Annotated in this window: 45 protein-coding genes (2 of these 45 cut by a window edge); 13 read left to right on the forward strand and 32 right to left on the reverse strand. The window is 43.0% G+C overall.

Annotation, left to right across the window (positions count from 1 at the left end; translation table 11 throughout):
• Nucleotides 1–96, reverse strand: the 5' portion of a protein-coding gene (locus ACFWMP_RS06245; RefSeq protein ID WP_379422573.1) for an alpha-L-fucosidase. 1,191 nt of this gene lie to the left of the window's left edge; only the first 96 of its 1,287 coding nucleotides appear in the window; it begins with the start codon at nucleotides 94–96; the stop codon falls past the left edge of the window.
• 27 nt (nucleotides 97–123) lie between these two features.
• On the reverse strand, nucleotides 124–1,512 hold the full coding sequence (locus ACFWMP_RS06250) for an alpha-L-fucosidase (protein WP_379422575.1): 1,389 nt from the start codon (nucleotides 1,510–1,512) through the stop codon (nucleotides 124–126).
• A 213-nt stretch (nucleotides 1,513–1,725) separates the two neighbouring features.
• On the opposite strand from ACFWMP_RS06250, the gene ACFWMP_RS06255 reads away from it, so the two are divergent.
• The gene (locus tag ACFWMP_RS06255) at nucleotides 1,726–3,987 is read left to right on the forward strand and encodes a helix-turn-helix domain-containing protein (RefSeq protein WP_379422577.1); all 2,262 of its coding nucleotides are present in this window, start codon (nucleotides 1,726–1,728) and stop codon (nucleotides 3,985–3,987) included.
• Between the two features lie 93 nt (nucleotides 3,988–4,080).
• Here the strand turns inward: ACFWMP_RS06255 and ACFWMP_RS06260 are convergent, their stop codons facing one another.
• The 3 genes from ACFWMP_RS06260 to ACFWMP_RS06270 are packed head-to-tail and all read right to left on the reverse strand — an operon-like array spanning nucleotide 4,081 to nucleotide 7,602.
• On the reverse strand, nucleotides 4,081–5,694 hold the full coding sequence (locus ACFWMP_RS06260; RefSeq protein ID WP_339246331.1) for an extracellular solute-binding protein: 1,614 nt from the start codon (nucleotides 5,692–5,694) through the stop codon (nucleotides 4,081–4,083).
• Nucleotides 5,695–5,729: 35 nt separating this feature from the next.
• On the reverse strand, nucleotides 5,730–6,638 hold the full coding sequence (locus ACFWMP_RS06265) for a carbohydrate ABC transporter permease (RefSeq protein WP_379422579.1): 909 nt from the start codon (nucleotides 6,636–6,638) through the stop codon (nucleotides 5,730–5,732).
• Between the two features lie 16 nt (nucleotides 6,639–6,654).
• Complete coding sequence (locus ACFWMP_RS06270) at nucleotides 6,655–7,602, reverse strand: ABC transporter permease (RefSeq protein ID WP_379423525.1); 948 nt, start codon at nucleotides 7,600–7,602, stop codon at nucleotides 6,655–6,657.
• Between the two features lie 497 nt (nucleotides 7,603–8,099).
• Here ACFWMP_RS06270 and ACFWMP_RS06275 point away from each other — a divergent pair, with 497 nt between their 5' ends.
• From ACFWMP_RS06275 to ACFWMP_RS06300, 6 genes are all read left to right on the forward strand, one after another.
• Nucleotides 8,100–9,050 carry an ABC transporter permease gene (locus tag ACFWMP_RS06275; protein ID WP_042193514.1) on the forward strand — a complete coding sequence of 317 codons (951 nt, stop codon included), beginning with the start codon at nucleotides 8,100–8,102 and terminating at the stop codon, nucleotides 9,048–9,050.
• Nucleotides 9,051–9,061: 11 nt separating this feature from the next.
• Nucleotides 9,062–9,991: a carbohydrate ABC transporter permease gene (locus ACFWMP_RS06280; protein ID WP_042186269.1), complete on the forward strand. Its 930-nt coding sequence runs from the start codon at nucleotides 9,062–9,064 to the stop codon at nucleotides 9,989–9,991.
• Between the two features lie 92 nt (nucleotides 9,992–10,083).
• Nucleotides 10,084–11,580 carry an ABC transporter substrate-binding protein gene (locus ACFWMP_RS06285; RefSeq protein WP_042186267.1) on the forward strand — a complete coding sequence of 499 codons (1,497 nt, stop codon included), beginning with the start codon at nucleotides 10,084–10,086 and terminating at the stop codon, nucleotides 11,578–11,580.
• A gap of 185 nt (nucleotides 11,581–11,765) precedes the next feature.
• The gene (locus ACFWMP_RS06290; protein WP_156113081.1) at nucleotides 11,766–13,508 is read left to right on the forward strand and encodes a sensor histidine kinase; all 1,743 of its coding nucleotides are present in this window, start codon (nucleotides 11,766–11,768) and stop codon (nucleotides 13,506–13,508) included.
• Between the two features lie 2 nt (nucleotides 13,509–13,510).
• Complete coding sequence (locus tag ACFWMP_RS06295; RefSeq protein ID WP_042186265.1) at nucleotides 13,511–14,272, forward strand: response regulator transcription factor; 762 nt, start codon at nucleotides 13,511–13,513, stop codon at nucleotides 14,270–14,272.
• Nucleotides 14,273–14,312: 40 nt separating this feature from the next.
• A complete protein-coding gene (locus ACFWMP_RS06300; RefSeq protein WP_379422583.1) occupies nucleotides 14,313–15,806 on the forward strand; it encodes an ABC transporter substrate-binding protein in 1,494 nt (497 codons plus the stop codon).
• Between the two features lie 74 nt (nucleotides 15,807–15,880).
• Here ACFWMP_RS06300 and ACFWMP_RS06305 read toward each other — a convergent pair whose 3' ends face one another.
• The 7 genes from ACFWMP_RS06305 to ACFWMP_RS06335 form a co-directional block, all read right to left on the reverse strand.
• The gene (locus ACFWMP_RS06305) at nucleotides 15,881–17,371 is read right to left on the reverse strand and encodes an MDR family MFS transporter (RefSeq protein WP_042186261.1); all 1,491 of its coding nucleotides are present in this window, start codon (nucleotides 17,369–17,371) and stop codon (nucleotides 15,881–15,883) included.
• Between the two features lie 17 nt (nucleotides 17,372–17,388).
• The gene (locus ACFWMP_RS06310) at nucleotides 17,389–17,991 is read right to left on the reverse strand and encodes a TetR/AcrR family transcriptional regulator (RefSeq protein ID WP_339246319.1); all 603 of its coding nucleotides are present in this window, start codon (nucleotides 17,989–17,991) and stop codon (nucleotides 17,389–17,391) included.
• A gap of 215 nt (nucleotides 17,992–18,206) precedes the next feature.
• Entirely contained in the window at nucleotides 18,207–19,109 is a 903-nt protein-coding gene (locus ACFWMP_RS06315) for a carbohydrate ABC transporter permease (RefSeq protein WP_379422586.1), read from the reverse strand.
• Nucleotides 19,110–19,137: 28 nt separating this feature from the next.
• Nucleotides 19,138–20,028, reverse strand: a complete 891-nt coding sequence (locus ACFWMP_RS06320; RefSeq protein WP_231573407.1) for an ABC transporter permease — start codon at nucleotides 20,026–20,028, stop codon at nucleotides 19,138–19,140.
• A 122-nt stretch (nucleotides 20,029–20,150) separates the two neighbouring features.
• Complete coding sequence (locus ACFWMP_RS06325; RefSeq protein ID WP_379422588.1) at nucleotides 20,151–21,797, reverse strand: extracellular solute-binding protein; 1,647 nt, start codon at nucleotides 21,795–21,797, stop codon at nucleotides 20,151–20,153.
• Nucleotides 21,798–22,016: 219 nt separating this feature from the next.
• Complete coding sequence (locus ACFWMP_RS06330; RefSeq protein ID WP_379422590.1) at nucleotides 22,017–23,636, reverse strand: extracellular solute-binding protein; 1,620 nt, start codon at nucleotides 23,634–23,636, stop codon at nucleotides 22,017–22,019.
• 45 nt (nucleotides 23,637–23,681) lie between these two features.
• A complete protein-coding gene (locus ACFWMP_RS06335) occupies nucleotides 23,682–25,928 on the reverse strand; it encodes a helix-turn-helix domain-containing protein (protein WP_379422592.1) in 2,247 nt (748 codons plus the stop codon).
• A gap of 527 nt (nucleotides 25,929–26,455) precedes the next feature.
• Here ACFWMP_RS06335 and ACFWMP_RS06340 point away from each other — a divergent pair.
• Nucleotides 26,456–27,847: a SpoVR family protein gene (locus ACFWMP_RS06340; protein ID WP_379422594.1), complete on the forward strand. Its 1,392-nt coding sequence runs from the start codon at nucleotides 26,456–26,458 to the stop codon at nucleotides 27,845–27,847.
• 92 nt (nucleotides 27,848–27,939) lie between these two features.
• On the opposite strand, the gene ACFWMP_RS06345 is transcribed toward ACFWMP_RS06340, so the two are convergent.
• The 3 genes from ACFWMP_RS06345 to ACFWMP_RS06355 all read right to left on the reverse strand — a co-directional run bounded on the left by ACFWMP_RS06345 (nucleotide 27,940) and on the right by ACFWMP_RS06355 (nucleotide 31,917).
• Complete coding sequence (locus tag ACFWMP_RS06345) at nucleotides 27,940–28,371, reverse strand: GNAT family N-acetyltransferase (RefSeq protein ID WP_379422596.1); 432 nt, start codon at nucleotides 28,369–28,371, stop codon at nucleotides 27,940–27,942.
• Nucleotides 28,372–28,720: 349 nt separating this feature from the next.
• Nucleotides 28,721–29,647 carry an AraC family transcriptional regulator gene (locus ACFWMP_RS06350; protein WP_231573406.1) on the reverse strand — a complete coding sequence of 309 codons (927 nt, stop codon included), beginning with the start codon at nucleotides 29,645–29,647 and terminating at the stop codon, nucleotides 28,721–28,723.
• A 374-nt stretch (nucleotides 29,648–30,021) separates the two neighbouring features.
• Nucleotides 30,022–31,917, reverse strand: coding sequence for a PrkA family serine protein kinase (locus ACFWMP_RS06355; protein WP_379422598.1), 1,896 nt, complete (start codon nucleotides 31,915–31,917; stop codon nucleotides 30,022–30,024).
• Between the two features lie 180 nt (nucleotides 31,918–32,097).
• Between ACFWMP_RS06355 and ACFWMP_RS06360 the strand changes: the two genes are divergently transcribed.
• On the forward strand, nucleotides 32,098–33,036 hold the full coding sequence (locus ACFWMP_RS06360; protein ID WP_379422600.1) for a DUF2161 family putative PD-(D/E)XK-type phosphodiesterase: 939 nt from the start codon (nucleotides 32,098–32,100) through the stop codon (nucleotides 33,034–33,036).
• Between the two features lie 740 nt (nucleotides 33,037–33,776).
• On the opposite strand, the gene ACFWMP_RS06365 is transcribed toward ACFWMP_RS06360, so the two are convergent.
• Together ACFWMP_RS06365 and ACFWMP_RS06370 are read right to left on the reverse strand one after the other, a co-directional pair.
• Entirely contained in the window at nucleotides 33,777–34,994 is a 1,218-nt protein-coding gene (locus tag ACFWMP_RS06365; RefSeq protein WP_379422602.1) for an aminotransferase-like domain-containing protein, read from the reverse strand.
• A gap of 143 nt (nucleotides 34,995–35,137) precedes the next feature.
• Nucleotides 35,138–35,794 (reverse strand): DNA-binding response regulator, encoded by a 657-nt coding sequence (locus ACFWMP_RS06370; RefSeq protein WP_042186245.1) that lies wholly within the window; start codon nucleotides 35,792–35,794, stop codon nucleotides 35,138–35,140.
• Nucleotides 35,795–36,077: 283 nt separating this feature from the next.
• Between ACFWMP_RS06370 and ACFWMP_RS06375 the strand changes: the two genes are divergently transcribed.
• The 3 genes from ACFWMP_RS06375 to ACFWMP_RS06385 are packed head-to-tail and all read left to right on the forward strand — an operon-like array spanning nucleotide 36,078 to nucleotide 37,757.
• Nucleotides 36,078–36,485: a hypothetical protein gene (locus ACFWMP_RS06375; RefSeq protein ID WP_042186244.1), complete on the forward strand. Its 408-nt coding sequence runs from the start codon at nucleotides 36,078–36,080 to the stop codon at nucleotides 36,483–36,485.
• Entirely contained in the window at nucleotides 36,482–37,549 is a 1,068-nt protein-coding gene (locus tag ACFWMP_RS06380; RefSeq protein ID WP_143759516.1) for a phosphodiester glycosidase family protein, read from the forward strand. Before ACFWMP_RS06375 ends, ACFWMP_RS06380 begins: the two co-directional genes overlap by 4 nt.
• Before the next feature lie 10 nt (nucleotides 37,550–37,559).
• Nucleotides 37,560–37,757 carry a hypothetical protein gene (locus ACFWMP_RS06385; protein ID WP_379423594.1) on the forward strand — a complete coding sequence of 66 codons (198 nt, stop codon included), beginning with the start codon at nucleotides 37,560–37,562 and terminating at the stop codon, nucleotides 37,755–37,757.
• A 157-nt stretch (nucleotides 37,758–37,914) separates the two neighbouring features.
• On the opposite strand, the gene ACFWMP_RS06390 is transcribed toward ACFWMP_RS06385, so the two are convergent.
• The 8 genes from ACFWMP_RS06390 to ACFWMP_RS06425 form a co-directional block, all read right to left on the reverse strand.
• Complete coding sequence (locus ACFWMP_RS06390) at nucleotides 37,915–38,169, reverse strand: AbrB/MazE/SpoVT family DNA-binding domain-containing protein (RefSeq protein WP_039871533.1); 255 nt, start codon at nucleotides 38,167–38,169, stop codon at nucleotides 37,915–37,917.
• Between the two features lie 125 nt (nucleotides 38,170–38,294).
• Nucleotides 38,295–38,759 carry a tRNA (uridine(34)/cytosine(34)/5-carboxymethylaminomethyluridine(34)-2'-O)-methyltransferase TrmL gene (gene trmL / locus ACFWMP_RS06395; RefSeq protein ID WP_042125678.1) on the reverse strand — a complete coding sequence of 155 codons (465 nt, stop codon included), beginning with the start codon at nucleotides 38,757–38,759 and terminating at the stop codon, nucleotides 38,295–38,297.
• A gap of 123 nt (nucleotides 38,760–38,882) precedes the next feature.
• Nucleotides 38,883–39,971 (reverse strand): 3-phosphoserine/phosphohydroxythreonine transaminase, encoded by a 1,089-nt coding sequence (gene serC / locus ACFWMP_RS06400; RefSeq protein WP_042186243.1) that lies wholly within the window; start codon nucleotides 39,969–39,971, stop codon nucleotides 38,883–38,885.
• Nucleotides 39,972–40,081: 110 nt separating this feature from the next.
• Nucleotides 40,082–40,969, reverse strand: a complete 888-nt coding sequence (locus ACFWMP_RS06405) for a hypothetical protein (protein WP_339269832.1) — start codon at nucleotides 40,967–40,969, stop codon at nucleotides 40,082–40,084.
• 150 nt (nucleotides 40,970–41,119) lie between these two features.
• The gene (locus tag ACFWMP_RS06410; RefSeq protein WP_379422607.1) at nucleotides 41,120–43,858 is read right to left on the reverse strand and encodes a GH36-type glycosyl hydrolase domain-containing protein; all 2,739 of its coding nucleotides are present in this window, start codon (nucleotides 43,856–43,858) and stop codon (nucleotides 41,120–41,122) included.
• A 29-nt stretch (nucleotides 43,859–43,887) separates the two neighbouring features.
• Nucleotides 43,888–44,724, reverse strand: coding sequence for a carbohydrate ABC transporter permease (locus tag ACFWMP_RS06415; protein ID WP_042186238.1), 837 nt, complete (start codon nucleotides 44,722–44,724; stop codon nucleotides 43,888–43,890).
• Nucleotides 44,724–45,617: a carbohydrate ABC transporter permease gene (locus tag ACFWMP_RS06420; protein ID WP_042186236.1), complete on the reverse strand. Its 894-nt coding sequence runs from the start codon at nucleotides 45,615–45,617 to the stop codon at nucleotides 44,724–44,726. Before ACFWMP_RS06420 ends, ACFWMP_RS06415 begins: the two co-directional genes overlap by 1 nt.
• A gap of 121 nt (nucleotides 45,618–45,738) precedes the next feature.
• On the reverse strand, nucleotides 45,739–47,106 hold the full coding sequence (locus tag ACFWMP_RS06425; RefSeq protein ID WP_042186235.1) for an ABC transporter substrate-binding protein: 1,368 nt from the start codon (nucleotides 47,104–47,106) through the stop codon (nucleotides 45,739–45,741).
• Nucleotides 47,107–47,480: 374 nt separating this feature from the next.
• Between ACFWMP_RS06425 and ACFWMP_RS06430 the strand changes: the two genes are divergently transcribed.
• Nucleotides 47,481–48,515 (forward strand): LacI family DNA-binding transcriptional regulator, encoded by a 1,035-nt coding sequence (locus ACFWMP_RS06430; protein ID WP_042186234.1) that lies wholly within the window; start codon nucleotides 47,481–47,483, stop codon nucleotides 48,513–48,515.
• Between the two features lie 206 nt (nucleotides 48,516–48,721).
• On the opposite strand, the gene glnA is transcribed toward ACFWMP_RS06430, so the two are convergent.
• The 7 genes from glnA to ACFWMP_RS06465 form a co-directional block, all read right to left on the reverse strand.
• On the reverse strand, nucleotides 48,722–50,146 hold the full coding sequence (gene glnA / locus ACFWMP_RS06435) for a type I glutamate--ammonia ligase (protein WP_042186233.1): 1,425 nt from the start codon (nucleotides 50,144–50,146) through the stop codon (nucleotides 48,722–48,724).
• A gap of 283 nt (nucleotides 50,147–50,429) precedes the next feature.
• Nucleotides 50,430–51,476 (reverse strand): 3-deoxy-7-phosphoheptulonate synthase, encoded by a 1,047-nt coding sequence (gene aroF / locus ACFWMP_RS06440; RefSeq protein WP_042186231.1) that lies wholly within the window; start codon nucleotides 51,474–51,476, stop codon nucleotides 50,430–50,432.
• Nucleotides 51,477–51,740: 264 nt separating this feature from the next.
• Complete coding sequence (locus tag ACFWMP_RS06445; RefSeq protein WP_042186228.1) at nucleotides 51,741–52,697, reverse strand: 4-hydroxy-3-methylbut-2-enyl diphosphate reductase; 957 nt, start codon at nucleotides 52,695–52,697, stop codon at nucleotides 51,741–51,743.
• Nucleotides 52,698–52,757: 60 nt separating this feature from the next.
• Nucleotides 52,758–54,203, reverse strand: a complete 1,446-nt coding sequence (locus tag ACFWMP_RS06450) for a sensor histidine kinase (protein ID WP_340968301.1) — start codon at nucleotides 54,201–54,203, stop codon at nucleotides 52,758–52,760.
• Between the two features lies 1 nt (nucleotide 54,204).
• Nucleotides 54,205–54,894 (reverse strand): response regulator transcription factor, encoded by a 690-nt coding sequence (locus ACFWMP_RS06455; protein WP_042125657.1) that lies wholly within the window; start codon nucleotides 54,892–54,894, stop codon nucleotides 54,205–54,207.
• A gap of 109 nt (nucleotides 54,895–55,003) precedes the next feature.
• On the reverse strand, nucleotides 55,004–56,668 hold the full coding sequence (locus tag ACFWMP_RS06460; RefSeq protein ID WP_042186226.1) for a S1C family serine protease: 1,665 nt from the start codon (nucleotides 56,666–56,668) through the stop codon (nucleotides 55,004–55,006).
• A 650-nt stretch (nucleotides 56,669–57,318) separates the two neighbouring features.
• Nucleotides 57,319–57,671, reverse strand: the 3' portion of a protein-coding gene (locus ACFWMP_RS06465; protein WP_042186223.1) for a response regulator. 301 nt of this gene lie beyond the right edge of the window; 353 of the gene's 654 nt are visible here — the last part of the coding sequence; its start codon lies off the right edge, out of view — the gene reads right to left on this strand; its stop codon occupies nucleotides 57,319–57,321.

Genomic DNA, 57,671 nt, shown 5'->3' on the forward strand with positions numbered 1-57,671 from the left:
GTTATAGAAAGACCATGATTCTACAACTCCTTGTACCGCATAAATTCCATAGTGAATGAAAATTCCTAGCTTTGCATCAGTGAACCATTGTTGCATCTGCTCTTCCTCCCATAGTTCAACTCGTTATTTTATGCGAAATACATGTGCAATTGGGGCAATTCCCGTAAGCTCGCTCTCTGGTAAATGAACGATCAATCCAGTTGTTGTTCGTTCGAATGTTAGATTCTCTTGTCCGCCAACAAGATCTATTTGCGTCACAGCCTGCTCGAGTGAAATACAAATCTCACTGATCATGAGTTCCTGCTCTTTTGAGTACAGATGGATAGCATAGATGACATCGCCTTTTTTCGTGAAATGTGTATTTCCAACGGAGTATGGCGCACATATGCGTGTTCCATAAATCGCCTCACCATGGACTTTGAGCCAACTGCCCATTCCTTTCATCCGATCCATCGCTGCTCTTGACAAGCGGCCATCTGGTTGTGGTGCGACATTAAGTGCCAGGTTACCACCTTTGGCTACAACTTCAACGAGCAAATGAATTAATTGACGTGTCGTCTTGTAATGATCCTCATACCGATAAGAGAACGCAGTCCCCATCGTAATACAGCTTTCCCATGGGATATGCAGGGGACGCGCGGGCAACGTTTGCTCTGGTGTAACGACATTCTCATAAGGTCCGCCAACGGTACGGTCTGCACTTAGTAGCCATGGCTGATGCTGACGTGCCTTCTCCACCACTTCACCCAACCGAATATCCTGTGGATTATTCTTATTCTGTGGACACACCCATCCCGCATCCAACCAGAGCATTTCAATCCGACCATATTTCGTCATCAATTCCATGATCTGATCATGTGTGTACTGTACGAATTGCTCCCATAGCCATGGATAATCTTGTGTTGGATACGAAGGACCTCGATTCATGAACGTCTCCGTCTCCATACCTGGGGCCCAGTATGTTGGTGTGTGCCAATCCGCTTTGGAGAAGTAGGCAGAGATCCCAAGTCCCTTGGCCCGAAAAGCATCAAATACGTTCTTACAAATATCCGCGTACTTATGTGCATGGAAAGGACAATCCTTACCCGTGATGCGATAATCTGTTGTCTGCGTATCCCACATACAGAAGCCATCGTGATGCTTCGTTGTGAAATTTAAATATTTGAAGCCACCTTCTGCAGCAACCTCTGCCCACTTCTCAGGCTCAAAACGGAGCGGATTAAAGGTTTTATTCAGCCCGAAGTATTGCCGCTTCAGCTCCGTCGAATCAACCCCCCAATCAATATCGTCCCGTGACCATTCTCCATCTTTATCACTAAGCGCCCACGATTCAACAAGTCCAAGCTGCGAATAAGGTCCCCAGTGCATCATCAAGCCTAGCTTCTGATCCTTGAACCATTCCAGCTGATCTAATAGCTGCGAATCCTCCGGCTTAACGTACTCCTCCTCTGTGCTGTAATTGTGAACTCCTTCAACAACAATTTGCTCCTCGACAACATTAGCGTCACTCATTTTTGCACGACCTCCATGCAGCTCTGAGGCTGCGATTCTATTGATTTAGTATGATATATTTCCAAAAAAACATTTGACATAAAAATAAATATCCGCTATAAACATCCTATTATGGAATATAAATAAGTATTCAAGCGCCGATCTATATCTTGCTGTATTCATAGCTTGATAGGAACATCTCCATGTATACGCCATAAAAAGGGGGAAAACACTTTGAACTATAACTATTTCAAATCGAAATTGTTTTTGAAATTCACCGGTTCGTATCTACTTATCCTTCTTATTCCGCTTATATTTGTAATCGTTTTCATTTACCGAAATGCTACCGATAATTTACAAAAGGAGATTGAAAATGCTCACTTTAATCAGCTCACCCAAATTAAAACGGTGGTGGATGGACGCATGAATGATTTAAGAGATATGGCGTCACGGATGTCATACGACGCTCGTCTCGCTCATTATCGCATACTGGATCCTTATGAAAGTCGTGACGCCATAGCGGCACTAGATAGCTACAAATCTTCCAATTCCATTGTGGAGGATATATTTCTGTACTATCATCATGACCCTAATATTTATTCCAACCATGGCATGTATAGCCTGGATGTATTTCGTAGCTCCTATCAGTTTGGAAGCTGGAAGAATGATGAACTTGTGACTGCTTTAAACTCGTCCAAATTTCCATCCATTCGACTTACGAACATGCTGAATCAAAATTCACCACTCGAGCAATCTGTATTAACCTATATCCTGCCGATCATTCCCAACACCTCAGATCCATATGCTTCTGTCATGTACCTCATTAAAGAGAAAGAGTTGGCATATCTGATCGATTCCGTTCTCGGTAACTATCGAGGATTAACGTATATTTTTGATAATCATGGACGTGTTTTATCCTATAGTGGCCATGGAGATACAGCTAGCCAACAGGATATCCAACGGTTATCAGAGCTTCCACCCGGCATACATAATCTTTCGATGAACAACGAAGATCATTCGGTTATTTCCGTCACATCGGATGTCAATGGCTGGTCATATGTGACTTTAATGGCGAGTAATCAGTTTTTCAGTAGCGTACTTAATGTTCGGAGCTTCATCATTATTTTATTCATTGTGATCGCCATTGTAGGAACGGCCATCGCTCTATTATTCGCTCGGATGCAATATCTTCCGATTGCTGAGCTCGTTCGCTTCACGAACAAAAAAACAGATACACCGGCCTCTGGAAATGAGCTCGAGTATATACGAACAACATTACAGCAGTATAGCTCCAAGGTTGATCTCCAAGAGCCCTATGCACGCAACCATGTTCTGTCCATGCTATTAAAGCATGGACATGCACAAATGATGACGCATGGAATATTCGATACCTTTCATCTGCACTTCGACCAAAGTCATCATTTTGTCATGATGATGGGCTGGGATGAATTAGAACAGCAGCATCTTCATGCGCGACAAGAAGTACATCGCAAGCTTGCGTTTATTGAATTTCCAGCGCTTGCTACACAAGTATACGGTGTAGAGCTCCCGCAATTGGATCAGCTCGCACTCATTGTGAGCTTACAGCTCGAAGATGATGAGGCACTCGCTGCACAAATCGTTCACATCGTGGATGCGATCCGTGAATATACGTTAGGCATAATGGATATCCACCCGATGATCGGTGTAGGCAAATGTTATGAGAGCCCTCAGCAGCTTAATCAATCCTTTGTTGAGGCTTGCTCCGCCTTCGAATTGCGTAAATCGACCGAGCATGGAACCACCGTGTATTTTGAAAAGCTATCCAGTGCCCATGATCAAACGGTGTTACTCCCTAGTAACGAGCTATTAAAGCTTGCACAAAGCTTGAAGCAGGGCAACTACGAAGTCGCCAAACAAATTATTCACACAGCCATCCATGGCCTTGATAATAAACAACGATCTACCCTGCTGATGCGATGCGTATTGTTCGACCTGCTGAATACCATGCTCAAAACTGCAGTTGAGCTAAAGATGGATAACATGACGCAGTCTGCTTCTCCCCATTTCATGAATGGTCCCGTCCATCTTATAGAGCAGAATTTCTACCGTTTAGCCACTCAGATTTGTACACAGGTAGAGCAGACGCATAAAAAAGAAGAACATTCACTCATGGATCATATCGTTGCTTTTATCGACCAGCACTATGTTGATCATTCACTTAGCCTTGAATCTGTTTCTGCTGCGTTTACGATTTCACCTTCCCATCTCAGTCGTTCATTCAAGGATAAGGTCGGCATCAACTTCGTCCAATATATTTGGCAAAAACGATTAGATAAGGTCAAGGAACAGCTCGTAATAACAAGTGATCCGTTAAAAGATATTATCCAGCGCGTCGGCTACCTCGACACACCAAACTTTATTCGAAAATTCAAAAAGGAAACCGGTTATACCCCGGGCCAGTATCGACAGATGAATAGTAATCATCCCAATACTGAGCCTAACGATACCGTATAATCCTTCCTCGCTTAGGGTTCATCATAACTTCCCGGTCATGCCTAGGATGACCGGGAAGTTTTTCAAAATATGAGAATGTATAAGCTTCACAAATTATTTACTAGCAGCCCATGTATCGTATGCTTGTTGATACGTTGATTCGAGCTTCTCATACCCCATTTTTTTCATTTGAGTGATATATTTGTCCCAATTGGATAATGGCTCTGCGCCTGTAACGAATTTCGCTTCCATTTCCTTCACGTATTTATCCAAATCGGAACGGAGTGTTTTGATTTCCGTCTGTTGGTCTACCGTCAGGAATACCGATGGGAAGGGAGTCTTTGCAATAGGTGTAAGCTTTGTAGCTGTTTCTTTGTCAATCCAGTCATCAAAGCTAGTACGAAGACCTAAAACATAGCTGTTCTCATAGGAACCTGGTGTATTAATCCCGTAGTTTGGCGTGATTGTACCGCGGTATTCTTCACGATCCGTACCATCTGGAACTGGCAGCCATTCTTTCTCGCCTGTTGCTTTATCTTTGTATTTAAATAACGTACCTTCAGGTCCATACGCCCAGAAGGAATACCCTTCTTCGCTAAATTGGTAATCAATCCAGCGCATACTTGCTTCCGGGTTGGGGTTCGTGTTTGAAATCGCGAAACCGCCAATGGTGTTAATACCAGGATGCTTGCCGTATACAGGTGTTCCAGCAATATCACTAGATACAGGCTGCATCATCGGGTTATCTTCACTCGGTTCACCACCAAGCGTGAAGTATGGGAAATAATCGGAGAATAAGGCCACTTGATTGTTTTTCCCTTTTGCTTTCTTCTGCTCATCGGTTTGAGAGAATGTTTCATGATCCAGCAAATTCTCGTTCCATAAGCGATTCAAGAAGGTTAAATATTCTTTGTAGGCTGGTTCAGCTTGTGGAAAGTGTACTTTGTTCTCCTTATCTACGTAGATATCCTCGTTATACATCCCCCAGAATCCGAGGAAGAACATCCGTAAATCATCTAATTTCACAGAGGATAGAGGAACCTCATCGTCTTTACCGTTTCCGTTCGCATCTTCCTCTTTAACCTTCTTCAAATAGTTGTATAGCTCTTCTGTGGTCTGCGGTAATTTGTTTTCCATGCCGAACTTCTTCAAGAACTTCCCGTTATACCACATCGGTCCACGATACCATACCGCAGATGGCTGAATATTGCGTAGTGCATAGATATGTCCATCTGGTGTTGTCATTGATTTGCGAATATCCGGATTTTCATCGAGAATTTTTTTTAAATTAGGTGCGTAGCCCTCATCAATGTATTTTTCTAAAGGCAGCAACAAACCTTGACTTCCGTAGGTAACTTGATCCGATCCTTTTAAATCCGCCGCATAGAAAATATCGGGAAGCGTACCGCTTGCAAATACCAAATTCTTTTTCGTCTCAAAGCTGTCTTGTGGGGCGTTTTGAATCTTTAACTTAATATTCGTCATCTTCTCGTATTCCTGAATAACAGGCATCTTGTTCCAATCCTGACGCCCTACATCCGGTGCCATAATAGAAAGCTCAATCGGATTATCCACGATAGGAAAGCCCGTCTTATGAACCTCTGCGGCTGTGTCTGAGCTTTCTGTGCTTGCCGTCCCCTTATCGTTACTCGATCCACATGCAGTAAAAATAGAGATTGACATGGAAAGACATAACAACATGAGTCCAGTTTTACGATAATTCGTCATACAAAAACCTCCCCTTTTTTACTTGTATCTTAAGATCAACCCTTAACAGAGCCAATCATGACACCTTGCACGAAATAACGTTGCAAGAATGGATAGACAGCAATAATCGGAAGCGTAGATACGATAATGACCCCATACTTCACAAGTGAGGCAATTTCTGCCTTGTTGTTCTGGGCTGCTGCAGCTGTCGCATCGATAATGCCACCTACTTGAGATTGCATTTCCTGAAGAACGAGAATCTGACGAAGCACAAGCTGCAATGGATATTTCGCATCATCATTCAGGTAGATCATGGCGCCGAAATAGCTGTTCCAATGCCCTACCCCGTAGAATAAGGCCATAACTGCGATAATTGGCATCGATAACGGGAGAACAATCCGCAGGAATAATCGAATATTCGTCGCGCCATCGATTTGAGCCGCATCTTGAAGCTCAGCTGGAATGGAGTTCGCGAAGAAGGTACGAGAGACGATAATATTCCAGATTGACGCTGCGCCAGGAAGTACCAGTGCCCACATCGTGTTGACCATGCCTAGCCCTTTTACCAACATGTATGTAGGGACGAGACCGCCTCCAATGAACATCGTTACCATGAACATCCCCATGAAAAACCCACGGCCTACAAAGTCCTTACGACTGAGTGCATATGCCGCTGGCATCGTAACGACCAAGTTAATCGTTGTGCCTAGCAATGTATACAAAATCGTATTTCTATACCCCGTCCAAATCTTCGAGTTCTGAAATACAATCTCATACCCCTTAAAGGTAATTCCTTTTGGAAAGAGCCACATTTCACCGGAAGCAACCATCTTCGGATCACTGATGGATGCGCTAATAATATATAAGATGGGATATGCGACTAACAGCAATGCAATTGCCACATACGTATAGATGCAAATTAGGAATATTCGGTCTCGCTTAGATAGCTTTATACCTGATACCATAAATTCCAACCTCCTTCTACCATAGACTGTTCTCGCTCGTACGGCGGACAATCTGATTCACCGTAATGAGCAGGATGCAATTGACAATGGAGTTAAATAAACCAACAGCTGTTGAGAAGCTATATTGCGCATCGACAAGACCAGATCGATAGACAAAGGTTGAAATCACATCAGAGCTTGACATATTTAACGAATTTTGCAGAAGTAATATTTTCTCAAAACCTACACTTAACAAGCCACCCATATTCAGAATTAATAGAATGGTCATGGTCGGTATAAGCGCTGGTATATTGATGTGGCGAACACGTTGGAAGCGAGAGGCCCCGTCAATGATTGCCGCTTCATGTAAGCCTGGGTCTACACCCGAGAGTGCCGCCAAATAAATAATCGTCCCCCAACCCGCACTCTGCCACACGCCTGAGAATACATACATCGTCTTAAACCAACCAGGGCTTGTCAGAAACTGCGGTGCACTAAAGCCTAAGCTTTCAATGGCATGAATAATCATTCCGTTCGATGGAGACAAGAAGGTAATAATCATCCCCGCCATAACAACGACAGAAATGAAATGAGGTGCATACGTAACGGTCTGAACAAGTCGCTTGAAGAAGCCATCCTTCACTTCGTTAAACGCAAGCGCCAGAATAATTGGGATTGGGAATCCAATGGCTAATTCATACAAGCTAATACTGAGCGTGTTCCACAGCAAATCCCAGAAATAGTACGAGTTAAAAAATCGAATGAAATGATCAAAGCCTACCCATTCACTGCCAAAATAGCCTTTTGACGGAATGTAGTTCTTAAAAGCAATCTGAATCCCATACATCGGTCCATAGCTGAAAATGAGGAAGTAAAAGAATGCGGGTGCGATAAAAATGTAAAGCTCCCAATTCTGACAAATTTTCTTCCATGTCTCGTTTCTGCCCTTACGCTTTTCTTTCGGTGCTGAATTCACAGTTCGCATATGTACGCTTCCTGTTTCATGCATCGCGACATCCCCTCCTTATAGGTAATGATGAGAACATTCTGATCATCGAGTGAGCATCATTATCTATCCAATTGTTATCAATCGCATTAATGCTAGCGCTTACATTTACACTATATAGAATCGAGCAAATCGTAAATATGTCATTCTCGCTTATCAAGAATTTCGTGTTGTACTGCGGGATGATATACGTTTCACCGCTATGTTGATGTTCTATAAGTGTGTCATTCTTGCGCTTTTCGCCCATAATTGCGTTGTAATACAATACCAAAGCTCCTCACAGAGGCAATGTGTATAAATCTCCATAGCACATGTTTTTTTTGCGCATTTAAAGGGAATTCATCCTGAATCTAACGTTTGTTGACTGAAGTATCATGTTTCTTAACTGGAAGCATCTCACTGTACTTTATAAAATTAATTCAGGGAAAGCGGTTACAAATAGCAGCATGTATGAAACACATGAAGGAGCGGATGATATGAGCACTAAAATTGAACGTAGCAAAATTAGAAAGCGCATACACTGGCGAAAGCAAGATTCCGAGTTAACCCTGCTTGCCTTGCCGACATTCATCTGGTATATCTTATTTTCTTTCTTACCGATGTTCGGTATGATTATTGCTTTTAAAAATTTCAAAATCAGCGGCAACTTTATTAGCAACGTAATAAATAGTTCTTGGGTCGGCTTCAAAAACTTTGAATTCTTATTCAAATCAAATGATGCCTGGATCATTCTTCGTAACACGATAGGGTATAACATCATTTTCATTATTCTTGGCATCGTGTTGCCGGTAATGTTCGCCATTATGATCAGCCTGCTGCATAGCCGCAAAGCAAGCAAGGTTTATCAGACCATGATGTTTCTGCCCTACTTTCTGTCATGGGTAGTCGTATCTGCTGTAGGCTGGGCCTTCTTCAGCTTTGATAAAGGCATCCTCAATCAATTTCTTGTGGGTATTGGGCATGATGCTGTGAATTGGTATATGGAACCGCAATATTGGCCCTACATTCTTATCTTTTTAAACATCTGGAAGAGCATAGGTTATGGCATGATTATTTATCTGGCAACCATCACGGGAATCGACAGCACCTATTATGAGGCTGCAGTTATTGATGGAGCTTCAATCTGGCAGCAGACACGCTTCATTACCTTACCCATGCTAAAGCTGGTCATTGTCATGATGTTCATCCTGTCAGTAGGTCGTATTTTCTACACGGATTTCGGACTGTTCTATCAGGTCACACGCGACTCCAACTCCCTCTACAATGTGGCCACAACAGTTGATGTCCTAGTTTATAAACAGCTAAAAACCGCCACCGTAGGAATGGCATCCGCTGCCGCTTTCGTCCAATCGATGCTGGGCTGTATTACAATCCTGAGTGCTAACTGGATCGTTAAAAAAATCGATTCCGACAGTGCAATGATCTAGGAGGAGAGACAATGGCAAAGACACCCACCTATCAATCTGGCTTGGAGAAATTCAACCGCACAAGTAACGGCATCAATGCTTTGTTCACCCTAATTTTTATTCTGCTGGCAATTGCCTGCGTCGTGCCTGTGATCGTCGTGTTATCCATATCGCTTACCGATGAATCCTATATTCGTGAAACAGGATACAGCATTTTCCCAACCGTTCTATCCGGAGATGCTTACTCTTATATCGCCAAGCAAGGAACGATGATTCTGCGTGCGTTAGGTGTATCCCTACTTGTAACTATCGTAGGTACTGTACTTGGCGTGCTGCTCACCACAACAATGGGATATGTCATTTCACGTCCGGCTTACAAGCTCAAGAACTTCCTCACCTGGGTTGTATTCATCCCGATGGTATTTAACGGGGGGCTAGTCTCCAGTTACTTTATCAACACAAATTTCTTGGGATTAAAGAACAGCGTTTGGGCACTCATCCTGCCGCTCGCAGTATCCTCCTTTAACGTTATTATTTGTAAAACCTTTTTCAGGAGCACGATCCCTGATGGCTTAATCGAATCTGCTGAAATTGACGGGGCTAGTCAGTTTCGCACCTTCTTCTCAATCATTCTCCCAATCTCCTTGCCTGTACTAGCTACGATTGGACTGTTCCTCTGCTTCGGTTACTGGAACGACTGGTTTCAATCGATGCTGTATATCGATAATCAGAATCTCTATTCGCTACAAGCGTTACTTAACAGCTTAATGTCCAATGCCGATGCGCTCGCCCGAAACTCAATAAGCATGGGCATCAGCTTTGCTGAGCTTGTCGCAACAATGCCTAAAGAATCTGCCCGTATGGCTGTTGCTATTCTCATCGTGTTGCCTGTTGCCTGCGCGTATCCCTTCTTCCAGAGATACTTCATTACCGGCCTTACCATTGGCGCAGTCAAAGGCTAGTCCCGAAATAAGCCAAGCCAAGCTTGGTTTATGATATATAACCGTACTTTTACTACGGTACTATTCATCATTCAACACTAGGAGGAGTTAAAGTGAAGAACACCCTAAAGTTCGCCTCAACATTGTGTATTCTCGCATTAATGCTGTCCCTGCTTGCTGCATGTGGCAGCTCGAAGCCAGCGGCGCCCACAGCAACCAATGAAAACGAGAGTGGCACAACTGCTACTGATGCACCAACCACCAAGGAAATCCCTACATTGGTATGGTGGCTGATCGGCGGACAGGTTCCTGAGAATTTTAGTAAAGCCGTTGAGCAAATGAACGAATACACCGCTGAGAAAATCGGTGTCAAAGTGGACATCAAAGTGGCTAGCTGGGGAGAATGGGACACAAAAATCAACACCATTGTGAATACAGGTGAACCCTTTGATATGATGTTTACCAACAACACAAAGTACAGTAAGCAGGTCGCTATGGGAGCGTTCGCGGACATTACGGATCTGGTACAAAGTGAGGCCCCTGAACTTTACAAGTCTATCCCTACCAAAGTATGGGATGGTGTGAAAATTGGTGGAAAAACTTTCGCTGTACCGACGTATAAGGATTCTTCATTAACTCAATATTGGGTATTCGATGACAAGCTTGTACAAAAATATAATATCGATTACCAAAACATTAAAACGATGCAAGATTTAGACAAACCATTCCATGATATGAAAGCTGGTGAAGGCAAAAGCTTCTACCCGTTGCAGTTGATCCAAGGCGAAGGCTTCCCAGGCATTTTAAACAATTATGATGATATGACTTTAGGTTTCAATCCTATTGGAGTAAACGTTGAGGATGCTTCCCGGAAAGTCGTGTCCGTGTTTGAACAACCGGAAGTTATGACTAACTTAAAGCTGCTACATCAGTGGTATAAAGATGGTATTGTTAACCCGGATGCACCAACTAAAACTGAAGGCGACAAATACAGAGCATTCTTCTCCGCACAAGCCTTCCCTGGTGCAGAAGCTGGCTGGCAAATCACCGCAGGTATTGACAAATACGTCATGACTCAAATTTTTGGGCCTTTGTATACAACTAGTACAATTCAAGGCTCGATGAATGTAATCTCGGCAAATTCCAAATACAAAGTGGAAGCTATGAAATATTTGCAATTAGTGAATACAGATCCAAAATTACGAAATATGCTTGCATTTGGTGAATTAGGCGTCGACTATAAGAGCATTGACGGAGAGAAATCAATCGAGCGGATCAGTGATACATGGCCTTTGGCAGCATACTCCCAAGGTACCTTCTTCAATCTTGCGGTTACGAAGGGAGCTCCTCTAGATCAGTGGGAACAAGTGAAAAAATTGAACGAACAAGCGGCATCATCTAGCGTATTAGGCTTCGCACTTGATATTGGCGAGTTGCAGACTGAAGTTGCTAACTGCCAAGCTGTATATGATAAATATAGATATGAATTGCTTACAGGCGCTTCTGATCCTGAGAAGGTAATCCCTAAATTGCTGTCTGAGCTGAAAAATGCTGGAATGGACAAAATCATGCAAGTTGCTCAAGAACAAATCAACAATTACTTTAAGTAAAGCTTATCGAACTCACATGGTATATCAGCGCTGATATACCATGTGTTTTCCTTTCGTACTTTAAAATTTATTTGAACTAAAGCTACGCTTCATATATATTTACAGTGAATTACATGCTCTCACAACCATAGCAGCGAGAGACTTTTTCCTCTATATTATGTGTCTGACCTTAGGGGGCATTACAAATGAGGTTTTGGAGGAGTTCTTTTTTTCATATTAAAATATATCGCAATAAATTTTGGGCTTACCTGATCTTCATTGTAACCATCGGGTTAACACTGGGCACTATGACCAGCGTTATTCTTATTAATCAATGGATCGGGAACACACGGATTGAAGCTGCGAATGCCTTTTCCCGTATTGAGAACAACTTTCAGAATGATGCCGATCGGATTGAAGCTTACATGCAAAGATTGTATTCCAATCAGGATCTGATGAAAGACGTCCGTTATTTTATGAGCCCTTCCGTTGAAGGATATCTGACTAAAAGATTGGAGAATAGCCCTTATTCATCACAATCACTGCTCTCTTTTCCTGAGGATACTAAAACATATCTTTACAGCTGGGCCCAGGGAGATATTACTCAAATCAGCGTTCATACCAAGGACTACGGAAATATTATCTATTTTAATAGTTTTGGTATTCCTAGCTTCCAGTTTGGCGTTCCAAATTCTGACGAAATCTTCGATGAAAGTATACAGAAGGGCTTCGTCTCTCGCAAAAAACTAAATCAAAGTGCTACAGAACCAGGGGAAATCCACTTTCAGATCAGTAGCAAGCGAATATTCAGTATCGTAAATAATTATCAACTCGGTAATGCGGCTGTAATCAACCCTTCTACCGGGGAGACATTCATTATTGGTAACAATAAATCCATAATGAAAGAAATCACCCAACAAGCGGTTGCGAATAATAAAAATCATGGCTTTATCGTATATAAAGGATATATTCCCATTTTCTTTGTTACCTTTACATCTACCAAATACAATTATCGATTTATTAGTACAGTAGACTTGGCTGCACTAATAAGTCAGCATAGCACGGTATTGCTCAATATATTTATGATCGTCTTTACCGCTATGATCTGTGTACTCCTGCTCGTAGTCTACAACCTTCGTGATGATTCGCGGTTTCTGCACCGTATTATACAGTCAATCAAACGTGCGAAAACTGCTGACTTCACTCCCAATAAGCCTGCACGTTATCGTATGAATGAATATGGTATGATTGCTCGAGAAGTCGACGATATGATACACCAATTAGACAAATATATTCGAAACGAATACTTGCTTAAATTAAAACAGCAGGAAGCAGAAATGAAAGCGCTTCAACATCAAATCAATCCACATTTTCTTTATAATACCTTGGAGGTTATTCGATCTACTGCATTGGTTCATCAGAATGAGCCTACCGCAGATGCGATTGCAACCTTAGGAGCGTTGTATCGAGAAATTGTTAAGAAAGAAAATATTATTTCAATAGGTAGTGAGCTGGAACTGTTACGAAAATACCTGCAAATTATGGAGTTTAAATATCCTGAGCACTTTTTTTACCAAATTGATGTTGAAGATACTATTCTTGCTCTTTCTACTGTTAAATTCTGGATGCAACCCTTGGCAGAAAACTTCTTCGTCCATGGGTTTAATATAAATAAAGAATTTAATTTATTTATCGTGTCAGGCTGGGAAGATGAAGACTACTATAGACTGGATTTCATTGACAATGGAGTACGAATTGATGAAGAACAGCTAACTGCCATCAGACGGGTCCTTTCAAGTAATAATGACCATGCCACCAATAGCATCGGACTATATAATGTCTATGCCCGGCTACAATTTTTCTATCAAGAGGATTTCTCGATTACCATTGAGAATAATGACGAAGCTGGTGTCAAAATCTCTGTACAGATTTCTAAAAGAGGTGATTAGATATGTACAAACTTTTGATTGTGGATGATGAACCTCAGATTTTGGAAGGTATGAAACGTATTCTGGATTGGGAGCATTACGGATTCAAACAAATAGAAACAAGTGAATCCACTGAAGATGCTGTATTTAAAGCTGTAGATTTAATACCTGACATTGCTATTATCGATGTGTGTATTGGCAAGAATCTAGGGTATGATGCTATCCAAAAGCTAAATGAAGTGAGCCTTCCAACCAAATATATTATTATAAGCGGCTATAGTGACTTTCAATATGCCCAGCAAGCTATTCGTTGCGGAGTAAAGGATTACCTATTAAAGCCTGTGGATCGAATCAAGCTGCAGGAGGTCATTGAAAAAATAATTATCGAAGACTTACATGGCACGATTAGAGATGTGAATGCTGACTCCATGAGTATTGATCCTGTACTTGGAATACATTACGATGCCTTCTCAAAGCTGGTCAATCGTATATTAATTATGATTAAAACAGAATTCGCTCATAATATTTCATTAAAATCCGTTGCTGATCGATTTCAAATGAACAGTACCTATCTTGGACAAATCTTCATTAAAGAAACAAGTATGAAGTTCTCAGAGTATCTAATGAGCTATCGGATGTATCGTGCACAAGAGCTTATCCAAACGACTAATGAGAAAATACACTGGATTGCCCTTTCTGTTGGTTATAACAACCTGAACTATTTTTATACACAATTTCAAAATCATTTTGGTACCTCTCCCTCAAGTTTACGGATGAAAAGTTAAGGCTGGATGTATATTGCAAAGTGATTTAGGGGGCCGTGTCATGAATAGATATAGCTGCTTCATCTGTGGCATTATTCTGCTGTTCATTACATTGTTAACTGGCTGCACCAAGCAGAACTTGAACGCTGCGAACTTTAATGCAGAACCCACGGTAAATCTGATTTATTATACAATCGGTGATCCTGATAAGGATCTGGCCCTTGTTAACAACAAAATTAACGACATATTGATGAAAAAAATTGGAATTACCATAACCTATAATAAAATTGGTTGGCAGGAATATGCTGATCGCATGAACACAATGATCTCCTCTGACAGCCCTTTTGATATTGCTTTTGCTCCGGATTATGCTAAATATGCCAAACGTGGGGTATGGCTGAAGTTAGATGACTATTTCATGAATCTAGCCAAAGAAATGTACCTTGCAATAGACCCCATCTTTTGGAAGGGTGCTGAGATGGATGACGGGTTCATCTACGGCGTCCCCACCAACAAAGAATTGGCTGTACGCGAGAATTGGATGTATCCTGATTCTCTGGTAGAAAAATACAATATTAAAGTTAACCAATATAACACACTGGAATCGCTGGAACCGCTGCTTCGCATGATACAAAAAAATGAACCCGATTATTTGCCCATGGAGCTTGATCGAGACTCACACAATTTTTTTGCTATGTACGGCTACGAATATATAGGGGACAACAGACTCCCATTAATGATCCAATCTCTGGATCCTACTGCTCCTGTGGTCAATATCTTCGAAACCCGTGAAGCCAAACATATATTGGATACGTTAAGACGTTACTATCAATTAGGGTTCATTAATCAAGACGCCGCTTTGCGAGAACCAGGAAGTTTGAAACATGGTGTAAAGGTATTTTGGGAATCTGGTAGTGGCGGTCCACTCTCTGAGAGCGTCTGGAGTAACGATCTGGGGTATAAAATTGTAACCAATCCAGTAACACCCGAGGTGGCAACTACAGAAGCTGTGCGCGGAGGGATGATGGTTGTGAATGCACATACGAAGCATCCTGTGGAGAGCATCAAATTTCTAAACTTATTGAATACCGATCCTGACCTGCGTAACTTATTTCAATATGGCATTGAAGGCGTTCATTATACACTGGATCAGAATGACCAGGTTGTCCTAAGTTCGATAAAAGACAGTCAAGGAAATCCTCTTCCCAAGGCGAACGGTGGCTACACTGGCATACAATACACTCAGGGAAACTGGTTTATCTTAAGTACATTAGGTGGAATTTACCCTGACCCACTAAACAAGTGGGAGCAATTCCGCATCTACAACTCCAAGGTTGTGGAGTCCCAAGTACTGGGCTTTACTCCCGATCTGTCAGAGCTAAATGAGCAAATTGACAACATTGAGATTGTCTGGCGCAAATTTTATCCAAGTCTTATGACAGGCAGTGTCGATGTTGATGCCATTCTCCCCAAATTCAACCATGAACTTCATGAAGCAGGTATTGATAAGGTACGTAAGGAGATCCAGAAGCAATTGGATCTTTGGAGGAAATAGAAAGTCACTGTAAAGAAAAGCCCCCAAGAGAGACACTTTAGATAAAGTGACCTTCTTGGGGGGCTTATATAAGACTAGTGACCCATCATCATCGCTGGATCTACCTCTTCACCGATATTTTCAGCTTGTTGCAGCTTCGGCTTGCGAAGGATGAGGGACATAACAATACCAACACATACGATACAAGCGGTTAGGAGAAACGTATCTCCAAAGCCGGCTACTAAGGCAGTCTGCGGGTTTCCTGTCTTTCCGATTGTTGCCATATGAGTATTTGTATGAGAAGTCAGATAAGCTGTAAGACCTGTTACTGCGAAGGATACGACAACCTGTTGAGCCGCTGAAGTCAACGGTGTCACACGGCTAACCAAATGACGTGGTGCTGAATTTAATACATGTGTATTAAGAGGCATCATGGTTGACCCCATACCTAACCCCATCACACAAACCGCAACAATAACCATCCAAATCGGTGTATCCACGGTTACCGTCGAGAGAATAAACATCGCGGTGGCGATAACACTCAACCCACAGAACGCTAATGGACGAGCTCCAATTTTATCAAACAACCTACCACTAATCGGCATCATAAGACCGGCGCATAACGCTTGCGGCATCACGATCCAACCGGTATGAAGTGCGGTATAACCTTTAATATTCTGTAGATACAAAGGAATCATCAGTGTAGCTCCGAATAATGCCATCTGTACGATCCAAGTAAGAATAATACCGCGAGTGAAATCAGATGATTTAAATACCTTCAGTTCAAGCAAAGGATACTTCTGTCTAAGCTCCACCACAATGAACAGTATTAATGCGATACCACCGATTGTTAAGCCTGTAATAGCACCCGTTGAAGACCAATCTGTTCCACCTTCGCTTACACCATAAGCAAGCATAGCGAACGCAATCGGTGCAAGACACATCCCGAGAATATCAAGATGTGTTGACTTCTGCGGTTCAGTCTTCGGTAAGTATTTCTTACCCAAAATGAAGGCCACAACACCAATAGGCAAATTGATAATAAAGATCCAGTGCCAACTCACATAATCGACAAGATAACCGGATATTACAGGACCAAAAGCTGGCGCCATCAACATTGGGATTCCAAGAACACCCATAATTGAGCCTCGACGTTCGGGTGGAGCTAATTTGAATACCATTGCCATCCCGATCGGTGCAACCATACCTCCGCCTAGACCTTGAATAATACGGAATAAAATTAGTTGTTCAGGTGATTGCGCTAAGCCGCATAGAACAGACCCTAATGTAAACAGCACAATCGTTACAAGGAAAATACGCTTTGATCCAAATTTATCGGTCATCCAACCAGCAAGTGGAATTACGGCGGATAGTGCTAATGTGTACCCCGTTATTGCCCATTGAATTGTCTTTAGATCAGTATGGAAATATTCCACTAGTTTAGGAACTGCATTGTTAACAACTGTACTGTCCAGAATAACCATAATCATACCGACGATTATCGCAAGCAAAGGTGGCAGAATAGCTTTCAGGGAGAACGTGTCCCCTTCCTGCGTAAGGGGTTTTGTTGCAGTATTTGAAGTCATTGTGATACCTCTGCTTTCTAAATTTTGACTGAATATTTGTGAAAATAATGCTCGAAAAACAAATCAATACTTTCCTCAATCGATATAGGAATATCGAGTAGAGACGATTGAATGCAGTTGTTCGGCTGACATTTAGTAACAGGATTCACTTTGGTGAACAGTGACATAATGGCAGCAAACATATGCTGTGTCATCAACAATATGGTCTTTCGATCGGTTACACCCGTCACTTCTGTCATAACTGTGCTTAATTTCTCGAATCCTTGTTGCTTCATAAAATGTACATATTCGGCTACCGATTCAAACAGTGGATCATGGCCAAGAATCCGCTTGAGCAGATCAGGATAATCTTTAAGAAATAAGGCGTACGTCAAAATAAATTGTTTCAGTCGTTCGATTGGCTGATATTCCATAACATCGAATATATCAAACGCCGAGCGGAATGTTTCCAGAATCATCTTCATTGCTTCATGCATAAGTTTTTCTTTCGACCCGAAATAATAATTAATTAGCGCTACATTAGTACCAGCTTCACTAGCAATCTTCCGAATGGTAACACTATCAATCCCTTCGGACTTAATTAAATGCAGCGTTGCGTCTAAAATCTTCTCCTTCGTCATAGAACTCTCCTTAACTCGTCATGCAATTAAACACTGTTTAAAACAATGTTTAATATACCTTGAAAACTTAATGTGCGTCAATGGAAATTTCAGAAAGTATCTTCACTGTTTTCAACAAAGACGGAAACATGCGATGCAGTGCTTTGTTTTGAAGAACAAAAATAACCGGCTGAGAATATATCTCGCCGGCTGATTGTGTTTGTTTGTTTGTTCTCCTAGCCCTTTATCGAACCGATCATAACACCTTTTTCAAAATATTTCTGAATAAACGGATACACAATAAGAATCGGTATAGTAGATACAATAATAACTCCATACTTAACCTGGTCAGCAAATTGCTGAGCATACCCGCCTGCACTGCCGCCCGAGCCTCCGCCTTGGGAGAAAACCTGGTTGGATAACAGAATATCACGCAAAATGATTTGTAACGGCTGCAGGTCATTCGAATGAATGTAGATAAGCCCAGTAAAAAAATCATTCCAATGTGCTACCAGATAATACAGCGCAATGACCGATATGACGGACTTAGATAAAGGGATCGCAATATAGAAGAAAAATTTAAAATGAGTACATCCATCCAATGAAGCGGATTCATAAATTTCTTTAGGTAGTGAAGCTTCAAAGAACGTACGTGCAATAATGAGATTAAACACATTCACTGCAAAGGGAAGAATAAAGACCCACATCGAATTGGTCAGAGATAGATCTTTCATCAGGATATACGTTGGAATTAGTCCACCATTAAAAAATAATGTAAAAACGAAGAAAAACATCAAGAACCGTCGTGCACGGAACTCTTGTCTGGATAGTGTATACGCTGCCGGGATCGTAAGAAGCAGATTAAACAATGTTCCCAAAACTGTATAAATAACGGTATTCTTGTAGCCTATCCAAATACGCATATCCTGAAAAATTTGCTCGTAGCCAAAGAAACTGATTCCTCTAGGAAATAGAGTAACCTTGCCTGTGGAGACCAATGTCTGGTCACTGACAGAAGCAATAATAACAAAGTACAAGGGATAAGCGACGATCAGGAAAATTAGAACACATAAGATAATGATCGAAATATCAAATAGAATCTCACCCGTGCTGCGCTTGTGATTAGTTGTCGCCTGCATAAGCATCACCTTTCGATGTTCGTTCCATTTACCAGAGGCTAATATCTGAGTTGCGTTTGGAAATCCAGTTCATGGTAACCAGAAAGAAAAAATTGATGACGGTATTAAATAATCCGATGGCTGACGAATAACTGAATTGATTGGAAAGAATACCGATTTTATAAACATAGGTGGAAATGACCTCTGATACGGGAAGGTTCAATGAATTCTGCATCAAGAATACCTTCTCGAATCCGGTTCCCAGTACATTCCCCATACTCAGAATAAATAATATGATAATTGTCGGAACCAAGGCAGGGATATCGATATGCAGAATCATCTTCCATTTGTTCGCTCCGTCAATTTTGGCAGCATCATAGAGACTTGGACTCACTGTTGATAATGCGGCCAGATAAATAATACTGTTCCATCCAGCATGCTGCCATATATCCGAAATCACAAACACCGGGACGAATGAATTCGTGGAGGCGAGCAAATTAATGTCCGTATCGCCAAGCTTGGAGATCAGTTGACCAAGGATTCCTGTATTCGGTGACAGGAGAACATTCAGCAATCCAACCATAACTACAATTGAGATAAAATGAGGCATATATACGATGGTCTGCAGCAGCTTCTTAGTGCGAAACCATTTCACTTGATTCAGTATGAGCGCTAGTATGATCGGTGCTGGAAATCCAAGAACGATTGTTGTGATGCTGATAATCACAGTATTTCTCATCAAATCCCAAAACTGATAGTTATTGATGAATTGTGAGAAATAATGCAGACCGCGCCAGGCGCCACCTGCCAATCCACGCGAGAAATCATAATCCCTGAAGGCAAGCTGAATTCCATACATTGGAATATAGTTGAAGATGATAACTACAACGATCGCCGGAATTATCATAATCCATAATTGATAGTCGCGTTTAAGCTCCATTAGATTTCTTCTATGTTTATTGGGAGTTATTGAGGACATCATAAGCCTCCTTTATAAGGAGACAGCTTCTCTTCATCCTGTAAAGAAAAGCCGTCTCCGGATGTTCTATAAATCTTTACAGCTTATTTCTTACTTTTGTAATCATCATAGTATTTCTGCATAGTGGACAAGTTGTTATCCAGCCCCATCTGCTTAATGTTACTCACATAGGAGTCCCATTCCTTGGTAACTCCCCCTTTGGTAACCCACTGCGAGAACTTAGACATCGCCAGATTAATCATATTCGTATTCACTAACACCATGGCATTGTTGTCTTCCGGGTTATATTTAATGAACATGCTTGGTAAAATATCGTTATCCTTGTCAATCCCACTGAGGACCGCCTGCAGCGGCTCTGTCTGTTTGCCAACAGATTGCATATCAGTTCCAAGTGTCAGTTTCAATGAATCGGAGATAAAGGTAGGTCCATTATCCGCCCAGGTTGATGTCCACTTCCATGTGCCTGGGTCCATTTGGCTGTCAGTAGGTGGCAGGACCGCGTAGCTTCCATCTCCATTATCTTTAATGTTCGTACCAAGTGATCCGAATAGTACCTGCATACTAACTGTAGGATTATACAGCTCATTAATAAATTTCATTGCCGCTTCTTTATTCTTGGACTTAGCAGACATGACGACCATATTACCGCCGAAATTCAATGAATAACCGTCATAGTCATAGGACTGCTTAATCGTTGAATCCGCCGACAATTTAAGCGGAGCGATCGACTCATATTGTGGAGCCAAGGTGTTGCCAAAGCGGTCCGTTACTTCCCAACCCCATGAAAAGCCGACCTTCGCTTTGTCCCCGCTGCCGCGCGCAACCGATTGGAATTTGGAATAATCCTGCGTGAAGGCTTCCGGGTTAATTAAGCCAGCTTGCCAGCACTTATTCATGAATTCCACGAACTGCTTGTATCGATCATCCACAAAGTAATTTTTAATCTGGCCACCCTCGGTGAAATATCCTTGACCACTACTATCCGTTAATGTAATACCTAAACTGCCAAGCAATATTTGTGGCTGAAAATAACCAAATCCTGTCGTCCCCACCGGAGCGAAATCCATAGGAATTTCATCATTTACATCACCGTCCCCATTGGCATCCTTCTCTTTGAACGCCAGGAGCACATTATATAATTCATCCCAATTAGTCGGTTCCTTGAGACCTAAATTGTCTAACCATTGTTTATTGATATATTGCCGACTTACCGTATCCGGCCAGAATCGTTGATATTTTGGTAAACCGTATATTTTCCCATCCAGCTGTGTAGCGATTAATTTGGTCTCCGGCTTCTCAGTAAACATCTGTTGAATGTTAGGGCCGCCTGTTGAAATGAGCTCGGTTAAATCCTGAAAGAGTCCGGTGAACTGGGCAAAATCAGCATCCGTGATCACATTCGGTCCTATAAGGATATCCGGAATATCTCCTCCGGCTAACAAAGCGCCTTTTTTCTGATCCCAGTCCGCTGAAATTTCTTGCCACTCAATATCTACCCCCACTTGCTCCTCAACCTTGGTCAACCATTCCATTTTGGAGAATTCTTGCGTAAGAGGATGTTTCAGCATGATCCCTTTTAGTTTTACTGTACCGGTTGTAGAATTCGTTGACGAACTTGAATCAGAAGAAGAGGCACCATCATTACTCCCGCCTCCACACCCCGCAAGAATTGTTCCAAATAGGCTAAGTGCTAATACGGGCTTCATTACCTTTAACAAATATTCCCTCATACAACGAACCTCCCTTTTTGGTTTAAAGCGCACGTTCAAGCTGCGAGGCAAGCAATTGGAATACAATTTATTGCTTCTTACTGCTCGCATTTCACATGACGGCTACATCGCAACTTTAACCCGGGGTTGAGGCGGCTGTATACGAACAAGAATTTAAGCATTCGCAATATTTGAAAGCGTTAACAATTCAATGGTTTTGGGCGTTTTTTGAATGCGTTTTCAATTATTGTTGACGTTCAAATTTGGTTGAGCATAATAATCCTCATAACCCTGTTGATATATTCTGTACAGTACTGGCAGTCCCATTTGTTTCAGCTGATTAATATACTGATCCCATTCCTTATCTACCGTTGAATTCATAATCCATTCCGCAAATTTCTCATCGACCAGCTTAAATATATCTGATTTTGCCAAGGCCATTTCATTAAGCTCTTCTGACGAAAATTTAATCATCGGATAAATGTCCACTGATTTAGGCTCATAAGCTTTATAGATGCTGTCCAATTCTCTTCGGATCGTTACCGCGGGAGGAACAATCGTTTTGTTCTCCAATGATTGCGAAAAGTATAGCGGACCATTATCCACGAGAGCATTCGTCCATTGCTGTGTATCTTGATCACCTTCTGGAGCGGGAACTATGGTATATATACCGTCAAGTTCCTTAGTCACATAATCAGGCATGGAGCCGTAATAGCCTTGGATCGAATTTTCCTCGGAGTAGAATTGATCAATCCATTGAATGGTCTCGACAGGATGCGGATTAGCTGTTGTCATGCTAAACAGATTGGTTGTTATTCTTACGCGAGAAGGACTCATTGGCCATAATGGCGCCACATTACTACCGCTACGCAGCGGTGGCAAAGCCACATATTCGTTGGCCCATTTACCAACGCGGTCTGTTAATGACCAACCGAAGGTCACACCAACCGTTGCCACATCATCTTGTTGCGCACTCGCTTTCATCCCGGAATAATCTTGCGTGAACACGTCCGGATTGATCAGCTTTTCCTTCCAGAGCTCTGCCAGGTAAGAGACTAAGCTCTTATATTCATCACTCTCGAACAAAAAGCAGATCTGCCCTTTCGTCACTCCGATCATCTCTTCGGTGAAATTATCTGTCACTCCATAAGCCCCAAGTAAACTGGTCACACTAAATAGACCTCTGCTCCCCAGACTTCCTCCAGCACCTGCCCACCAGTCCATTCCAAGCTCATCCTGCTTCCCGTTGCCATTGGGATCTCCATTGCGAAAGGCGGTTAATACCTCACGCAGTTCATCCAGCGTAGTCGGTTCTGTCAGTCCAAGCTTATCCAGCCATTTCTTATTAATCATCAAGACATTATAGCTATCTGTATTAATTGGTCTTACACCGGGAAGAGAATACATCTTCCCATCGGGAAATGTACTCACACGCTTGGTTTCGGGAACTTCCTCAAACATTCTCTTGATATTCGGGGCATATTTATCGATATATTCACTAAGGTCTACGAATTTATCCTTATTCGCGATAATATCCTGATCGGTCAATCCAGCCAAAAAAGCATCAGGCATTTCTCCGCTTGTCAAAGCAGTGCTTTTCGCTTCTTCCCATCCGTTACGTTTCTGCATCCAGTTCACATGAATTTTTGCGTCAGTAGCGATGCGATTCAAATAAGGAATATCCTGAAGATTCTTGGATAGCTGATGTGTAGGTGTCATCACGCTAATCTGTACCCTGTCTAGCAGCTCTACATTGCGCTCTGTAGTATGGTCAGACTCATTCTTCACACTGCATCCCTGAAGCAGTATAATCACCGGTAGCATACATACACATATAACCCATCGTCTCATTCCTCGCATATTGAATCCCCCCGTAGCTTATATCTGCAATAGACAAGAAGATATTCACTTGTTAAACAATCTGAATTGCCCAGGTGTGACCCCTACATGTTTTTTGAAGGCGCGAATAAAGCTGGAAGGGTTAGTGTAGCCCACCCTGCCTGCAATCCAATCAATAGTTTCATCGGAATGAATAAGCAGCTGCTTCGAATGATTGATTCGGCGCCCATCCATAAAGTCTTTAAAGTTCTGTCCGGCGTTCTTCTTGAAATAGTGGCTAAAATTCGACACCGACATTCCAAAGTGATCGGCAATAGCTTGTAGTGAGAAGTTGATATCAAACTGATTCTCTTGAATATATTTAAGCACTTCATCCAATGTAGCTGCCTTAGAGGAAGTATGCGTACTAGCCATCAATTCACATAATATATCCGCACTTTTCTCTAAAATCTCAGTGATCTGGGCTACCGTAATACGATTATGAAACGATGTGATCCCAAGCTGCTCCATATTCTCCTTATGCTTCAAACGGATCAGATTGTTTAATATAATGGTCGAGATATTTACAAATACAGCCCGAATCATATAGGGAGGCGTTCGATCATGTTGGAGAAATTCAATGAGTCTTTGAACTGTTTTCTGCACTTCAGAGACATCACCCGTCATGATAAACAATTCCAGTGATTGAATCGTTTCAGCCGGATAAGGTACAGGCTCATTCCTCTGCTGCATCAGATCATGAAAGGACAGGATGGAATCTTCATTCTTGATGCGCAAATGTTCGACTGTTCTAAGCGCATTAATATAAGAAGCATGAAATTCGCCTGGGCTATCAACGGTATTTCCTATTCCGATCACAAGCTTAGCGCCAGTAACCAATTCAATCTCACCCTGCAGCTTCATGAACATCTCCCGTAATGCTTGCTCCGCTGTATGTGTGGAAATAAATAGAATATCATCATTATGAATACTCCGAATAAAATACCCTTCCATTGCATCCTCGGGCTGTAATTTAACGCTCTTCACAATTTCAAATACTTGCTCGATATCTCCAATCACATTGATGACCACAGTCGTGCATTTCGCATACGTAAAGGTGATGCCATAGGACTTTGCCTCTAGCAGCATGTCTTGAAGTGAAGAGTACTGTCCACTTATGATTTCATATAGAATATTATCACGTAACTTCGGAACGATACTTTGGACATTCCGATCTAATTGCTCTTTCGACTGGAACAGATTCTGGATTGTAGAGCGTATAATATCAAACTCATTGCCACCACTTTCCGTGTTGCCTTTAAATGCATGTCTGGAGAATTGGACAAGAGACTTAATCGGGGCATAATTATTACGGATGGATAAATAGATGATAATAATCTCAGTGAGCAGGATGGATATAACCAGAATAATTGTGTTGCGCTGCGTTTCCTTCGTCTCCAGAAGTACCGATTCCAGCGGATTCATGCTTATGTATTTCCAGCCATTCTGCTTGGAAACGGTCTGGGAGGCAATATAAGCTTCTCCGTCATAATCCATTTCACCGCCTGATGGCGATGCTTGCAGCTGCTTAATAAATTGCTTGAAATTTGCCTCATGCAAATCATCACGTTGGTTGAGGGAGAAGATAGGGGTGTTATTTTGATCAAGGATGATGAAATCTCCTGTATAGCTATTAGACACTGACTTCATCATTCGCTCGATCGTATCATGCCTGATCATATAGATGACGCAGCCTTCGGATTGGTCGACACCTAGAGGTAGAGGAATCATCACCGTAATCATCTTAACGCGTCCTTCGCCAAGAATGGCAACATCCTCTGAAGGGCGAACTTGAATAGCGTTGATTACATTGATCTCTTGGCTGAACTGCTCTTGACTCCAAGACGTATAAACATAACCATTCTTGGGGTTCATAAAGCGCTCCAACTCATAGATATACCCTGTACTTGAGAACAGATACCCACTTTGTTTTATATATAAGAAAGTATCATTCAAGAGGGTATCCGTTGTTTTGTATTTCTTCATCTCATTAGCCACGACGTATCGCTGGTATGCATCATTTTTTAATAAGGATAATTTGATCTCAGGATTAGCTACAATCGAAGTTGGGAGAGAATAGATGGGCCGCATAAACAGATCCATACTGCTGGCTACTTGCTCGGTAATATGTGTATTCCAGTCCAATATTTTATTCTTCACAATCGAATTGGAATATGGATAGTAATAAAAGATAATAACAGAAAGCGGCAGCAACAAGACAATGATATATGAAAGTAGAAATTTCCATAAAATATTTATTTTAAATTTACGCATTTTTACCTCCATAATCATAATCACTGAGGAGTGTAGCACTGGGATGTGCAGCTATACTCAGTTCATCTGCTCATTCCTATAGCTCAACAACGTCAACCGAGTAGGATTTCCATCCTTACCACTCCCACTTGTTAGATTTAGGCTGAATAAGGAATGGTCCAAACAAGATTTACATTTTTATTAATCATTTAACAAATCTATATATGAATACGATTACATCGCTAAAGTAGCACATGCATTGGCGATTGTAAATACCAAAACGGTGTTCATTTAAACTTATTTATATTTAATTAAATTAAATATGCAATGCTGTAGCTTTCATATTGAGAAATATACAATGGATACTCCCGGCATTAGATAGTTTTGTGCCATAGTGACAGCAAGGAAGAGTTCGTCATATTGCCCTCCCCCTACCCATATACATAATATGAACTACATTGATCGACCCATCTATATGAAGCCAAACCCCATTTCGTGAGGGTTTATTCAGGTTGGATCTACAGAATTATAGGAGGGAGTACAGAATCATGCCAAGCGAAGAAATTAATGCGTTGGAGCGGGCGATTGCAGAAATTACGGAAATAGCTACTGGCTTCGGCTTGGATTTTTATCCCATGCGTTATGAAATATGTCCTGCCGATATTATTTATACATTCGGTGCGTATGGAATGCCGACAAGATTTGGTCATTGGAGCTTCGGAAAAACATTTCACAAAATGAAATCCCAATACGATTTCGGGCTGAGTAAAATATACGAGCTCGTCATTAACTCCAACCCTTGTTATGCCTTCCTGCTCGACGGAAACTCGCTGATTCAGAACAAACTGATCGTAGCTCACGTGCTGGCGCACTGCGATTTTTTCAAAAATAACATGCGTTTCTCCATGTCCAACCGGGATATGGTCGAGAGCATGTCAGCTACTGCGGACCGAATCGCGGGTTATTCAGTAACCTACGGCACCGATGCTGTGGAGAAATTCATTGATTCGGTACTGGCCATTCAAGAGCATATAGATCCCAGCCTGATTCAGCCGCGCAAGCTAGGTAAGACCCATCTGCTGGAAGCCAAAATGAAAGAACTCAAGGATGCCCCTCCGGGTGGCTCCAAACCTGCTAATCCGTACGACGAGTTATGGAATCTAGACAAGAGCAATTCTGGACCACAGGAAGCATCATCCGGAAATCGTGCGTTCCCACCTGAGCCGGAAAAAGATATTGTCTGGTTCATCCAGCAATATTCCACTGTCTTGGAGGATTGGCAGCGCGATATTATGACGATGCTTCATGATGAAATGCTCTACTTCTGGCCACAAATGGAGACGAAGATCATGAACGAAGGCTGGGCTTCGTACTGGCATCAGCGCATCGTTCGTGAACTGGATCTGACCGAAGAAGAAACCGTAGAATACGCTAAACTAAATTCCTCCGTCGTGCAGCCTTCACGGCAAAGCCTGAATCCATACTATCTTGGTCTAAAAATCTTCGAAGACATCGAACGCCGCTGGGACCGCGAGAAAATATTTGAGGTTCGCGAGTTGGAGTCTGATACTTCTTTTATCCGCAGCTATCTGTCCAAAGAACTGGTGAACGACCTCGATCTTTATGTTTTTGAGAAAAAAGGGCCGGAATGGAAAATCACCGACAAAGCATGGGAAAACGTACGGGATCAACTGGTGCTCGCTCGAGTCAATGGCGGGTCACCTTACTTGGTCATAGAGGATGCCGACTTCGAGAAGAATGGTGAGTTATTTATCACCCACCGCTATGAAAGTATCGAGCTGGATCTGAAGTACCTGGAGCGAACACTCCCGCATATCTACTCATTATGGGGGCGCACCGTTCATCTGCAGACCGTCGTGGAGGACAAAAAGGCGCGGTTCTCGTATGATGGCAAAAAGGTGCAACGGAAGTTTATTTAAAGAGAATAAGGCTCTATAACTTGAAAAACAAAGCGGCAGAACTGGACGCGTAAGTACGTCCCTGGTCTGCCGCTCTTTATTTGGACTGTTGATTATTCGGATTCATTTAACATCTTTGAAAAATATTTCGGAGCCTCAGTAAATCCTTGTCGGGCATAAAATCTATGCGCATCAGTTCTTCTAGAGTGGCAATGAACTTGAATTCGGTCACAGTTTCTTTTTCTAGCTAAATCAGTGCAATATTCCTCAAGCATCCGTCCAATTCCCTTGCTCCTAATGGCATTACTTACCACGAGATAACTTATGATTGCAGTATCTCCCGCGAGTCCTAATTGAGGTATGTAATGCATGGAAATGCAAGCGACTACTTTATGATCTTCCTCGAAAACTAATAATTCCTCATCCGGATGCAGGACTAGCTTTTCTATTTTTTCTTGCATGAACGCTTCTGTCTCTGAATAACCCAACTGCTCTAATAATTCGGATATGTCTTTCCAGTCCTCTGCTTTTGCTTCTCTAATCATCTGTTTCACTCCCCGAGATTATCAAGTTACACGTTTATTTAATCTATTAGACTACGGGAGGGGATAACCGTCAATCAACCTACAATAAATGAGAAAGCCCGCAGCGTGTAACCCGCTGCGGACCTTCTTGCGTCGACACCCCGTAGCGACTGAATAATTGAACTTTGCAAATGCTGCTGAGGTAAAAGTAACGTAGGGGAAGTTTGGAACTGTAGGAGCGTAGCGTTCGCCTTTGTTTCTGGATTTAATCCGCTAAGGAATAATCAATAAATCCAGAGACAACAGCGACCGAAAGTCCAAACATTCCCCGAAGTTACGATCATCACGGAGCAGCATTTGCCCTAACATATCATTCGGTCGATTTTTTCACAGGAACATAAATCTCCATCACCGTATCCGGCCGCGAGTGGCAGCGTTCATCATAGAATTCGAAATCCAGCTTACTATCATCATAATCGTAGCCACTATCCTTAAACCATTCTTCGAAGATGTACTTCCATGTGCTTTTTATAACCTGTGCAAACTGTATTTGCTCTGTATCCGTTGATGTATCCACTGGCGGCGTTGTGAACACAGCATACTCGGCTTCTGGCACATCCATCGTCAACATATCATCTTCCACCTTGGAGTAGTCCTCTACAATAACACCTAGAAGATAAGTCGCATTACCATTATCTGAGGAAGGAATACATAAGCCGACTTCTCCGTGTTTAGGCGGGTTTAGTATTTTATACATTTTGGACTCCAGATTCTCACCCTCATAATGACTCCAAAAAGATGCAATATCCTTGGTGTACATACTTCCAGCAACATTAGTTTGGATCCCATACCCAGCGACCTTAAATGCAGGCTTGCGAACTATAACAGGGTTCATTATAAAACCTCCGATTTCAATTAGTGTTTTTCCTTTAGTAAATCCGTCCATCCGTGCGGCATACTGTGTCGGGCTATAGCCAAAAGCCTTACGAAAGGCCTTAGTGAAACCACTTTGTGTCTCAAAACCATAGTCCAGTGCGATATCAATGATTCTTCTGCCGGCAAACAATTCAATGGACGCTAAAGATAATTTCCGGCTCCGCACATATTCCATCACGGACATTTCCTTGCATAAGCTGAACACTCGGCAAAAATGATACACCGAATATCCAACCTCAGCGGCTATTTCTTCCACTGTTATATTTTCTTTGATATGAGCTTCAATATATTCAACACACTTCTCTATATCTTTACTGTAATTCAAGTGCAGCACCAGCCTTCCCCCGTACGGTGATTTCATTATATCAACTGCAAGCGAGTAGGATTGTTCCTGTTTTGCTGAGCTGTATGATCTAACACTTTCTTTAGTTAGCTGTCATAGAAACCTGCAAATGTGCAGTTTTTTACATTGATATCGTCCTCATCTAGCTCAAAAGCTGCAGATTTGCAGGAATTACTAACTTAAAGAGCTATGCCATATAAAATAATATACATTTGAAATTTTTTCCTGTATGGGCGTCTGCTCCCCTGCTACTTTTCATGGTTCATGCATTACTTTTCGGTCGCGCGACCAAAGCCTAATTCCACACAATATCACGTATTGAAACACGTAAAAAATATCTATCACATAAAAAAAGACCACCAAATGGTGGCCGCAAATGTACTTGTATTCTTTTACCGATTAAGCAGACTGCCCACATACTTCAGCAGCTCATTAGCGCAAATTGGGCAATAGTGATGCCCATCAATAAGTCTAGCGCACACCTCATTGATCCGTTTAAGCTGACTTTCATCCGGCGTTTTGGACGAGGTGGTGATTTTGACGATATCTTTGAGATCTGTGAATAGCTTCTTCTCAATCGCTTCCCGTAGGCGGTCGTGATTGTTGTACTCGAATTTCTTCCCTTTGCGTGAATACGCGGAAATCCGGATCAGGATCTCTTCACGGAACGCTTTTTTCGCATTCTCAGAGATACCGATTTGCTCTTCAATCGAACGCATTAACCGCTCATCCGGCTCCATCTCCTCATCCGTCAGCGGATCACGGATTTTGGACCAATTGCAGAAGGCTTCGATATTATCGAGATAATTCTCAAATAATGTCTTGGCGGACTCCTCAAAGGAGTAGACGAAGGCCTTTTGCACTTCGCTTTTAGCTAAAATGTCATATTCTTTGCGGGCAATGGAGATGAAGTTCAAATAACGCTCCCGCTCCTCTTTTGTAATCGATGGATGCTGATCCAGGCCGTCTTTAATTGCACGCAACACATCCAGTGCGTTCATGCATTGCAGATCACCTTTGATCAAAGCACTGGAAATCCGGTTGATAACATACCGCGGATCTATTCCGGACATGCCTTCATCCAAATACTCCGTTTGCATCTCCTTGAGATCTGCTTCCTTGTAGCCTTCGACCTCTTCACCATCATACATGCGAAGCTTTTTGATCAGATCCATGCCTTGTTTTTTACTTTCTTTCAGACGGGTCAGGATCGAGAAAATAGCAGCGGCACGCAGCGCATGCGGCGCAATATGCACATGGTTCATATCACTCTGGGCGATCAACTTCGCGTAGATTTTTTCCTCTTCCGATACTCTGAGGTTATACGGAACAGGCATCACAATCATACGGGACTGGAGCGCTTCATTCTTTTTATTAGAAATAAACGACTTATACTCGGTTTCATTGGTGTGAGCTATGATCATTTCATCCGCACTGATTAGCGCGAACCGGCCAGCCTTGAAATTTCCTTCTTGCGTCAGTGACAGCAGATTCCATAGAAACTTTTCGTCGCATTTGAGCATTTCTTGAAATTCCATCAGCCCACGGTTAGCTTTGTTCAGCTCTCCGTCAAAACGGTAAGCGCGTGGATCGGATTCCGAACCAAATTCAGTAATGGTCGAAAAGTCGATACTTCCTGTCAAATCGGCGATATCTTGCGACTTCGGATCGGATGGACTAAAAGTACCAATCCCTATCCGCTCTTCTTCTGACAAAATGACACGAGCCACTTTAACCTGCTCAATATCTCCCGCATAATCATTTCTCAGCCGCATCTGGCAGGATGGGCACAAGTTGCCCTCAATACGCACACCGAGTTCTTTTTCAATCTCTGGACGAAGCTCCAGGGGGATCAAATGTAGTGGATCCTCATGCATCGGGCAGCCCTCAACCGCATATACCGCACCCGCATCCGTCCGCGAGTATTGTTCCAAACCTCTTTTTAACAGCGTGACTAGGGTCGATTTCCCCCCACTGACAGGTCCCATCAATAACAGAATCCGTTTACGAACATCTAGCCGGCGTGCTGCAGAGTGAAAATACTCCTCCACTAACTTTTCGACTGCACGATCAAGTCCAAAAATCTCTTGTTCAAAAAACTTATAACGTTTGCGTCCGTTTATGTCCTCTACGCCATGCGACTTGATCATGTCATAAACGCGGGAGTGAGCGGTTTTTGCGGGAGAGGGGTCTTTTTTCAAAAGTTCTATATATTGCTTGAAGGTCCCGCTCCACGCCAAACGGTCGTTCTCAGCCCGATACGAAGCTATTCGCTCAAAAATATCCATTGCTCGCTGCCTCCTCTTGCGCTCCTACTTGCTCTCCTATAGCGTTAAAAAGTGTATTACATACCTATGCGGCAAGCGCGGAATAGTTGACCTCTTTTTTGCTGTGCTATAATAGAGAATCATAAAATCGCAGTAAAACCTTAATGAGAACCCGAAAAAAAGAGCTACGGGAGTGACACTATGGCGGTACGACATGAAACGGAGCTGTATGCTCCTTTGAAGGTTTTTTTTGAAAAGCAAGGATACAGCATCAAGGGTGAGGTTCGGACTTGTGATTTGGTGGGTATTCGTGAGGATTTAGAGCACCCTCTAATCGTAGAGATGAAAAAATCGTTCAACCTCGCCTTGCTCCTGCAAGGCGTGGAACGGCTAAAGCTCAGTCCTACGGTCTATCTCGCAGTAGAACGTGTCCGTGATAAAAAAGGGGCGGTGAACCAGCGCTGGGGCGAGCTTAGCGGACTGTGCCGCCGCCTTGGTCTCGGGCTGATCACCGTTGTTTTTTATAAGACCAAGGCCCCGCTGGTCGAGGTGCTCGTCGAGCCGGACGAGACGCCACCTGCGCAGCGCAGCAACAAGCGGCGGCGCGAGCGCCTGCTCTATGAGTTCCGCGAGCGCAGCGGAGACTACAACACCGGTGGCAGCACGCGCGTCAAGCTCGTGACGGCCTACCGAGAGAAAGCGCTGCGTGTCGCGCTTTCTCTGCAGGCAGCGGAGGCGGAAGCCGCCGTCGCTGCCGAGAAGGCCGCTGCGAAGGCTTCGCTCGCAGCGGGCAAACGTGCAGCGGCGAGCACCGCTGCACAGGCTCCGGCGCTGAGCTCAGCGCCGGAGGGGCGTGCTGCCGGGGACACGGCAGCACGGGAGGCAGCGGCGGCTGGCACGCGAAGCGGTGCCCCTAGCGCTGCCTCAAGCGCCCGCTCGGCCGGGATCTCTCCGGCCGAGCTGCGGAAGCGTAGCGGCGTACCGAACGCCGCCGCTATGCTGCAGCACAACTACTACGCCTGGTTCCACCGTGTCAGCCGTGGGCGCTATACCCTGACCCCAGCCGGTCAGGCCGCGCTAGTAGAATACGCCGCTATAACTGGCGGCGTACCCCATGACAGCAATCATCACAGTAATTAGCTCGCCTATGCTAAGCAAAAAATTCTTTCAATTTCAAAATTTTGCTGGAGCCTTTATCTTTTTCTCTGCTTTTGATCTTTCACTCTGACTTTTATCATTATCCGATTTTGAACTTTCACTTCGATTTTCGTCTTTTAATCAGGTTCTGATCTTTCACTCGGACTTTAAACTTATTATTCTAATGCACACGTAACAATTTCTAGGTAACGCCAAAAAGCATCCCATCAACGGGATGCTTTTTGTGTTCCAATCCGTTAAGCCATAGAAACAGAACTAACCTTCGAAGTATTAGTCTCAAGCTGATAAGTTAAATTAAAGGGAAATCATCCCTATAATTACTCAATATACGCACTAAAATCCGATATATAGGGAATTCCTCCCTATAAATGCATAGATTACTCCACAAAAAGGGCTTTTTCTGAAATTTATAGGGAGAGATTCCCTATAATCTCCATTCCAGAATATAAATCAGCCAGTTATAGGGAGAAATCCCCTATAATGGCCTTCTCCGCACTCTACGCCTTGCCTAATGCCTCACTCTGTCTGTTATGATTTTCCGGTGTGTCATAAATTGAGCTGCCAGTTCAACCTGCAACACATCACCTTGCGCATCTGATCGCACATCTGCCTTTGCATTTGACCGCTCATCAACCTGTTCATCACATTTTTATGTCCGATCCATCAGATTCCTTAAACATTCATTAAGCACACTCTTCACGGTACAATGGATCAGCACCCACCTAACTCCGAGCCGTGAACTCCTTAACCGCCTCGCTCATCAGATTCATGCCGAGAAGCAGCTCATCCCGGCCGGGATGGCTGAAGTTAAGACGAATGTGATTTCCGCTTCCATCTACGCTACATAACGGTCCTGGCAAAAATGCCACTCCCTTACCTAGCGCACATTTTAGCAGTGCCATAACATCCATCCCCTCCGGTGGAGATACCCATAGAAACATACCTCCTGACGGCAGGTCGTAGGAGCTTCCTTTCCAAGCTGGACGTTTTAGCAGTTCAACCATTAACTTCAGTCGGGTGTTATATTCTCGGTTCAGCTGCGCAATATGCTCACGAAGATCAAAAGCGGTCACATCCAACAAATGATGCAAGAGCCGCTGATTTAATGCGCTCGATTGCCAGTCTGCCATCTGCTTGGCAGCAGCCATCATCCCGATCACTTCCCGGCTACCTGCAGCCCAGCCCGTCCGCAGCGCGGGCGCAACGGTCTTGCTGAACGAACCGATATATAATACGTGTCCGCCATCACTTATATTTTCCAGCGCATACAAGGATGGATATCTTGTGGCCCAATGTTCACCATACTTCTGGAAATGTAGATCACCATAAGAATCATCTTCTACAATCAGGATGTTATACGCAATGCAAAGATCCAACACCTCACGCCGTCTCTCTAAGCTCCATAGGATGCCACTTGGATTCGTAAAGCTTGGTGTTGCGAACAACATCTTAGGCTTATGCAGTTCAATTTGCCTCCGCAAATGATCTGGATGAAGCCCGTCCAAGTCACCCTCTACGGGGATAATGATGGCACCCTGCATCCGAAGAGTTTGCAAGAATCCTGGAGATGTCGGATTTTCTACTAATACACGATCTCCCGGATCAATATACACCCGCGACAACAAATCAATCGCTTGCTGGCTCCCCGTTGTTAGCAGAACTCCACCCTCGTTAACAGTTACCCCTTTTTCTCTGAGCCAATCCCCGGCAAGCCACTCCCGAAGTGGACCATACCCTGCAGGATCACCATATTGAAGTGCTCCTGCATCTGCAGAAATCACCGTAGAGGCTGCTTCGGCAAGCAGCGATAATGGGAACAGTTCTTCCGCTGGTAATTCTTCAGCAAGCGATATCATGGAGCTTCTCCGTGTTTGGGTGCGAATACTTAGAAGCGGTGACGATAGCAGTGTGTGCGCGCGAGCAGAAAATTGGTAAAGCATGCGAAATCCCCCTTCCCTAGTACCAAGTAGAAATGGCTAAGTTATCCTCTTTCGAGGACGATTATCCATTAAACGTGATATGCTTTCTTTCTTCTATTTCAAGAATATTCCGCCTTTCCCGTCATTATGTCGTATAGCTTGGGTTATGCGTAGATTTGCCTGTTTTGTCTTGAAAAGAGAGCAAATTTCTCAATGGCCTGCGCTCGCGTCGAAACATCAAGCTTCACATAAATTTTGCGCAAGTAATTGTCAATCGAACGACGACTTACTGCAATTTCAAGCGCTATTTTATCATACGTAATCCCCTGAACGATTCGCTCCATAATAAACATCTCTGTCTGTGTCAATTGAAGAACATCATCCAGTCCTTTAGAAGTCGAAATCGGCCAGGATCCTTTTTCTATCCATTCTAGCGGCATTGAAAGAAAACCCACCCGCAAACCCAGGATCAGCTGTAAAAGCTGATGAGGAGAAGCTCCTTTGGAGAAGATCCCGCTGGCTCCCAGCTCTATGAGGGGCTGAAGCAGATCCCTGCCGTCTTCATCCGTCATTACGACAAAATGTGAGTTTGGTGAGCTTTTTTTCATATTTAACAGCACACTCTCAATATTACCTTCAGGCATATGATAATCTGCCAGCACTAGCTCGGGATTCTTTTCCCTTACGATGGAAGCGCCTTCGTCCCAAGTTGAATACATTCCTAGAACTTTTAGCTCTCCTCCCTCTTCCAAAATCAATTTTGTCCCCAGCATACTTGTAGGATGACACCCCACAATAACCACCTGCCAAACCTTCATCATTAATGCCCAGACCCCCTGCTTTATATAATCATCCAGAAAGGAAAGCGCCGCAGCGTTTCCGGTTTAAACGCAAGCAAGGAAGTATGATGACTTGTTCGTTTATTCTCTCGCTGGTTACCTTGAGTACGTCTATCAGAAATTCCAATCTATAGAAATTGTATCGCAGTAGTTTAATAGGATGCAATTACTTTTTCTAGTTTTCACACTCTCTTACATTTTTGCGAAACTAGTCAAAGTCTGATAGAATGGGGACTTGAAAAAAAGACCAACCCGAGGTGATCAAATGCAACCGCTAGCGGAAACGTCCCCGGTACACTCGCGCCGTGCTGCTGTGAGAAGCGGCCCTTCCGTAAAATGGTTTTTACTGTTCTGGATCGTGATGATTGGAATCGGTGTATATGCTGTATACAGCTACACAAACCATTTGAAGCAGCAAGTGCTGAGCGAACTTAGCAATCAGAGCCAGCAGCAGCTTACCGTTCTGAAGACCGACTATGAGTCGAAAATTGCCGTTCTCACTGAAGAAGTGAAGGAATTGCAGAATACAGTACAAAGTTTTAACGAACTATTAACCTTCACTAAAGATAATGCAAGTGCCAAGACAGACAATAGTAATAAGCTATATACGCAATTGAGCGAAGTTAGCAAACAGTTAGAAGCTTTGAAGAAAGAAATGGATCTGATCAAATGATGACGCCAGTCAAGAGAGTGAACCGTTTCTTTATGCTTCTGACCGCACCTTTTTTAGGTTTACTGATATGTATGTGGTGGTATAGACCTCCGCTCGAGCTGGATCTTGATGTAGGACAATTCGCACCTATCTCAGGGCCTTTGAATGAAACAGCTGTCCTAAAAAAGGATTTAACCCTAGCCGAAGGCACTGCATCCTACACCATAGATGCAGTCAGCGCTAGCGCTAAGCTATATAAAGGAACCACTACTGCTATGAATAAGTTAGTCGAGACAGCGAAGACTCAAGCGAGCCGTCCTGAGCTTATCTATAACCGCCGGATATCTGCCAAGCTTGGAATACCTTCTGAGGTCCTTACTAGCGACCGGATTAGAATCGAGCTGTATAAGCTGAATCCAGGTAACTATAAGGCCTATGCTTTGAAGATCAAATTGAAGGATCCAACTGCGATGCAAATGAGTCTTGCGAAGGAAGCTACTGGTGGCGCAGAAACCACTATGCACGCTGTACAAAGTCATGGTGCTATTGCAGGTATTAATGCTGGAGGTTTTGCGGATAAAGCCGGAAAACGCTATCCCTTAAGCACTACTGTGGTTGATGGAAAGTATCTCAATGGTTTCGAGCCGACATTCAAGGATCTCAGCTTCGTAGGTCTGAACAAGTCCGGACAGTTAATCGGCGGGAAATTTTACAGTCGCGCACAGTTAGATCAACTCGAACCCGTATTTGGTGCAACCTTTGTGCCTGTTCTACTTAAGAATAACGTCAAAGTACCGATCCCGGAAAAGTGGAAAACATCCCCCAATCGGGCGCCACGTACAGTAATCGGTAATTATAAGGATGATCAGCTTCTCATCTTTGTAGCGGATGGCTATAATGAGCTTGGCAGCTCTGGTGCCCGACTAGAGGAAATTCAGAACAAGCTATATAACATGGGTGTCATGGATGCTTATAATCTGGATGGTGGAGGATCGTCATCACTCATCTTCAATGGAAGAGTAGTCAACAAGCCATCAGACGGAAATCTTAGAGCTGTACCAACCAATTTCCTGTTTTTTAAATGATTATAGTAAAATGTCTATGCAACATATCACATTTGCGTTTATTTTTATTGATTTGCAGGGTATAATCTTGATAACGAATACATTTGCTAATGGAGGTGCCAGTATGTCGTTCTCATTAACCTTTTGGATCGTAACTATCGTATTTGTGTTATTTATGGTCGGCATCCTTACCTCATCTTACAACGACGACAAAACAAAAGGTCTATAAGCAAGAAATGCCTCAGCAGCCACTTGGCTCTGAGGCATTTTTTATAAGCCTGAAACAAAAAAACTGCCACATAAGTAGAGAAATCTACGAATGGGACAGTTTCTTTTTTTAGAAAACTATTGGCTGTCAGAATTCTAAATGTGTAAATATGTACTTCCTAGGCGTGTCTTGGCAATTGCGTCATTTCTGAGAGGCATGCAGCGCAAATATAACGATCTTTATATTCACTCACACCTTCCATTGATCCGCAGAAAACACATTTTGGACGGTAACGCTCCAAGATGATATGGTCACCCTGTACCAAAATTTCAACCGGGTCGCCTTCATTCATCTGATACCTTTTACGCAGGGACTTAGGCAGAACAATTCTACCCAGCTGATCCACTTTGCGAACTACACCAGCAGGTTTCATATCTAACGTACACCTCTCCTGTTCAACTAATAATTTGTAGCTACTATATATTTCGGCTCATTCATTATATTTCGTTATTAAAATGTCGAATCCTGCTGAAAAAAAACAAAAAAAATGTCTTTTTTCTAAACAAGATTAGGAAAATCCAGCTGTCGAAGGGCTTCATATACAATAATAGCTGCAGAATTCGATAAATTAAGCGATCTCACGGCATCACTCATTGGCATGCGCATTTTTGTTTCTTTACCCGCTTCCAGAATTTCAGCAGAAAGCCCCTTCGTTTCTTTACCAAAGACAAAGAAGTCTCCATCTTGAAAATCAAAATCGCTATATCTCTTCTCCGCTTTCGTCGTTGCGTAAAAGAAACGTCCCTCACTGTACTTCTCAAGTACCTCAGCAAAAGAGTCGTGGTATTCAATGTTAACAGCGTGCCAGTAATCCAATCCTGCTCTTTTCAATGTAGCATCGTCTGTACGGAATCCGAGCGGGCGAACCAAATGAAGATGAGTGCCTGTTGCTGCGCAGGTACGCGCAATGTTTCCAGTATTGGCCGGTATTTCCGGCTCAACTAATACGATATGGAGTGCCATTATATGGTTCCTTCCTCTCTAAAGGCTTAATAGCCAGATGTTTTACTCTACTGCATAACCATAGCTTCTCCAAACAAACTGAAAACCTTCCACCCATAGGCGGAAGGTTTACGATAGAGTTCATTAACCTTGAGTTTGCCGGAAATGGTTCATGAAATCAGAAAGTGCTTTAACACTTTCGTAAGGAACTGCATTGTAAATGGAAGCGCGCAAGCCACCCACACTACGATGTCCCTTTAAGCCGACAAAACCTTCCAGTTCAGCAGCTTTAACAAACCGTTTTTCGAGTTCTTCCGATTGCATCCGGAAGGTAACGTTCATAATGGAGCGACTGCTCTTCTCAGCAACACCACTGTAGAAGCCGTCACTTCCATCGATGTGATCATATAATAGACCCGCTTTTTCAAGGTTCTTGGAATGGATACCAGCAAGACCACCTTGCTCCTCAATCCATTTTAATACTTCGTTAACCATATATACAGAGAAAGATGGAGGTGTATTGTAAAGAGAGTTATTTTTGTAATGAGTGCTGTAACGCATGATAGTTGGAATGTTAGAAGGTGATTCTGCGAGCAATTCCTCTTTAGCAATAACTACAGTCACACCGGAAGGACCAAGGTTCTTTTGTGCTCCAGCATAGATCATTCCGAATTGGTTGACATCGATTGGCCGGCAAAGGATATCACTGGACATATCTGCGATGAGCGGAATCGAGCCAGCATCCGGATATTCTGCATATTGCGTTCCTTCAATGGTCTCATTGGAAGTAACGTGAAGGTAGGCAGCATTTTCCGCAGCTTTAATCGAACTCAATTCAGGTATAGCTAAGAATTTCTTGTCTTCGGAAGAAGCAGCAACATGAGCGCCCCCTACCAATTTAGCTTCTTTATAAGCCTTATCTGCCCAGCTACCTGTCATAACATAGCTACCTACTTGGCCTTCGGAAATCAGGTTCATAGGGATCATAGCAAACTGTGTGCTTGCTCCACCTTGTACGAACAATACCTTATAGCCCTTCGGATTGCCGAGGAGCGAAAGCAGACGTTCCTGCGCTTCATTATGCACGGATTCGTAGATTGCTCCACGGTGCGACATCTCCATGATAGACATTCCACTTTCTCGGAAATCAACAAACTCCGCTTGTGCGCGTTCCAGTACCGTAAGCGGCAATGCTGCCGGTCCGGCATTAAAATTGTATGCTCTCTTATTCAAAACTACTCCCCACCCTTTCTCTCCTATCAATATGGATATCGCTTATGATAGCAATAATCTCACACACCAGCAAGTATAATTATTCACATAAAAGCTTTGATTACTGCTTATCATGACGTGAAAAAATGATAAGTTCGGCTCCAGGACTTGCTTTCATGCGGTAAAAGACTAATGTTCACAAAAACTTCAGGTGAGACCACATGGCGTTCTCCCCATAGCGCCATTCGTGCTACTGGGAAATCTCCGCTTTCGCGTACTCCTGTTCCACTAGGCTTATGAACCAACTCCCAATTGAACTCAGCCTCTGGGCCTCCCCAGCCACTCAGCTTGCAGTAAAATGACCGATCTGGCTCTTCTGACCAAGTAAGGGTATTACCAGATACCTCTAGCAAATTATTCGTGTATTGAGATTCTGGTTCTACTACTTTGAGCCCATTCGAGAGGCGCAACTCAAAATCCGAACCTATATTCAAACCATCAATTCCTACGAAATTGTGGATGTACTCCTCGGTTTGGATTGGCTTATCCCCTTTGTTATGCAATTCATATGCAATTTTCAATTGGTCGTCCTTTATAGAGATCGTTTTGGTCAAAAGCATCGCGTATCCATTACTTTCCATCGGCTGGACAGTATATGTAATCGAATCATCCCTAACCTCCATATCAACAGCAAAGGGGGTTAGTGGATATTTATTATGAAAGCTATAGCTCTGCGAATCCAGCTTTTGTAACAATCCGATTCCGGGCTTTGGAAACCAGCCTCCGATCGGCGCTTCATCATACCCAATTGCCCGGGAAATGCCAAACTCGTTGCATAGTCCACTTCCGCCAGTACCCTCGCCTTCCTTCAAGCTCTCTGGCACACAAAACGTATGGTTACCCTTTTCTAACGTAACCTGTGTGATAAACCCCGTCCAGTCAAAACGAGTCCCTTTATAATCTTCTCCAATATCAGCGATATCCACAGATAATACGCCATTTGACAGCCTGTAACCCATCCTACACAAACCCCTTTCAATCATTCAACAAATAAGTAAATTAGCCCCATTATATCATTTATGAAGAACCTTAGTTTTCATAATTTTCAAAAAAACGTCTGCAGCCGCTATTCATAACGGTGCAGACGTTTATAAAAATTCTAGTTAAGATTACGCCAGAGTCACTTCAATCACGTGAAGCTTCTCTGTCTGCAGAGCAAGTAGCTCCTCACGTGGAATAATCGCACTTCCTGAGCCGCGCTGCAGCGTCACCTCGCTGCCGTTCAACGTAACGGAGTGTATTTGGTACTCTCCGTAGTTAAAGCTTCCAGTGGCTTTATAGACCACTTCAAACTCACGATCTGCAAAGATCGTCTTAATTGATGCTTTACCCTCGGAATCAAATTGTTCTTTTACTAATTTAGGTTCTAACAATAGATCTCCCAGCTTGCCCTTCACACCAAATACTTCAGTGACCATGGTTAGCAAGAGCCAGCTTGCGGAGCCTGTTAGATACGTGTACATCCCTCTGCCTTGCTCGTTAATATATTCAGGAATACCTGGGTAGATACGAGCTTTTTCGAAATCCGTACTCAAGCTGTAAAGAGATTCGAGGACCTTATGACCTTCTTTTACATAACCACGTTTGTACAACGCATTTCCGTACATGATGGTCATGTGACTGAACATGGCCCCATTTTCTTTATGGCCAAAAGCAAAACCAAAAGCACGACCCAGATTTTGCTGAATCCCACCGAAACGTGAATTAAGCCTGTATCCAATCTTATCATCAAATAGATTACGATCTACAGCAGCTATAATGTGTGGAATTTGCTCCGGAGCCGCTGCATGACCCATAAGCGGGAACACTTGGCCCGTAAGCGTCATACGAACGCCTTCAGAAAATTCACCCTCTACCTGTTCACCATCGTTATTATAATAACCATTAAACCAGCCATCGCCATTCTCACTCTGTACCCACTCGTTGCTACGCAAATGGTTAAATAACCATTCCGCTTTTTGTTCCAGATCGTCAGCTACTTTATCAATATCGAGAGATACACGAACTCCACTCACCTTATTTGGTGCGGCAGCATAATATCGATCCAATCTCTCATGCTTACCTGATACAGAACCATAATCCACAGACTCGTTAAGGGTATCCAGCAGTAGCTGCATTTCTTCGGCTAATTCAACAGTTTCCTGACCTTTAGAAGTCTTAAGGTTACGTAGGACCCGGGAAATATCCAATAGATTGCTAGCATAGAAAGATGTAAATGCTACACTCTCTCCGCGATCCGCCCCCATATCAAGGCCATCATTCCAGTCCGCGCCTTCGAGCAGGATATTATTATGTTCTCCTACATTAAAGAACGGAACTAGATTTTGCAGCAAAATATGTTCCAGAATTGTACCTTTGTAGATTTCCCCAGAAACTGTTCTAAGATCACTGCCTACAGAGGTATTCCATGAAGTATCACGTTCCTTACAACGACTCATAAAAGTATCCCGGAAATAAGTCTGTTCTTGCAACAAGAAATCAAGATCACCACTCTGATCCAGATAGAGCATCGTTGTTAAAAATGGCCATGCCCCATGATCCATCCATACACGAGGGATATTGTTACGGTCAGCGATAAATTCACCTGGCTGTTGACCGATAATGGTTGCGTTACTGCCATCAATTCTCACACCAGCATAATTGTTGAAGAGTAGGCTACGAACTTCGGCAGGCTCCATAATGAGCAGTGCCAGACAGTCTTGCCAAAGATCTCGCCAGCCACGTCCGCCTCTTCCATAATCATGATACGGTAAGAAGGAGTTACCATACAGTCTTCTAAGGACTGGTTGGATGGTTACCCATTTCATCCATTGATCTGCATCCGAGTCGCCGGTATGAAATTCAACCATATTCACTTTGTCTGCCCAGAACATTTTAGTTTCCTCTAGCAGATGATCAAAAGCTTCAGATGTACCATATTTACTCATCAACGCTTCAACGTTAATTCTATCACTATCAATTGCCATAACTACGACATAAGAATGGCTTGCACCAGAAGACAAGGTAATTGAAGCAAAACGAAGACCACCAACGGCTTCATAACCCTCTCTATCCACGCCGCCACCTTTACCAATCTCTGGCGTAGCATTCAGAATAACAGCTTCTGGCCAGTCAAGACTTCCACCTTCACCGATAAATTCTTCTTGAATCGGGAAGAAACCATCAGGCTGACTGCCATCACCTTCTGCACCAAACACACCGTAAGAAGTGTGATTAATGCGATGACCACGCTCATCGAAAGATAGTGCAGGTTGAACCTCAACACCATAAGCTGAGGTGTAAATCCGGTTCAGCAGCGAAGTTACATGTCTGTGATCGCGCAGATCATCTGCGGAACGGGCATACAAGGGAACTACAGCCGTTGGTGTAAGAGTAAGCTCCTCTGTTCCCGTATTCGTCAACGTAACTTTCATAAGTTCTACCTTATCATTACCGCTAGGTACGAAGCTGGTAATCTCAGCTTTGACACCCATCTCAAAGTTGCTGCGAGTCACACGATGCCATAGGAATCCAGCCTCAAGTACTGCATCATCAGCAGATGGGGTGTAGAACGCTGCATTTTGCTTAGCAGAGTTTCCAGCTGCAGACCAAGCACCCTTGTCTTCGACGTAAACCCAGAAATTACGTGAGGCGCGTGAATTATGCAAATCTTCAACAGATAATGGCGGTGTTAAAAATGTATTATGACCTGTTGTCGCCTGACCATGAAGCTTCGGGGTTACAGTCGACATCATCCCCCCCTCATTTACTAGAGGGAAGTATAAGAAACTACTATGATCCGGTTGCTGAAGCTTGAACTCCCCATCCTTTCCGGTGAATTCAAAGCCTTGAATTTTTTTGCGGTCCATTGTCCCCATCCTCTCATTTACACATCTACTTAAGCTTTAACCGCACCTGCCAATGCACCGTCAACGATATACTTTTGAATGAAGGTGTACAGGACGATAAGTGGTGCAGATACGATCATGATACCGCACGCCAACATAGGCCAGTTGTTTCCGTATTGACCGCGGAATTCTTTAAGCCCGAAGGTAATTGGATAATGTTCCGGACTTGGCAAATACATGATTGGACCTACAAAGTCATTCCAAATGGTAATCGCCGTCAGGATAACACCTGTTGCGATAACAGGTTTCATCAGTGGCATAATGATCTGGAATAAATACCGCATATACCCAGCACCATCCATACCTGCAGCTTCATCCATCTCACGGCTGATCCCTTTAATATAACCTACGAACATCATGAAGACGATCCCTGTTCCTCCTGTTTTTAGGAGAATATAACCCAGCTTCGTATCATAGCCCACGAATCCAAGCTCTTGTTTCAAGGTAAGCATCAATTTGAACTGTGCAACCATAGGGTTAGGCAAGAACTGTGACATCAAGAAGAACAAATAAATAAACCCGCTCCACTTCACATAATTTCTCGCCACCGGGAAAGCTCCGAATAACGATACGATTAGTGTTAGTACTGTTGCTACAACTGTGTACAGCAAACTGTTAATGAAATAATTAGAGAAATTACCTTTTAACCAAGCTTCCTTGTAATTATCCCATTGAATACTTTTCACAAGTCCGATCGGGTCTAGCAAATAGTCCGAAAAAGACTTGAATGAAATGTTTATTACAAACAATAGTGGCATGATATACAAAACAAGCAATACTGCAATCAGAATATAGGAGAGAGTTTTGGCGGTTTTGGAATCTTTCATTAATACTCCACCTCTCTCTTACGCATTTGTTTAACTGCAAATACAACGAAGACCAGAATCATAAGGAACTGCACCACAGAAAGCGCGGATGGAAGTCCCATCTGTAGAGAACCACGGAACGTCTCTTTATACACGTCATAAGCCATCGTTCTTGTGTTAAAGCGACCGTCCGTAGTTGCGAGAATAATATCAAAGGTGGACATGGCACCGATAATGGACAAAATAATATTAATGGTGAACGATGGAGCAATAAGTGGGAACGTAATGTTCTTAAAAGATTGCCACTTCGTGGTACCATCAATATATCCAGCTTCATACAGATCTTTCGGAACGGATTGAAGACCTGCAAGGAAAATCAGCATGGAGTAACCCATGTACATCCAAATTTGCGTGAATATTATATAACCAAACGCATGGGTGAAGCTTCCAAAGAACATATCTTTATAACCGAACAATGAATCATACAGTTGATTTACGGGACCACTTAGCGGATCGAACATCAAGCCCCATACCAGTGCAACTACCGATACACCGAGCACAACCGGCAAAAAGAAAACTGCGCGATAAAAATAATCGCCTTTCAGCTTCTGATTAATCACTACGGCCATAAGGAGACCGACACCGTTTTGTACGATTGTAACAATGACCATGAAATAAACTGTTCGTATAATGGAATCCCATCGTTCGCCTGAATTTCCGGAGTTAAAAACACTGTAATAATTGTCAAGGCCTACGAAATTCAATTTGCTTCCTGGAACGTTAGTAATATCTGTAAATGAATAAATGACCGTCATCATAGAGGGTCCAAAATAAAAAATAACGTACAACGATAATGGAATCATAAGCAGCAGAAGCGGTAAATATCTTTTTATACCTTTTCCGAACGGATACATTTCTCTCACCTACCCAATCCTAATTCAATAAAATGATCGGGGTCTGTACGAACAGACCCCGATGTTGTAGTACATGATGGTGCACAGTATGTTGTAGATGTCTGTTTATTAGGATAACAGCTTATTTAGGTGCTGCTGCTTCCCATTCTTTTTGTTGTACATCTGCAAGTTCTTTAGCGGTTTTGAATTCGCCGCCTGGTGCCAGGTATTCAGTGTGAACGCCTTCAGCAGCAATGTGCTCGCCTACATTGTCGCGGTTAATCATAATGATTTCATAAGCAAGTTCAAAGTCTTCTGCCATGTATTGGGCAAGTTCGTTATCAATGAAGTCACTGCCAGTTGCGATGTTATCTTGTGTTGGCACGAATCCGGCAGCCTTAACATATTCCGTGTAATTTTCTGGTTCAGAGAAGAATTCCAACCATTTCAATGCGCCTTCTTTGTTCGGACCTTTTTCTGCTGCATACCAAGTTACATCGTATTTGCCGACAAGAGAAGCGTTCTTAGCAGCATCTTCAGTAGCAGGGATTGGGAAGTATCCGAATTTCACATCAGGATTTGCCGCAGCGATTGTAGGTGCATCCCAAGTTCCGTCAGCAATCATAGCTGCTTTACCTGTTGCGAAGTACGAAGGTGCTGTTGCATAGTCAATACCCAAGAAACCATCGATAATGTAGTTATCTTGAAGGGTCTTCATTTTATCCAAAACTTCTACAGCCTCAGCATCGTTGAACGCCGAAGTGCCTTTCCAAACGCCTTCAATCCATTTTTGTTGGTCGCCGCCGCCTAGAATCTTAGCTTGCAAGCCGAACACTGGCAGTTTCAAAGGCCATACGTCTTTACCAGCCACTACGATTGGCACAATGCTCTTGGATTTCAAAGTATCTAGAACACTGATGAACTCTGTCCATGTTGTTGGAACAGTCAAACCGTTTTGTTCAAAAATTTCTTTATTATAGAAGAAACCTGACATTGCTACTTTACCGGTTGGGATCGCATACACTTTATCGTTGTAAGTACCCGCTTTGGCAATATCATTCGCATTGTAGTTTTTAACGAAAGCTTCGTTGCTCAGATCAGCAATCAAACCGGAATCAATCCATTGTTGCCAGTCTGGCACTTTCGCACCTGGTGTCCAATCTTTCGGAGACAATCTCATACCGGACAAATCAGCAAGGACGTCTACGTCACCAGCTGTAATTCTTGCTCTTTGTGCTTGTTTAAATTCATCGTCCGGACCTGTCGTCGTGTACTCAATCTTGTATTCTGGATATTTCTCTTCAAACTTCTTATTAATGTCTGTAATAACCTTGTTAATGTTTTCTTGTTTCCAGTGCAAGATTTTAATAACCTTTTTCTCACCATTTGCGGGCTTGCTTGTTCCGTTGCCCGAAGTAGCCTCACCATTTGTGTTGTTGCCGCTTCCACATGCTGCTAATGAGAGCACTAGCGCTGAGCTCAACAATACCGCAGAAAGCTTCTTTACCATTTTTGTTACCCCCCAGATGATTTGTATGACCTCTTAACGAAACATTATCTTAATTATTGAAATTACGAAACTTTAGCGATTATAATACAGAAAGCGGTTTCGTTGTTTTTATTATTACATCGTTATTTATCTTTGTAAAGTCTTTTTTATTCTTTATCTTTGAACTATTCTTGAACTGAAATTCTCCAAAACCCTTTAAAATAAAGGATATATCTGCTTGAACGCCAAACATCCCATTGACTATCTACCTATATAATTATAAAATCATTTACGAAAACATTTCGTAATTCATATTTGAAATCCATAAAAAGTTTAACTCAACGATACTTTTATCATAGATTACGGAGTATTTCGCATCATAAGGAGGACTAAAGTTGGCCTATAACATTAAAGACATAGCGAAAATAGCTGGAGTTTCTGTTTCGACAGTATCTAAAATCATAAATAACTACAGCGACATTTCGGAAGACACCAAGACTAGGGTACAACAAATCATAAAGGAAACTGGATATACTCCCTCCAATTCAGCAAAAACATTAGCTACAAAATCATCGAATCTAATTGGAGTTATTTTTGCAGGAATGCTGAACGTTGACTTTACCCACCCTTTTTTCATCGAAGTTCTAAATTCCTTCAAAAAACAAATGGGACTGCTAGGTTACGATCTGATCTTTTTCTCTAACGAAAAATTCCAAAGTGGCGATACCAATGATTATCTTGCCCGTTGTTTGCATTTTAATGTGGATGGCTGCCTACTTATTACCGGACAAGAGCTAGAAACCTCCATCAGCGAATTGGATAATAGTTCTATCCCATGCATCGGCGTAGATTTAAAGCTATCAGGCGACAATTCGGGTTATATCATGTCTGATAATTTTAAGTTGTCTACCAAGGTAGTCGAACACTTTTACTTATTAGGCTATCGAGAACTTGGTTATATCGGCAGCTCCTCTGAGTCAGAAATCTCCAATATACGTGAAAGTGGTTTCCGCAAAGCGCTTGAAGATTTAGGTCTACCGATCAACGAAAACTGGTTCTTAAACGGCAGCAACTTCTTTGAAGCCAGCGGTTATGAAACCATGCGTAGAATGATTTCGAATGGAAACTTGCCCAGAGCGATCTTCGCGGCTTCTGATCAGTTAGCTATTGGGGCTATGCGTGCCCTAAAGGAATCTGCTATTGCTGTTCCTGGAACCGTCGCGATTATTGGCTGTGACGATATCGAAGCCTGCAATTACACAACACCACTCTTGACTACGATTAAACAAAATAAAGATAAGATTGGTCGTCTAGCCGCGTTAATGCTGTATGATCTAATAAACAATCAATCAGGCACGAGCTCTTTCAGCGTCGAGCCAGAGCTCATCATAAGAGAATCCTGCGGAGCTCCTGAGCGGGGTTTAGTATAGATCCCCAAGTGATACCTCTACTTAATTAAAGCGGAACTACAGGCAGAATATTAAACTATAGAAGCTAAAATGAGGATATCCTTAGCCATATCAATGGCCAAAGATATCCTCATTTTTGTTAGGATCAATACAAAAGGTGTTCCTAAGTCATTTCCATGACTTAGGAACACCTTTATTGGTTAAAGCTTTATATGATTTGAGCAATCTTACAGGTCGAAGTACAGAGAATATTCATGTGGATGAACACGAATCGCAACCTCTTGAGCCTCGGAACGTTTCAGAGCAATATAGTTATCAATGAAGTCCTTAGTAAATACGTCGCCTTCTGTAAGGAACTCGTAATCAGCTTCCAAAGAATCAAGTGCTTCGCTCAGGCTACCTGGAACGCTGCGGATCTTTTCTTTGTCTGCATCGGACAATTCGTAGATGTTCTTATCCAGAGGACCGTAACCCAGTTCTTGTGGGTTGATCTTGTTCTTAATTCCGTCCAGACCTGCCATCAGCATTGCGGAGAATGCCAAGTAAGGGTTAGCGGTGGAGTCCGGTGTACGGAACTCGATACGACAGCCCTTCGGTGTCACAGCCGCTACTGGAATACGAACTGCTGCAGAACGATTTCCTTTGGAGTATACCAAGTTGACCGGTGCTTCGTAACCAGGAACCAAACGTTTAAATGAGTTGGTGCTTGGGTTAGTCAAAGCGATCAAGGCTGGTGCATGGTACAAAATACCGCCGATATAGTGAAGAGCCATTTCGCTCAAGTTAGCATAAGCGCCTTTTTCGTAAAACAAAGGAGTGTCTCCGTCAAAGATCGATTGGTGTACGTGCATTCCGCTACCATTATCGCCAAACAGTGGTTTTGGCATGAAGGTTGCTACTTTGCCGTACTGACGTGCAGTGTTTTGTACAATATATTTATAAGTCATGAGATTATCAGCAGTTTTCTTTAAGGTATCAAAACGGAAGTTAATTTCCGCTTGGCCTGCAGTTGCTACTTCGTGGTGATGACGCTCAATGCGCAGTCCCACTTCAGCAAGCAGACGACACATTTCACTACGGATATCCTGTTGGGAATCCACAGGTGCTACAGGTACATATCCACCTTTAACGCCAACTTTAAATGCAAGATTGCCGCCTTCTTCTTTACGACCCGTATTCCAAGCCGCTTCTTCAGAGTCTACGAAGAATGAGGAGCTGTTCATACCACTCTCGTAACGAACATCATCAAAGATAAAGAATTCAGACTCAGGTGCGAAGAATGCTGATGTTCCAACTCCGCTCTTCTGAAGGAATTCTTCTGCTTTCACAGCAATACCGCGAGGATCGCGCTCATAGCGTTCACCATCAGGAGTGAAAATGTCGCACATAACGTTCAGCGTTGGATGAGCTGTAAACGGATCAATGAACACACTGTTCGGATCAGGCATCATAACCATGTCTGATTCTTCAATACCACGGAATCCTTTGATGGAAGAACCGTCGAATGCTACCCCATTTACAAAAGTTTCATCTTCCACTTCAGAAGCAGGCAGAGAAATGTGGTGAGCACGGCCACCTAAATCTACGAATCGAAAATCTACCCACTCGATATTGTTTTCTTTAATTGTTTGCAACACTTTTTCAACCGACATGAATTTTTCCTCCCCCAAGTTCCGAACATTAAGCCCCTCACAGTATGCAAATGTTCTTGTTTCATTTTTATTTGCTGTCGTCATTATAAATCTCATACCTAACATCGTCAATGCTTATGTCAGGTATTTCTTTCAGCAATGTAAGATATTCTAACGCTTTCGTGAAATCCATTATTTTCGCTAATATTCATAACATTTCTAACTTATCCAATAGCAAAGAAGCCCTACTATCCCGCTGTACCGCGGGTTTAGAGGACTTCCAAGGTTGTTAAATTCTTAAAAATTATAGCGCCGAAACGGTTTCTGGCGAAGTTGAAAACTTACGTCCAACAATCGGAGCAAGCTTTTCTAGATCCTTAAGCAGATTATCGAACTGCTCGGGGAATAACGATTGAACACCGTCACCTGTCATAGAATTGTCCGGATCTGTGTGCATTTCGATGATTAGACCATTTGCACCAGCTGCAACCGAAGCTTTAGCCATAGGTTCAACTAACTCACGACGTCCAGTGCCGTGACTTGGGTCAGAGATTACCGGAAGGTGGCTTAAGCTTTGTAAAACCGGAATAGCCGATAGATCCAGCGTATTGCGTGTGTAAGTCTCAAATGTACGAATACCACGCTCACAGAGCATTACATCCTTATTTCCGCCTGCCAAAATGTACTCCGCTGCATTGAGCAATTCATCATAGGTTGCACTGAAGCCGCGTTTCAGAAGGACAGGTCTTCCACAAGTACCCAGCTTGCGCAACAAATCAAAGTTCTGCATGTTCCGTGTACCCACCTGGAGGATGTCAGCATGCTCTGCACAAATATCCACATACTCTGGTGTCATAACCTCTGTAATGGTTAATAGGCCATGACGCTTTCCTGCTTCAGCCATCATAGTCAAACCTTCTACACCTACACCTTGGAAGCTGTATGGACCTGTACGCGGCTTAAACGCGCCTCCACGCAGTACCTGAGCACCTGAAGCTTTAACCAGACGGGCAATCTCATCAATCTGTTCTGGAGACTCAACGGCGCATGGTCCGCCCATAATCACCAGATTCTCTCCACCAATCTTCACACCCTTGATATCGATAATGGTATCCTCTGGATGGAAATCACGGCTAGCTAGCTTATAAGACTTGGAGATCTTTACGACGTTCTCTACTCCCTTCATTTGCCGCAAATGCTCTGCAAGCTTAGGAGTTACACTTCCTACTAAACCGATAACAGTGTGATCTGCACCTTTAGAGAGATGTACCTGCAGACCCTCTTTTTCGATAACTGCAATAATATCTTTAACCTGCTCTTCTGGCGTTTGATTGGATGTAATGACGATCATTTTAATAACTTCCTCTCTACACTTAAAATTTATAATAATTTCGCTCAATACACTCGCACTACGACGCGTGTTCGCTTTTAAGCTTTTAAGCTTTTATGCTTTTAACCGATAAAGCGATTTTACTCTAAAAATCCTTTACCGTCAATCCTATTTCCTGATTTATAAGATGAAATTGCTTTTTCTAAATAGAAAAGCGCGTAACCTCGATAGATGAGGTTACGCGCTTTTGCCCTAACACAAATATATAAGTTCGCTTACAGCGTATTAAGTAGTGCTTGTGCTCTTATTCTTAACCGGAGGAAGTAATTTCGCCATATTCACAGTACGTTTGATCTCCCATGTCTCGGGATTCTCAGAATCGTACTGCTCCAAATAATTAATAACTTCTTTGGTAATTGGAGTAGGTGTAGACGCGCCAGAGGTAACCCCTACAATATTTACACCCTTCAGCCAGTCGGTGTTTAGTTCAGAGATATCAGAAATCCGATGAGCAGGCACACCTGCGATCTCTTCCGACACCTGTGCCAGACGATTAGAGTTGTTGCTTCGTGGATCGCCAACGACAATCACTAGATCGCATTGACCCGCCTGTTCCGCTACAGCCTCTTGACGCACCTGAGTAGCCATACATATCTCATTATGCACTTCAGCACCTGGGAAGGTCTCTAGAAGCTTTTTCATAATATTCTTAATGTCCCACTGGCTCATAGTGGTCTGATTCGTAATTACAATCCGTGAAGAAGGAATGGATAGAGTTGCAATCTCATCTTCTTTTTCAATTAAATGCACATGCTCTGGCGCAATGCCGACAGCACCTTCCGGTTCCGGATGGCCTTTCTTGCCGATATAAATAACCTCATAACCGTCATCGACTTTCTCCTGAATGAGATCATGCGTCTTTGTCACATCAGGACAGGTAGCGTCGACCGTAGTCAATCCTTTATCCCTAGCCATCTTACGTACCTCAGGTGAAACTCCGTGAGCAGTGAATATAACGGTTCCACTGTCTACTTTATCGAGAATATCCAGACGGTTATGACCGTCCAAGGTAATAATGCCATCGTCCTCAAACGAATTCGTGACATGACTATTATGAACAATCATGCCCAGTATATAAATCGGCCGGGGAAGATCGAGATTTTGCGCAGCCTGCCGTGCCATTACCATAGCATCGACTACTCCGTAACAATATCCCCGGGGAGAAATTTTAATGACTTCCATGACTTCACCAACTTTCTGCTTTCGTTGACTTCTGTAATAGGACACACTTTAAATTATACCCTATTCCAGCGGCGGAGCAAAGAGAAGCGGCAACCAGATCACAAAAGTAGTTCCTTCGCCTTGGCGTGTAACAACTTCCACAGACCCACCATGCTCGTCAATAATCCATTTAGCAATGGATAAACCAAGCCCAATTCCTTCTGTAATTCCACGTGATTCATCTGCACGATAGAAACGGTCGAAAATATATGGAACCTCATCTTTATCCATACCTATCCCCGTATCGGTGATCCGAATACCAACCTGATTCTGATAGAAAATCGTATCTAAACTTACCTCGCCAGAAGGCGTGTATTTAAAAGCATTATCAATAAAAATAAATAACATTTGTTGTAAATAATCCTTATTACCCACAACATATTTTCCATTTAAGACGGACATATCCCCTGTAACCCACTCCGCTTGACGAGGCAGGAAGGATGCCCTACGCGCGATCTCAGTCATCATTGGTTCCAGTGCCACCGGCTCTATCTCGAAGGTTCGCCCTGTATCAGCACGAGCGAGCGAGAGCATATCTGCTACAAGTCGGCTCATTCGCTTAGACTCGTCCGCGATATCCTTCACCGATTCCATCGAGAGCTGGCGAATTTCAGCCTCGCTCATCTTCCCTTCACCCGGTTCCAGCTCCCAAACTTTTTGCAGCAGATCGATATTCCCACGAATGGTTGTTAGTGGAGTCCGCAGCTCATGTGATGCATCGGAAACGAATCGACGCTGAGCTGCATAAGAATCCTCTAACTCTGTGTAGAATCCTTCCATCCGCCCAAGCATGTTATTGACAGTCTCAATTAAACGACCTATTTCGTCCGGAGGTCCATCATATTCAATACGGGAGCTTAGGTCTGTCCCAGTCTGGATACCGTTTGCAGCTTCAATCACTTTCCCAATAGGACTCATCGCTTTACGTGCCAGGAATAAACCAAAGGTAAATGCCGCGATCAAGGTAGCAAAAGAACCGACAAGCAATATATTTTTCAAACGCTCCAATAGCTTATTCTGCTCATTCACATAGGCAGCGACTTGTAATACAGCCACTGGATTATTATTATAATGCTCTAGTTCGATAGGCATCTCGTAGATCAAAAACTGATTGCCGTCCACAACAACATTACGAAATCCTTTTGCAATTTTATCTTTAGCAGGATAATCAAACCGTAGGCCAAAGTTAATCATATTTGTCGATTGTGACAAGCTTTTGCTGCCATAAGTATAAATCTGCGTATATAAATTGGAGTTTTCAGGACCGACTCCGCCAAGTTTCAGCTCACCATTGTAGCGATCAACGCTAAATAAAAGTTTCGTTTGCTCAGATTGTACCTTCAGACGATCCTTCAAGTCCCCATACGTATTAAAATAGACAAAACCGTAAATTGCGGCTGATAAGGCCAGCAGCATAACGGCCAAAATCCCTGAATACCAAGCAGTCAGCCGCAATCTTATAGACATGTTAGTTGTCACCTCTTAGAATGTAACCGGCACCCCGGATCGTTTGAATGAGGCGTTTACCGCCATGCTCCTCCGTCTTTTGACGTAGCATAGCTATGTATACCTCAAGTACATTTGATTCACCGCTATAATCATAACCCCATATTTTATCCATGATCAGATCCCGCGAAAGCACCCGTTTCGGATTTTGCATAAAGAGATGTAGCAGCTCAAATTCCTTCGCTGTCAGCTCCAGTCTCTTGCCGGCGCGTGTCACTTCACGTGAATCCACATCCAAGGTAATATCCTCGTAAGTAACCGCTTGCTCACTGCCGCCACTTTGCTCACTCTTGCGCCGAAGCAATGCTCGCACACGCGCAAGTAACTCTTCCAGCGCAAATGGTTTAACTAGATAATCGTCCGCACCCAGATCAAGCCCTTTCACACGATGCTCAATTTCATCCTTGGCCGTAAGCATTAGAACAGGTACATTACTGCCCCCTTCTCGCAAACGACGACAGACTTCAAATCCGTCTACCTGAGGCATCATAACATCCAAAATCACCACATCCGGATCGCTGCTTAGGATTGCTCGTAAACCATCCGCTCCATTCACCGCTGTCTTTACATCGTAGCCTTCAAAAGCTAACCCCCGGCGCAGCATGGAAATAATTTTTTCATCATCATCAATAATAAGAATATTCGGTCGCATCAAGCAGCCCCCATTGTTCATTTCTATTTATTTATATTGTAGCAGTCACACCATGATTAGACAAAAACGGAAGGGTTGCCCCTTCCGCGTTATTCACCGTCCGGTGTTATTACTTCTGACTTTGCCCAGTAGTCGTATCAAAATCATTCTTGTTGCCGATTGTTACGGAAAGATCCATATTTTTACCATCGCGCACCACATTCAGCGTTACTTTGTCACCGACTTTTAGCGTTTGAATGAAAGCGATCAGATCTTGGTTTGTTGCATATTTTGTTCCATTTGCACCTGTAATGATATCGTAAGGGCGCAAGTCAGCGGCATACGCTGGCGATTTAAAGATAATGTCTGCAACTACAGAACCTTCTTTAATATCCGTGCCCATTTGCTTAGCTACTTCATCTGTAATCGTCATAAGCGTTGCACCAATGAATGGTACGGGTTCTTTTGGAATCGCTTGGTTCGCTTCGAGTTTATCTACGACTTCTTTAATCGTATTCACAGCGATAGCGAAACCAATACCTTGGGAATCTGTGCTAACAGCTACGTTCATACCAATTACCTGTCCATTCATATTGAGCAACGGACCACCGGAGTTACCAGGGTTGATAGAAGCATCTGTTTGCAGCAGGTTTTTGTAGTTGCGTGTTCCACTACCATCTTCTTCGTTAATATCAATGCTGCGTCCTTTTGCACTAAGAACACCAGAGGTTACTGTATGGTCGAAGCCTTGCGGGTTACCGATAGCAACCACTTCTGAGCCTACTTTCAAGCTATCCGAATCTCCCAGAGCAACTGTAGGAAAATCAGTATCTCCTTCAATCTTCAGTACTGCCAAATCCAGATCTTTGCTAGAACCTAGCAATTTCGCTTCGTATGGTTTGGTCACGCCATCCACTGTAACTTGGATAACATCGGCATTTTCAATGACGTGCTGATTGGTCAAAATATATCCGGATTTCTCATAAATGAAGCCTGTTCCAATTCCATAAGGGATGAGCTGCGATGAAGAATTTGAACCTGACTTCGAGTCCTGCTCATTTTGTGAAGAACCACTTCCACCGTATTGATCCCCGAAGAAAAATTGAGAGAACGGATCACTTAAGTTCGGACTGGATGAACTTCCATTACGCGAACCAGATTTCACTAACGTCTCAATCTTGACGACTGCTGGTCCAACCGCATCAACTACGCCAGTCACATCACGAGATCCTTTCACCAATGATGTAGTGGTAGTATTAGGTGTAGTACTAGCACTCTCATTCGTCGTCTTCGCCGTTCCATTCGATTCTGAGCTCGCAATGGTTGAAGCTGCATCTCCTGTGAACCAGTTGCCTCGATCTGCCATGAACATAGAACCTGAGAGAACGACCATACCCGCTAAGAAGGAAACAAATATTGTTTTCACTGAGCTTTTTGGCTTTTTATTAAATTGCCAGCCACCGCCACCTTCAGAACCGCCTCCGCCGTTTCCTCCACGTCCACCGCCATTACCATCAAAGCCTGTACTGCGATATGAACTGTTATATGGGAGTTGTTTTACAGGCTGTGGAGGTGTAATCTCGACCCGCTCCGGCTCCATCCGGTTGTAATGCTGAGCACTTCCGTCTACGTTACTTTCATCTTTGTTCAATGATTTAAATGGTCCATAAGAATAGTAGTATGATGATCCGGATTCGGATGACTGATTATTATTGCTATTATGGTTATTATTGTCCCAATCCCGATCTGGTGCTGGTCCATTGTCTCGATTAAAGTTGTTTTTGTTATCGTCCATGTTTATTTACCTCCTGCATCCTGTCGCCTGACAAGGATTAATTTGTTTTCTTGTTTCTTATTTTGTACTTTAAACCTTAAGGTCACATTAAAAACAATTTAAGCGGAGATAAAAGATATAGGCAAATAGACGTTATTTGGTTCAAAAGGCGCACGCTGTTGGTCGGGAATGGGTTTCAGGCTACACCGCTGTTGAAATCATGTTCCTATGAATTGACCCTCCGGGTGGAACATAATTTCAAAGGCGGACGTAAACTTTTCGCTCTGATACCCAATCCCTAGGCAGGGAAGTAAAAAAGAAGCTCGGGCGCGGAAAACAACGCGGCCCGAACTTCCAATATACAACCTAGAACAAAACCCTAGAACGTCGTCCATGAACGAAGTCCAAGAACAAGGAACAAACAACGATCAATAATTATAGGGAAAAACTCCCTATAATTAACCAAAAACCATAAGAAATCAAGATTTAAAGGGAATACCTCCCTATAATTCTCAGCAATATAGCTATTTATGAGAAAAACAAGGAATTTATACGGAGGATTTCCCTATAATCCTGTATACAAGCCTAAAACTCAAGTTTAAAGGGAAGTTTTCCCTATAACTTACTTTTAAGCCCCCATAAACTACCCCAAATCATCTTGAATAACAAACCTAACCCTGAGCCCAACCCTTTCGATGAGCATAAATAGCCAACTGGGTTCGATCATCCAGCTCGCATTTCATCAGCAGGTTACTGACATGCGTCTTCACTGTCTTGATGCTGATATGTAGTTCCTCGCCGATATCCTTATTGGTCTTGCCCTCAGCAATGAGCAGTAGGACCTCCTTCTCACGCTCCGTCAAGCCGGAGGAATCACCTTGCACGGTACGCTGGCGAATGCCACGTGTCAGCGCTTGCGATACATCACCAGTCATAACTGGCATACCTCGAAATGCGCCTTGCAGTGCGTAGATCAGCTCCTCTGCAGACACAGTTTTGAGCACATAGCTGACTGCTCCAGCCT

The organism is Paenibacillus sp. NPDC058367 (assembly GCF_042723305.1).
GTDB lineage: Bacteria > Bacillota > Bacilli > Paenibacillales > Paenibacillaceae > Paenibacillus_AQ.

Excerpts from the sequence above, each read along its gene's own strand:
- ACFWMP_RS06250 (WP_379422575.1), bottom strand. The coding sequence starts at position 1,512 with ATGAGTGACGCTAATGTTGTCGAGGAGCAAATTGTTGTTGAAGGAGTT.
- ACFWMP_RS06260 (WP_339246331.1), bottom strand. The coding sequence starts at position 5,694 with ATGACGAATTATCGTAAAACTGGACTCATGTTGTTATGTCTTTCCATG.
- ACFWMP_RS06265 (WP_379422579.1), bottom strand. The coding sequence starts at position 6,638 with ATGGTATCAGGTATAAAGCTATCTAAGCGAGACCGAATATTCCTAATT.
- ACFWMP_RS06270 (WP_379423525.1), bottom strand. The coding sequence starts at position 7,602 with ATGCGAACTGTGAATTCAGCACCGAAAGAAAAGCGTAAGGGCAGAAAC.
- ACFWMP_RS06275 (WP_042193514.1), top strand. The coding sequence starts at position 8,100 with ATGAGCACTAAAATTGAACGTAGCAAAATTAGAAAGCGCATACACTGG.
- ACFWMP_RS06280 (WP_042186269.1), top strand. The coding sequence starts at position 9,062 with ATGGCAAAGACACCCACCTATCAATCTGGCTTGGAGAAATTCAACCGC.
- ACFWMP_RS06290 (WP_156113081.1), top strand. The coding sequence starts at position 11,766 with ATGAGGTTTTGGAGGAGTTCTTTTTTTCATATTAAAATATATCGCAAT.
- ACFWMP_RS06295 (WP_042186265.1), top strand. The coding sequence starts at position 13,511 with ATGTACAAACTTTTGATTGTGGATGATGAACCTCAGATTTTGGAAGGT.
- ACFWMP_RS06300 (WP_379422583.1), top strand. The coding sequence starts at position 14,313 with ATGAATAGATATAGCTGCTTCATCTGTGGCATTATTCTGCTGTTCATT.
- ACFWMP_RS06305 (WP_042186261.1), bottom strand. The coding sequence starts at position 17,371 with ATGACTTCAAATACTGCAACAAAACCCCTTACGCAGGAAGGGGACACG.
- ACFWMP_RS06310 (WP_339246319.1), bottom strand. The coding sequence starts at position 17,991 with ATGACGAAGGAGAAGATTTTAGACGCAACGCTGCATTTAATTAAGTCC.
- ACFWMP_RS06315 (WP_379422586.1), bottom strand. The coding sequence starts at position 19,109 with ATGCAGGCGACAACTAATCACAAGCGCAGCACGGGTGAGATTCTATTT.
- ACFWMP_RS06320 (WP_231573407.1), bottom strand. The coding sequence starts at position 20,028 with ATGGAGCTTAAACGCGACTATCAATTATGGATTATGATAATTCCGGCG.
- ACFWMP_RS06325 (WP_379422588.1), bottom strand. The coding sequence starts at position 21,797 with ATGAGGGAATATTTGTTAAAGGTAATGAAGCCCGTATTAGCACTTAGC.
- ACFWMP_RS06330 (WP_379422590.1), bottom strand. The coding sequence starts at position 23,636 with ATGCGAGGAATGAGACGATGGGTTATATGTGTATGTATGCTACCGGTG.
- ACFWMP_RS06335 (WP_379422592.1), bottom strand. The coding sequence starts at position 25,928 with ATGCGTAAATTTAAAATAAATATTTTATGGAAATTTCTACTTTCATAT.
- ACFWMP_RS06340 (WP_379422594.1), top strand. The coding sequence starts at position 26,456 with ATGCCAAGCGAAGAAATTAATGCGTTGGAGCGGGCGATTGCAGAAATT.
- ACFWMP_RS06345 (WP_379422596.1), bottom strand. The coding sequence starts at position 28,371 with ATGATTAGAGAAGCAAAAGCAGAGGACTGGAAAGACATATCCGAATTA.
- ACFWMP_RS06350 (WP_231573406.1), bottom strand. The coding sequence starts at position 29,647 with ATGAAATCACCGTACGGGGGAAGGCTGGTGCTGCACTTGAATTACAGT.
- ACFWMP_RS06355 (WP_379422598.1), bottom strand. The coding sequence starts at position 31,917 with ATGGATATTTTTGAGCGAATAGCTTCGTATCGGGCTGAGAACGACCGT.
- ACFWMP_RS06360 (WP_379422600.1), top strand. The coding sequence starts at position 32,098 with ATGGCGGTACGACATGAAACGGAGCTGTATGCTCCTTTGAAGGTTTTT.
- ACFWMP_RS06365 (WP_379422602.1), bottom strand. The coding sequence starts at position 34,994 with ATGCTTTACCAATTTTCTGCTCGCGCGCACACACTGCTATCGTCACCG.
- ACFWMP_RS06370 (WP_042186245.1), bottom strand. The coding sequence starts at position 35,794 with ATGATGAAGGTTTGGCAGGTGGTTATTGTGGGGTGTCATCCTACAAGT.
- ACFWMP_RS06375 (WP_042186244.1), top strand. The coding sequence starts at position 36,078 with ATGCAACCGCTAGCGGAAACGTCCCCGGTACACTCGCGCCGTGCTGCT.
- ACFWMP_RS06380 (WP_143759516.1), top strand. The coding sequence starts at position 36,482 with ATGATGACGCCAGTCAAGAGAGTGAACCGTTTCTTTATGCTTCTGACC.
- ACFWMP_RS06385 (WP_379423594.1), top strand. The coding sequence starts at position 37,560 with ATGTCTATGCAACATATCACATTTGCGTTTATTTTTATTGATTTGCAG.
- ACFWMP_RS06390 (WP_039871533.1), bottom strand. The coding sequence starts at position 38,169 with ATGAAACCTGCTGGTGTAGTTCGCAAAGTGGATCAGCTGGGTAGAATT.
- trmL (WP_042125678.1), bottom strand. The coding sequence starts at position 38,759 with ATGGCACTCCATATCGTATTAGTTGAGCCGGAAATACCGGCCAATACT.
- ACFWMP_RS06405 (WP_339269832.1), bottom strand. The coding sequence starts at position 40,969 with ATGGGTTACAGGCTGTCAAATGGCGTATTATCTGTGGATATCGCTGAT.
- ACFWMP_RS06410 (WP_379422607.1), bottom strand. The coding sequence starts at position 43,858 with ATGGACCGCAAAAAAATTCAAGGCTTTGAATTCACCGGAAAGGATGGG.
- ACFWMP_RS06415 (WP_042186238.1), bottom strand. The coding sequence starts at position 44,724 with ATGAAAGATTCCAAAACCGCCAAAACTCTCTCCTATATTCTGATTGCA.
- ACFWMP_RS06420 (WP_042186236.1), bottom strand. The coding sequence starts at position 45,617 with ATGTATCCGTTCGGAAAAGGTATAAAAAGATATTTACCGCTTCTGCTG.
- ACFWMP_RS06425 (WP_042186235.1), bottom strand. The coding sequence starts at position 47,106 with ATGGTAAAGAAGCTTTCTGCGGTATTGTTGAGCTCAGCGCTAGTGCTC.
- glnA (WP_042186233.1), bottom strand. The coding sequence starts at position 50,146 with ATGTCGGTTGAAAAAGTGTTGCAAACAATTAAAGAAAACAATATCGAG.
- aroF (WP_042186231.1), bottom strand. The coding sequence starts at position 51,476 with ATGATCGTCATTACATCCAATCAAACGCCAGAAGAGCAGGTTAAAGAT.
- ACFWMP_RS06445 (WP_042186228.1), bottom strand. The coding sequence starts at position 52,697 with ATGGAAGTCATTAAAATTTCTCCCCGGGGATATTGTTACGGAGTAGTC.
- ACFWMP_RS06450 (WP_340968301.1), bottom strand. The coding sequence starts at position 54,203 with ATGTCTATAAGATTGCGGCTGACTGCTTGGTATTCAGGGATTTTGGCC.
- ACFWMP_RS06455 (WP_042125657.1), bottom strand. The coding sequence starts at position 54,894 with ATGCGACCGAATATTCTTATTATTGATGATGATGAAAAAATTATTTCC.
- ACFWMP_RS06460 (WP_042186226.1), bottom strand. The coding sequence starts at position 56,668 with ATGGACGATAACAAAAACAACTTTAATCGAGACAATGGACCAGCACCA.